Below are 55,702 nucleotides of genomic sequence, written 5' to 3'. Positions count from 1 at the left end.
CCAGACTCTCGCATATAGATAAAGCCACGGCTAAGAATATCTGGGCCTGCTAGAATCATTTGCGATTCAAAATCAACTGTTGCGACAGCAAGTACCACACCGTCTTCAGATAGGTCTTTACGGTCGCGCAGGACTGCAGCACCGATTTCACCAATGCGGTTTCCATCGACATAGATATCTTGGGCATTGAAGCTACCAGCTATGCGGGCAGAATCAGCTGTCAGAGCAAGCACATCGCCGTTGCTCATGATAAAGATATTGTCTTTTGGAACTCCAGTATCAACGGCTAGACCTGCATGGACTTTCTGCATACGGTATTCACCATGGACTGGCATGAAATATTTTGGCTTGATCAAGCGGAGCATGAGTTTCTGCTCTTGTTGACCACCGTGTCCAGAGGTGTGGATGTTGTTAATCTTACCATGAATAACCTCTACACCAGCTTCAGAGATAATATTAATCAGCTTGTTAACGCTAGTCGTATTACCAGGGATAGGGCTAGATGAGAAGATGACTGTATCTCCAGGCTGTAGCTGAACCTGACGGTGAGTACCGTTAGCAATACGTGACAAGGCTGCCATAGGCTCACCCTGACTTCCGGTACACATAATCAGGACTTCACTAGCAGGGTAGTCTTTGATAGCATTTGGCTCAATGAAGGTATCTTTAGGAACCTTGATATAGCCTAATTCAATCCCGTTAACAATCGCTTTTTCCATAGATCGACCGAAGACCGCAATCTTGCGTCCAGCCTTTACCGCAGCTTCTGCAGCTTGTTGAAGACGGAAGATGTTTGAGGCAAAGGAGGCAAAGATGATGCGTCCATGAATACCTTCGATAATCTTCATAATCGATTGTCCGACCACTTTTTCAGAATTAGTAAAAGTAGGAACTTCAGCATTGGTCGAGTCAGAGAGGAGGCAGAGGACTCCCTCTTCACCTAGTGCTGCCATGCGATGCAGGTCAGCTGGTTCACCGACTGGAGTAAAGTCAAACTTAAAGTCCCCAGTACAGACAATCTTACCTTGAGGAGTATGGATCACAATTCCTAAAGGCTCTGGAATAGAGTGGGTCGTACGGAAGAAAGTTGCTTTAAGGTTTTTAAATTTCAGTTCAGTGTTTTGGTTAATTTCGTAGAGTTTGGCATCACGTAAAAGTCCGTGCTCTTCCAATTTGCCACGAATAAGGGCTAGTGCCAGAGGTCCAGCATAAATAGGTACATTAGCCTGTTTAAGCAAGAATGGGATACCACCGATGTGGTCTTCGTGACCGTGAGTAATAAGAACACCTTTGACACGGTCGATATTCTCTACAATATAGGAGTAATCGGGGATGACATAGTCAATCCCTAGAAGATCGTCTTCTGGAAATTTGATACCTGCATCAACGATAATAATCTCGTCTTGATATTCGATTCCGTAGGTGTTTTTACCAATTTCTCCTAGACCACCAATGGCAAAAACGCCAACTTCTTTTGGTTTTAAAGTATAGGACATGGTTTAAAACTCCGTTACTTGAAAAGTGCCTGACTCTTTTTCGTATTCTAAGTGTTTGTCAGACAAGAGTTCGATAAATTCAATGTTGTAATCAGTATTTTCTTCAACCAATTTACGGGCTTTAATGCGTCCCTCGAGTTCGTTATTTGCTTCAACTTCCAAGTAAAGAGAGCGAGTGTTTTCACGACGTGGGCTACGGTCTTTTGTTTCTTGATAAAAAACTTTATAAATCATTCTATTTCCTTTCATTTCACGATTAATCTACAACAAACATGCAGCCAAGTTATCAGCTGTTTTTTTATATTTAGTTTTCTGGGTAATAGATTAATCTTGGTTCGTTACAATTATAACAATTATATCATAAAATACGGTATTAGTAAAAGTTAGAAATCCAAAAAGAAGAGGAAGCCGTTTTCATTTTTCCCTTCTACCTAAAGGGGAAAGAAGTTGGAAAATCCCTCTCTTCGTAGTATAATATAAGGCAGACAATCGAGTAAGGAAAAGATAAGAATGAAATTACTAGCTTTTGATACTTCTAATCAAGCACTGTCTCTAGCTATTTTAGAAGATGAGCATCTGTTGGCTCAGACAACGCTCAATATCAAGAAAAATCATAGCATCACCCTTATGCCGGCTATTGATTTTCTCATGAATAGTTTGGACATGAAACCGAAGGATTTGGATCGTATCGTAGTAGCTCAGGGACCGGGTAGCTACACAGGTCTGAGAATTGCGGTGGCGACAGCCAAGACTTTGGCGCATACCCTCAAAATTGAGCTGGTCGGTGTGTCTAGTTTACTGGCTCTAGTCCCAGAGCAGGTAGAAGGCTTGGTCATTCCCATCATGGATGCCCGCCGCAATAATGTCTATGCTGGCTTTTACCAGTCTGGTCAGGCTGTAAGGCCGGAAGCTCATCTATCTTTGGCAGAGGTATTGGAAATGGCTGGAGCTGCTAACCAATCAGTCACCTTTGTCGGAGAAGCGACAGCTTTTACGGAGCAGATCAAAGATGCTCTTCCTCAGGCTGCCATTCAGCCGACCTTACCAGACGCAGCAACTATTGGTCGTCTCGGTCTAGACTTGCCAGCCCAGTCCATTCATGATTTTGTCCCTAACTACCTCAAGCGAGTAGAAGCCGAGGAAAATTGGCTCAAGACCCATCAGGAATCCAGCGATTCTTACATTCAGCGCCTATGATTGAGATGAAAAAAAGGAGCGCTAGCTCGGATGTGGACGTGGCAACTCTCGCAAAAGGGCTGGAACAGCTCTTACTTGCAGTCTATGAGGTCAGCCCTTGGACGGCGAACCAAGTGGCAGAGGTTCTGCGTTCGGATGTGAACAGCTGTGCGCTAGCAGAAGATAGGAGTCAGCTTGTTGGTTTTTTAGTCTGGCAGGAGACAGACTTTGAAGCAGAAGTCCTGCAGATTGCTGTATTGCCTAGCTATCAGGGGCAGAAAATCGCGACAGCCTTGTTTGACTTTTTGCCAGCAGACAAAGAAATTTTCCTCGAAGTGAGGGAGTCCAACAAGCCAGCTCTGCTATTTTACAAAAAAGAAAAATTTGAAGAAATCGCACGGCGGAAGGCCTACTACCATGCGCCGGTGGAAGATGCGATTGTCATGAAAAGAGAGATCCATGAAAGATAGATATATTTTAGCTTTTGAGACGTCTTGTGACGAGACCAGTGTGGCAGTTCTGAAGAATGAAACTGAGCTTTTGAGCAATGTCATTGCCAGCCAGATTGAGAGCCACAAGCGTTTTGGCGGAGTGGTACCGGAAGTTGCCAGTCGCCACCATGTGGAAGTTATTACGGTTTGTATTGAGGAGGCCTTGGCAGAAGCAGGGATTAGCGAGGAGCAAGTCACAGCTGTGGCTGTTACCTACGGTCCAGGTCTGGTTGGGGCGCTTTTGGTTGGCTTAGCAGCGGCCAAGTCCTTTGCCTGGGCTCATGATATTCCCTTGATTCCAGTCAATCATATGGCTGGGCATCTGATGGCAGCCCAGAGCGTGGAACCCTTGGAATTTCCCTTGCTGGCTCTTTTGGTCAGTGGCGGCCATACTGAGCTGGTCTATGTCAGTCAGGCTGGTGACTATAAGATTGTGGGGGAAACTCGAGATGATGCGGTCGGTGAAGCCTATGACAAAGTCGGTCGCGTTATAGGCCTGACCTATCCAGCAGGTCGGGAGATTGATCAGCTGGCTCATCAAGGACAGGATATTTATGATTTTCCGCGGGCTATGATCAAGGAAGACAATCTGGAATTTTCTTTTTCCGGTCTCAAGTCAGCCTTTATCAATCTGCACCACAATGCCCAACAAAAAGGAGAGGTTTTGTCTAATCAAGACTTGTCTGCTAGCTTTCAGGCAGCGGTTATGGATATTCTCATGGCCAAGACTAAGAAAGCACTGGAAAAATATCCAGTCAAGACTCTAGTTGTGGCGGGCGGTGTTGCGGCCAATCAAGGGCTGAGAGAACGCTTGGCTTCTGAGATTCAGGATGTTAAGGTGATTATTCCGCCTCTTCGCCTTTGCGGTGACAATGCTGGTATGATTGCTTATGCTAGTGTCAGCGAGTGGAATAAGAAGAATTTTGCCAGTTTGGATCTGAATGCTAAGCCGAGTCTGGCTTTTGAAACGATGGAGTAAAGGAGAAGAATGCGCGGACAGACATTTAAACAAGGGGCACAAGCGGCAGTGCCAACGGCTCTGGGCTATATTGGAATTGGTCTAGCTTGTGGCATCATGGCGGCACCTCATATGAATCCCTTGGAGATGGGGGTAATGAGTATTCTGGTTTATGCCGGCAGTGCCCAGTTTGCCATGATTGGTTTATTTGCTCAGCAGGCGCCGGTTTTAGTCATCGCACTGACTGTTTTTCTAATTAATATTCGACATCTTTTACTCTGTCTGCATGCGTCAACTTTTTTTCGGAAGTCTAGCTTGATGCAGAATATTGTCATTGGGTCTTTTTTGACGGATGAATCTTATGGAGTTTTGATGGGGGAGCAGGTGCATACAAAAGAGATTGCTGCTAGCTGGATGATGGGGAACAATTTCATGAGTTATGCTTCTTGGATTGTGGGAACTGTTTTTGGGACGGCCCTAGGCGCCCTTCTGCCCAATCCTGAAAGCTTTGGCCTGGATTTTGCCCTAGTCTCAATGTTTATTGGTATTTTCTCTTCTCAGTTTACAATCATGTTGCGACGGGTCAAGATAAAGAAGCTCTTTTTAGTTCTGGGTGTTGTGGGCCTTGCCTACTTAGTCCTAACTATGTTACTTCAAAATTCGCTGGCGGTGCTTTTTGCAACCTTGCTAGGCTGTACGGTGGGGGTGATTTTGGATGATAAGTAAGTATATTTTGCTGGCTATTCTTTTGTCAGCCCTAGTCACTTGGATTCCGCGGGTTTTACCCTTTATCCTAGTCAAGTACAAGGGGCTTCCGCCTATGGCAGAGCGTTTCCTCAAATATCTGCCTGTTTCCATTATCTTTGCTCTTATCCTGTCCAGTGTCACCAATGCTAAAACAGGTCAGCTGCCAAGTTTTAAATGGCTGGATTTGCTAGCGATTTTTCCAACAACTTACATAGCATTTAAGTATAAAAACTTAATTTTGACAGTGGTTTGTGGCGTGATTTTAGTTGCTCTAATACGCTTAGTAGTTCAAATGATCTAATAACTTCTAAATCTTTCTATCTCAGGTAGAGAGATTTTTTATTATTAGAAATGTCAGAAAATTTCATAATAGTGGTATAATGGTGTTGGTTAGACTAAGGAGATGGATCATGGCAGAAGCAGGTCATAAATTTTTAGCAAAATTAGGAAAGAAACGCCTTCGTCCCGGCGGTAAGCTGGCAACCGACTGGCTGATTGAGCAGGGGCAGTTTTCCAGCGATAAGAAAGTTCTAGAGGTTGCCTGCAATATGGGGACCACAACAATCGAGCTGGCTAAAACATATGGCTGCAAGATTACTGCAGTTGATTTGGATAAGGCTGCGCTGGCTCAGGCTAAGCTTAATGGAGACAAGGCTGGTGTTGGTGAGCTCGTCACATTTGAGCAGGCTAATGCCATGAAGCTGCCTTATGATGACAATTCTTTTGATATTGTTATCAATGAAGCCATGCTGACCATGCAGACGGAGAAAGGAAAAGCCAAATGTATGGATGAGTACTACCGGGTGCTGAAGCCAGGCGGAGTGCTCCTCACCCACGACGTCATGCTCAAGCAAAGAGATGAGAATGTCCGGGAAGAGCTGTCTCGCGCAATTAATGTCAATGTTGGTCCGTTGACAGAAGGATCTTGGATTCAGTTGGCGCGATCTCACTCGTTTGATCGTGTAGATACCTTTGTCGGCGAAATGAGCTTGATGAGCCTTCGAGGAATGATATATGACGAAGGACTTGGTGGAACTCTGAAAATTTGCTTCAATGCTCTTAAGAAAGAGAACTACAGCCAATTTATGAAGATGTTTAAGATGTTCCAAAAGAATCAAGAAAAACTGGGCTTTATTGCCATGGTTTCTCGTAAATAGAGAATCAGTCTCCTCATTTTATTGATTTAGGGAAGATTTCAAAAAATACTTTGGTCTTGTTTTCACTTTTTATTTAAGAAGTATCAATCACTTTATCCTCCCTTTTTTTTGCATATCTTAAGGAATAGGATGATTGAACTTATTCGCAGTTGATAAAGTGTTTATAAATTTCACCTGGTTTGGCTATTTTTTACAAAAGGTTTTATCAAAGTAAAGATCTTAAGCTAATTCCAAAAATAACTTGATTTTTTTGAATAAAAAGAACTATAATAATTTCAGAACGTAGAAAAGAGGTAACCATGATGGTGAAATCATTGTCAAAACTCCTTTATGCATCTTTATTTCTAGCTTTGTCATTTATTTTAGTAGCATGCAGTTCGCCAAAAGATAGCGCAACAAAGAGTTCATCCAGTGATAAGGTCAGCAAATCGAGTAAGTCTAGTAAGTCTAGTGAGTCTAGTAAGAGCAGTTCCAAGGAGTCATCAACTTCATCCAGCCAAACTTCAGTCTCTTCTAGCGAGGAAGCTTCAAAATCTAGCCAAACTAGTTCATCCGGTTCTAGCACTAAGGAAGCTCCAACAGCGGACTCCCTTGTTCCATCAGAATTAGTTGGTGTCTGGAAAGGAAGCAGTCCTCAAGCTGAGGAGATTACAATGACTGTTGGCGCTGATGGATCTATTTGGACTCAGGCTAACTTTAGCAGTTATGGGGAAAAGAGCGATGTAAAGGCTGTTGCAAGAGCCATTAAAATCAGTCAAAACCTATATCGATGGGAGTTAGTTTCAGGAGAATATAGTGCCTTGACTCCTGGTATAACAGGTCTTGGTGGTATAGGGAAAGCTGAACCAGGCTTTACTGTAGAAAATGGTAAATTTACCCCTGTCATGTTTACCGGTCCTGCTGATCAACCTCTTGATTATTCAAATTACTATGCTTTTGAATTTTCTTTAACTAAAAACTAAGCTGTGAGGCTCCCTTGTAATCTAGGCGGGGAGTTTTTTTAACAACACTTGACCCTACCCTAAGGTTAGGGATTATACTATAGTAGCAAGGAGGTCTTTCATGTATCATGTTAAAGAAGCTGCACAGCTTTCAGGCGTTTCCGTCAAAACTCTACATCACTACGACAAAATCGGACTTTTGGTGCCTGCTAAATCAGAAAATGGCTACCGAACATACAGCCAAGCTGATTTAGAGAGGTTGCAAGTCATTCTTTACTACAAGTATCTAGGCTTTTCTTTGGAAAAAATAGCAGAGCTCTTAAGTCAGGACGATCAGGCTTTATTGCCACATCTAGTAAGGCAATTGGATTGTCTTGAGCAAGAAAGAGACCGCTTGGATACTTTGATTTCGACCTTGCAAAAAACAATTCAAGCTCAAAAAGGAGAAAGAAAGATGACGATGAAAGAAAAATTCGCAGGTTTTACCTACGAAGACAATCATAAATATCATCAAGAAGCTGTCGAAGAATACGGTCAAGAAGTTATGGCAGAAGCATTGACTCGTCAAAATGGACGGGAAGAAGAATCTACCGAAGCCTTCAATCAAGTTTTTCAAAGTCTGGCAGAGAATATGCGACAAGGCTTGCCAGTTGAAGTGGCAGAAAATCAAGAGCAGGCAGGGCGTCTTTTACAAGCCATTCGTACTTATGGCTTTGACTGCTCGCTACAAGTCTTTGGTCATATCGGTAAAGGTTATGTCTATAACCCAGAGTTTAAGGAAAACATAGACAAATTTGGAGTTGGCACAGCTCAGTATACGTCAGATGTGATTGCTGCTTATGTGCGAAGGAATGTAGAATAAAAACTGGTGAGGATTTTCCTCGACCAGTTTTTTAATGATTTTAATCCTTTAAATAGTTTGCTAATCACTCATAATGCAAGCTCCCTGCTACCCAGCCAGTGCAGAGGGCAGAGGTGATGTTGAAGCCACCCGTATGGGCGTTGATGTCTAAGACCTCTCCAGCGAAGTGGAGGCCAGGGACGAGTTTGCTTTCTAGGGTTTTAGGATTGATTTCTTTGAGGCTGACACCGCCCTTGGTTACAAAGGACTTGGCCAGGGACATTTTGCCAGCGACAGGGATGGGCAGTTCTTTGATTTGCTTGATGAGGGCTTCTTTTTCACTGAGATTGAGTTGTTTGACTTTCTCAGGAAAAGGCTGGGCAAAAAAGTCTGCCATTCGCTCGGGCAGGAGGATTTTCAGGCAGTTCTTCAGAGATTTCTCCCGATTTTCTTCTAAAAAGTCTGTCAAATCCTGCTGACTCATCTGAGGAAGAACATCGAGATAGATGGTTTCGCCACCCTTGACAAAGCTAGACAAGCGCAGGGCTGCCGGACCTGATAAGCCAAAGTGGGTAAAGAGCAGGTCATGAGTAATGACATGCTTACCATAGCTTAGGGTCACATCGTCCAGCGAAATCCCCTGAAGCGCTTTGTGAGGGAAGTCAGTCAGAAGGGGACTTTCAGCAGCCTCTAGGTCAGTTACTGTGTGCTTGAAGTGTCGGGCAATATCGTGGCCGAAGCCTGTAGAGCCTGTTGAAGGATAGGACTTGCCGCCAGTCGTCACAATCAATTTCTGGCAGGTCCAAGTCTGATCGCTGGATCTGACAGTGAAAAGGTCATCATTTTTTTTGACGGAGACGATTTCGGTATTGGTGATGACAGTGCCGTCCAGCTCTGCAATTTTCTTTTCCAAAGCTTCGATAATGGTGCGGGACTTATCTGTCGCTGGGAAAACACGGCCGTGGTCTTCAACCTTGAGTTTGACGCCATTCTCAGTGAAAAAGTTGATGATATCATGGTTGTCAAACTGGGAAAAGACACTGTAAAGAAAGCGTCCGTTGCCTGGAATACCAGCCAGGAGGTCATCCAAATCTCCATTATTGGTCACATTGCAGCGTCCGCCACCTGTACCAGCTAGTTTCTTACCCAGGCGTTTATTTTTCTCGAGGAGCAGGGCCTTCTGTCCGTAGAAAGAACTGGAAATGGCAGCCATCATGCCAGCCGGTCCTCCGCCGATGATGATTGTGTCAAAATGGTTCATTTATGTCATCCTTTCAGAGATAAGTTTGGCCAAGGTTTAATTGTGAATTTTTCTTACGGAATATTGTCCACTAATGAGCAGTTAAATAATCGTTTTAACCTTGGCGTAGTCATTCATTTTCAAAGTAATCTAATCTGTCTCATTGTATCATAAAAGGGCGAAAAATGGATAGGACTTAAGCTTAGAAAACATTGGGAAATTTGACAGGGAAGCCTTGATATGATAAGATTTAGGTATCTATATCTAGAAAAAGTATTTGAGGAAATTATGGCAATTGAAAAGACAGTCAGCGAGTTAGCTGAGATTCTCGGAGTTAGTCGCCAAGCGATTAACAATCGTGTCAAAGCTCTCCCAGAAGAAGATACAACAAAAAATGAAAAAGGGGTAACGGTTGTTACTCGCAGCGGATTAATTAAACTGGAAGAGATATACAAGAAGACCATTTTTGAGGATGAACCAGTCAGCGAAGACGTCAAACAGCGCGAACTGATGGAAATTTTGGTAGACGAGAAAAATGCAGAGATTCTCCGTCTATACGACCAACTCAAGTCAAAAGATGAGCAATTAAAACGCAAAGACGAACAACTTCGGATTAAGGACGTTCAGATTGCGGAGAAGGACAAGCAACTGGATCAGCAACAACAGCTGACAGCCAAGGCTATGAGTGAGCGCGAAACGTTACTGTTAGAGTTGGACGAAGCAAAAGAGCAAGTCCAACAGCAGGAAAACAAAGGATTCTGGGCGCGTTTATTTGGGAAGTAAGAAAAATCTCAGTTGAAAAACTGAGATTTATTGTTTTAAAAAAGAAGGAATGAAGATGAAACCGCAAAAGTTAGGCTTCAAACGGCTCTACCGAAATTTAGATAAGATCTTGCTACTCTTTTTCATGGTTTTTATGGCCATGGAATTTGCCTGGATTCCTTTTACGTCTTGGGCGGCTGAATCATTGCTCAAGCAGACAGGCTACGAATTCTTATCTTATAACAACGCTGTAAGTATTTTCACAGCAAATTGGCTTGTGACTGCCCAGTTTCTAGGCCTATTTTTGGTCAATTTATTAGTCGCTTATTTCCAAACAGGCATTATCTTCATGGGCGTACGCAACTTGTTAGATAAGGAAGAGCGATCCCATTGGGGCTTTATTAAAGCGACGTTGAGAGACAGTTGGATCATGCTACTGAGAGCTAGACCAGGAAAGGTTCTCTTTATTGTGTGTTATATGGGGATTCTCTTTCCTTTTTTCCGACAGATTTTAAAAATATACTACCTCAATAAGATTTTAATTCCGGAGTTTATACAGGAATATCTGAGCAATCAATACTATTTGGGCTGGGTGATAGGGATTCTAGCAATAATGCTATTCTTAATGGCGGTGCGCTTTATGTTTGCCATCCCTAAAATCTTTTCAGAAAGAATCTCTGTTAGAGAAGCCATCCGATTTAGCCTAGATAAGACCAGAAAACGGCTCATTTTCTATTCATGGCACTTATCTTGGATTGTTTTCAAAAGTTTGTTTATCTACGCCTTCTTTGTCATTGGTATTGTCTTTCTTCAAAAATATGCGGATACCCAGTCTAATGCAATTAGTCTTGGTGTCGGAGTCTTTAATTTTGTAGTTATGAAGCTGGCTTATTATTTCATGCTGAGCTACTTTTTGATTAAGTTTCTATCTTTCTTGACTGATAAGTCACTGGCAGACTATCCTCGAAAAAAGGGGAAACCATGGTTACGAGCTTTGGTACTTCTAGCGTCGTGCTTAATTTTTGGATCAGAAGGCTATGTTTATATGCAATTTCCTTTGGAAACCATTCCTCTGACCATCTCTCACCGGGGAGTTTCAAATGGGAATGGGGTACAAAATACAATTGAGTCCTTAGAAAAAACAGCCTTACTCAAGCCAGACTATATCGAAATGGATGTCCAGGAGACGAAAGATGGCCAGTTCGTCATGATGCATGATGCCACCTTAAAAGACCTAGCAGGGGTAGATAAACATCCTCAGGAATTGACGCTAGCAGAGTTAACAGCTCTAGATATTTCGGAAAATGGCTATCGAACTAAGATTTCAAGTTTTGATGCTTATTTGAAAAGAGCCAATCAATTGGGACAGCGCCTTTTGATTGAAATTAAAACAAGCAAACTTGACTCTTCAGATATGATGGAGCGATTCTTGAAGAAATATGCAGCTAACATCAAAATATATGGGCATCAAATGCAGTCATTAGATTATCAAGTGATTGATAAGATACTGGATTATGATAAGGATATACCAGCCTTCTTCATTTTGCCTTATAATACCATTTTCCCTCGAACCAAGGCATCGGGCTATACCATGGAATATTCGACCCTAGATGAGAACTTTGTCAATAAGTTATGGAGTTCAGACAAACTACTCTATACTTGGACCATTAATACAGAAGATGCTGTAGCCAAGTCCTTTAGACTAGGGGTGGATGGGATTATTACAGACGATGTTGAATACATTCAAAGCTCGATTAAAGAGCTGAGGGATAATCCTAAATATTCGACCTTATTAGAAAATAAAGCAGCTGACCTTTTAAACTTTCCAGGAAGCTAAGAGAAAACCCTCACTCTCTAATCAGAGTGAGGGTTTTGTGATTAAAACGGCAGTTTACCTGCAAAGGCACCCATTTTCTTTTTGGTTGCTTCGTCGATTTGCTCCAGTGCATGGTTAAGCGCTTGGACAGTCATATCAGACAAGGTTTCAAGATCTTCTGGATCAACAACAGCAGCTTGGAAGTCGATTTTTACAACTTTCTTATCGCCAGTCAAAGTTGCTGTCACCAAGTCTTGAGCAGATTTGCCTACAAACTCAGTAGCTGCCAATTCTGCTTGGCTTTGTTCCATTTGCTTTTGAAGCTTTTGCGCTTGCTTCATCATTGATTGCATGTTCATCATAAGATTTTTATAATTCCTTTCCTATTTGAGGATTAACATTTGGTAATCTACACTCTTCAAATTATATCATTTTTTAAAAAAGTGGCAAGAATCTGCTTCAAAATTTAGAGAATCGTTTCAAGGCAGTGTTGACGAAAAAGTTGAGATTATGATAGAATATTTAAAAATTTAGATATAGGAGAAATCTCTTAATGAAAAAACACAAATGGAGCCTTTTGTTGCTTAGTCTTTTGATCCCTCTCTTTATTTTAGCTGGATGTAACAGCAAACAAAACCTTAAAGGAAAGTGGAATGTTCAGGATTCTAACCATGAGTATACTACTGTAACCTTTACTGACAAGAAGGTCAGTGTGAATGGACAAGAAGCAGAGTATAAGCAGGTAGAGGTTGGATTTAAAAATAATGTTCAATATATTGTAATTGAAATGGAAGGGAAGAAATATTCAATTATTTTCCCTGATGCAGACAAAAACATTGCTGTGCTGCTACAGCCAACTTCAGAGGATAACTATCTCGAAGGAACCATGATTTTGGCAATGAATCGTAAGGAAAAACCGAACTACGATAAGTACGCAAAAAATTATATCCGAGAAAAATAAAAGCACATCTTGTGCTTTTATTTTTTTATTTGTCAAGATTTCTTGTGAGGAAGACTCAAGCTAGAATGCTCCATATCAACACTTAGTTGATAGTCTGTCTTATCGCGGACAGTGTGCTCAAAATCAGTAGTGTAGAGGACGAGACGCAGTTGGTCACCCTTTTTCAGCTTGTAGATTGTTGGTTGCAGTTCAAAGGATAGTTCCATCCATTGATTAGGGATTACTTCTTCAACAGTTAAGAGGTCAGTCCTATTTTGCAGGTTGAGAAAGCCCTTTGTGATGACACGGTGTGGAGTGTCCGTAAAAGGAAGTTCCATCAGGTTGTCCAGCATATAGTAGCGACCGTTATCCATCACTCGTGCTTCCAAGGGGCTTGGGATTGGGGTCAGGCGTTTGGCAGGGCCATAGTCCAAAAGTTGAGCGGAGATGAGCCCTTTGTTGGTGCTAGATTTAAGGCGGAGCTTGAGCTTGGCAGGCCCATTGATAAAGAGATCTTGTTCCAGGGTCCAATCAAGGGTGATCTGCTGGGTTTTGCCTTCAAATAGCTCATTTTTGAAAACTTGATAACTCTTGGCAAAGCGATTGTAGTCTTCGTCTGAATAACGATTTTGGATTTCTTGAGAGCCTTTACCAAGATGGAAATGAGAGTAGTCTTCTTGATTTCCAAAATCATCTAGGCTCATCCAGTTTTGCGCCCGGCTGTTGTCCTGCCAGATGACAGGTGGCAAGTCAAAGTCGGATGAATGCCCTAGTAACTTTTTGGATAAAAGAGCATTCATGCTTTCACGAAAGTCAATGGACTGCCAGTTATTGATATAAACATGGGCACCGTTGTGGAAGAAGAGGTGTTTTTTGATGTAAGCTGGCAGAGCATGGAACATATTATAGACGTGGAGAGGTTTGACATTCCAGTCTTGAGAACCATGAGTGAAGACAACTTCAGCCTTGACTTTATCTGCATGAATCAAGTAGTTGCGGTCGTGCCAAAATTGATTGTAGTCACCAGTTTCTCGTTCCAAATCTTTTCTTTGCTGGTCAAGGTAGGCTTGGTAAGCTTGATTGTAACGTAGGTATTCGCCAGCTAGGAGATTGCGTGAATAGGTCAGCTCAGTCAGCGATTCAAAATCTTCGCCTGGATAGCCACCAGGGCTAGTGACAAGTCCGTTTTCACGGTAGTAGTTATACCAGGAAGAAATACCAGCCTCAGCAATGATGACTTCTAACCCGTCTACCCCCGTTGTTGCTAAACCATTTGACATGGTTCCTAGGTAAGAAATTCCAGTTGTGGCAACTTTTCCATTAGACCAAGTTGCCTTGATTTCTCTTTGGCGACTGTGATCTGTGAAGGCGCGACAGCGACCGTTGAGCCAGTCGATGACATTTTTGTAGGCTTCAATCTGCTGATAATCTCCACTGGTCATCATCCCTTCTGAATCCTTGGTTCCAACACCAGATACATAGAGATTTGCAAAGCCACGAGGAAGGAGGTAATCATTGAGGGTGTAACTACCGATATGGCCCAGTTTTTCTTCAGCTGTCTCAACTAAAGTTGCCTGTCCTTGGGGCTCTACTGTTTGAATGCTAGATTCTTGAACAGTAATTGTTCTAGGGTTCTTGCAGGCTAAGTCTACATTCATGTTGTGCAGAGCCTTATCGCTAGCTTTATCGTTGGTACCTTGATGGTAGGGACTGGCAGTCATGACTGCTGGGATTTGTCCTTTATAAGAAGGGCGAATGATACTAACCTTGACTAAATCCGGCTTGCCATCTCCATCTGTGTCCACACGGGATTCAACATAAACGACCTCGCGAATGGCCTCATGGCTACTGAAGGTTGCTAGGCTTTTTCCGTTGAAGAAGTGGTAGTCATTGCTCTCTGGAATGAATCCCTCACTGACAAGCTGGTCAATTAGAATGTTCCCTAACTTGGTCCTAGTATTGAGAAGCTGATAAAGATTTTCGAGGATATTTCCATAAGAAATAGGGAAATTAATTTCTTTACAGAAGGCCGTTACATCGTCAAAGTCTACGAAGGGAACAAAACCTAAGACCTGTAGGGCTACGGTATAGAAGACCTCTTCAGTCAGTTGCTTGTCGGATTGGAAGAAGGTTAACAGATCTGTTTCTTGGTCAGCTACCCAGCTAGAGAGGACATAGTTGACGTCCTGATAGCGAAAGAGAACTTTTTGAAGAAAGTGATGAAGGTTTTCTTTAGGAGAATTAGTTGCTTGGATAGTGAATCCTAAACGAGCCAATTCATCCAGCATAACTTCTTCACTTGCTTTTGTGTAACTATACTGGTTGTAACGCATGAGACGACTCCTTTTTTGTATTTATATAAAATTGACCTTTACATTCTCCATTATAACTGATACAATAAAGTTTGTCTAAAAATTTTATAAGGAGATTGAACACATGGATGTTACATGGATGGCGAAATACGTCACAGAATTTCTGGGTACGGCCATTTTGATTATTTTAGGAAACGGTGCTGTAGCTAACGTTGAATTGAAAGGCACTAAAGGTCATCAAAGCGGTTGGTTGGTAATCGCCGTTGGTTACGGAATGGGTGTTATGATTCCTGCTTTGATGTTTGGAAATGTTTCAGGAAACCATATTAATCCTGCCTTTACTTTGGGATTGGCTGTCAGTGGCTACTTTGAATGGGGACATGTTGCTCCTTACATTGCAGCTCAGATTTTGGGAGCTATCTTCGGTCAAGCTCTTGTGGTTGCGACTCACCGTCCTTACTACTTGCAAACAACAAATCCAAATGCAATTTTGGGAAGTTTCTCAACGATTTCAAGCATCGACCATGGAACACCTGAGTCTCGCAAAGCAGCAACTATCAATGGTTTTGTAAATGAGTTTGTTGGTTCCTTCGTTCTTTTCTTTGCAGCAATTGCAATGACAAAGGATTACTTTGGAGCTGAGATTGTTAAATATGCAGCTACTCAGGGTATGGATGCTTCTTCTATCCAAGGTAAAGTACAAGTTGGTCAGTACATTTTTAGTGGTTTGGCTGTCTCACACTTGGCACTTGGTTTCCTTGTGATGGCATTGGTTACTTCACTTGGTGGACCTACTGGTCCTGGATTGAACCCAGCTCGTGACTTGGGACCTCGTATTCTTCATGAAATCTTGCCTAAGTCTGTTCTTGGAGAGCACAAGGGTGATTCAAAATGGTGGTATTCTTGGGTACCAGTCGTGGCACCAATCCTTGCAGGTATCACCGCTGTTATGTTGTATAAATTTATCTATGGATAATTAAAAGGGCGCAAGCCCTTTTTTTAGAAGACTCAGCTGAATTGAAGCTAGAGGGGAAGAAGTGATTTTGGTATATATTTTTGCCTTCTTATCTTTTCATAGTAAGGAAGAATACAGGTATAGTCTGGAGGGAAGAAAATGAAGATTGTCCCATTTAAAATGGATCGATTAAGTGGACGGCGGACCTTGCTTTTCGGTCTCTTAGCCATTCTGCTGGGAATGATTGTTATCATAAATGGAGCAGGATTTACAAAGCTGGCTCTGGACTTGCTCAGCCTCTATTTTTTTCTAGTAGGCTTGTTTAATAGTATCCTCTACTTTTTTGCTGGTAAGAAAGATATTCCGCTGACATCTGAGATTTTACGAATCATCTTTGGCTTGCTTTTAGCGGGCCTGAATGAACTTGGTAACCTTTCGGTAAATGTTGTCATTATTATTTTAGGACTTTATCAGTTGGCGACAGCTGTGGTTTATGCCATTACTTATTACCTCTACCGTTGTGATCGGGCTAAGGGAGGTTTTTGTTATTTATTTGATGCGGTTCTTCAAGGACTGCTTGCTCTAACAACCATTTTTTCGCCAGCTACAGATGGTCGTCAGCAATTTTTATTTTTAGGTATTTATTTGATTTTGCTGGGAATTTCCAATATGAGAGATGGGATTTTCTTTGACCTTGATAAAGAAAGGATTTACGCAGGCATTTTCGGGTTAATCTGCCCGTCATCATAGCGGCCTTTATTCCCTTTGAACAACTAGAACGCTTTAACCATTTTTTTCGTGGGACGAAGGACCAGGAATTATCAAGTGTTTATCGGATCCTAAAAGGAGAACAGCAAGCTGATTTAGAAGTTCTTGTTCATACTTCTAAGGAAAACCTGTTTGGAGCGATTGGTCATGTCGATATTTGCTATAAGGGCAAGGTAATTTCTTATGGCAGTTATGATCCTTTTTCTCAGAAACTATTTGGTACCATTGGTGACGGGGTACTATTTAAAGTGGATAAAGATGCTTATATCGATTTGTGTAAAAAAGAGAGTAAAAAGACCTTATTTGGCTATTCTCTGGCCTTAACTGATCAGGAAAGAGAGGCCGTTGAAAAGCGTCTGAGGGAAATCGATGACTTGCTAGAGCCATGGGAACCCAGTGATCGGGAACTCAATGGCAGCCCTACCTATGCTTATAAATTAAGGCATGAGCTAGGGGCGGAGCTTTATAAATTCAAGAGTAGCCATTTTAAAAGCTATTTTATTCTTTCGACCAATTGTTGTTTGCTGGCGGACTCGATTGTTGGTCAGGCTGGGACTGCTATTTTGAATGTGAGAGGGATCATAGCGCCTGGAACTTATCAAAATTACCTGCAGTATGAATTTGAATCTGCCAATGGTTTGGTTGTTGCCCAAAATGTTTATTGTTGATTTACAAATAGCAGGGAATGACCTGCTACTTTTTGTTTAAGCTTGTGTTTGTTTTTTTAAAATTTTTATATAATTATTTGTCAAATAGAAGAAAATCCTCTAAAATAGAAGAGACTTGGAGGAATTTATGACACGAAATCATCAAACGATTAAGGCTGTACCAGTACTAAAAACAAACAATCGTCGTTTAAACTTAGAATTTTATTGTCAGACATTAGGGATGAAAAATCTGTTGGAAGAAGGCCCAGGTGTCAGTTTGGGAGATCAGACAAAGAGCGAAAGATTAGTGATTGAAGAATCACCAGGCGCGCGTTCGCGTAAGGTTGTTGGCCCTAAAAAACTAGCTCAGATTACTATAAAGGTTGAAGAGCCAAAAGAAATTGAAGCCTTGCTAGGACAAGCTCATCCTGTTTTACAGGTCTACCAAGGTGAGAAAGGCTATGCTTTCAAGGCTGTTTCCCCAGAGGGAGATACTTTCTTAGTTCATGCTGAGGATGATTCTCAAACACTCCGTGCTCTAGAAAAGACTCCAGTATTTGAGACACAGGCTGAGTTCACTGGCTTAACACAATTTTATATTGAAAAAGTGATTCTCAATGTTCCAAATAAATCAGTAGCTCAAACTTATTATCAACCCTTTGGAGACATGCTACCAATTGAATTTAAAGAGGAAGAAGGCCAGGATTTATTAGCTGAAAATGCAGCAACTTGGGACTTGTCTATGATTAAGTTTTCTCTAGAACGTTTTGATGTAGATCAATTGGCTGAGCTTCTTGAAGGACGTGATTTGTTCGTTCCTAAGTCTAAAAAGTTTCTTTTAGCGACAGATAATAGTCAGATTGACTTGTGGTTTGAACAAGCATGACAAAGCAAAAAATTTTTGAAAAAATTCAAGAGCAGATTCGTCTGGAAATCTATCCTGGGGCTAGCCTAGCCCTATATCAAGCTGGTCAGTGGCAGGAATTCTACTTTGGGTTGGCTGATCCTCAAGAAAGAAAAGCCACTCAAGCGGGCTTGGTCTATGATCTGGCTAGCGTCAGCAAGGTGGTCGGGGTTGGGACTCTGGCAGCCTTTTTGTATAAGCAAGGCAAGCTGGAGCTGGATTTACCCTTGCAGCACTATTATCCGGACTTTCATCGAGAAGATGTGACTGTGCGCCAACTCTTGACTCACACGTCAGGGCTGGATCCCTTTATTCCCAATCGTGACCAATTGACAGCTCTCGAGTTGAAAACGGCACTCAATCATTTGGAGGTTCTTGAAGATAAGACCTTTCGCTATACGGATGTGAATTTTTTGCTCTTGGGTTTTATGTTGGAAGAAATCTATGGTCAAGCTTTGGACCAGATTTTTCAAAGTCAGATTTTCCAGCCTTGGGGTTTAACTGAGACAGGTTTTGGGCCAGTTCCAGGAGCTGTGCCGACCGTTCACGGTGTCCAGGATGGTCAGGTTCATGATCCCAAGGCGCGTGTTCTAGGTATCCATGCTGGCAGTGCTGGCTTATTTTCAACTCTCAAGGATTTGGAAATATTTCTGGAGCATTATCTGCAGGATAATTTTGCGTCCAATCTGACCCAGAATTTTTCCAAGGAACCTGGCAAAAGACGTAGCTTAGCCTGGAATCTGGAGGACGACTGGCTGGATCACACTGGCTACACGGGAACCTTTATCATGTACAATCGCAAGGAGCAAAAGGCAGTTATTTTCTTGTCCAACCGGACCTATGAAAAAGACGAGCGGGCTCAGTGGATCTTAGATCGCAACCAGCTGATGGACCTGATAAAAACGGAACTATAAGATACTCCGACTTCTATGCTCGGAGTTTTCTCATGTTCCTTGAATCCTAAAGATTTTTCCTCGTAAAAATCGCTTTTTTTTTCAAAGTATATTAAAATAATAGTTAAAGAAATAAATATAGGGAAAGATCATGACAAAAGAAATTGGTGTCGGAAAGGCACACAGTAAAATTATTTTGATGGGGGAGCATTCGGTAGTCTATGGATATCCAGCTATTTCCTTGCCACTCAACCATATCGAAGTAACCTGCCGGGTCTTTCCGTCTGAACGTCCCTGGGCTCTTTATGCTGAGGATACGCTGTCTATGGCTGTTTTTGCCTGTCTAGAACATCTCGGTCGACAAGGGGCTAAGATTCGCTGTCAGGTGGAGTCCATGGTCCCTGAAAAGAGAGGGATGGGTTCATCGGCTGCGGTTAGTATTGCAGCTATTCGGGCTGTTTTTGACTACTTTGAAGAAGAGCTGGATGACCAAACCCTAGAGATTCTAGCCAATCGGGCAGAGATGATTGCCCATATGAATCCCAGCGGCCTTGATGCTAAGACCTGCCTCAGTGATGTAGCTATCAAATTCATCCGCAATTTCGGTTTCAGTGAAATTAAGCTGGATCTAGATGCGTTTTTAGTAATTGCAGATACAGGTATTCATGGTCATACTCGCGAAGCCATCCGTACTGTAGAAAGTCAGGGGCAAAAAGCTCTGCCTTTGCTACAGGAATTGGGGAATTTAACAAAAATCCTTGAGAAAGCCATTTCTATCAAGGATCTGATGACGATGGGGCAAGCTATGACCAAGGCTCATGAGAAGCTAGCTAGGCTAGGAGTGTCTTGCCAGAAAGCTGATGAGCTAGTAGCGGTGGCTATTGAAAATGGAGCTTTGGGAGCTAAGATGAGCGGCGGTGGTCTGGGCGGCTGTGTCATTGCTCTTGTAGGAGAAAGAAGTCAGGCGGATGTCTTAGCCACCGTATTGAGAGAGAAAGGGGCCATTAACACATGGATCGAAAGCCTGTAAGTGTCAAATCCTATGCCAATATTGCAATTGTCAAATATTGGGGAAAGAAAGATGCAGAAAAGATGATTCCGTCTACCAGCAGTATCTCGCTGACACTGGAAAATATGTATACCGAGACTCAGCTGAGCCCTTTGCCGGATTCAGCGACTGGAGATGAGTTTTACATTGACGGTCAGCTGCAAAGCCCGGCAGAACATGCTAAAATCAGTAAGATTATTGACCGTTTCCGCTCTCCAGAAGATGGTTTTGTCCGCGTTGATACCAGCAATAATATGCCAACTGCAGCAGGGCTGTCTTCCAGCTCCAGCGGTCTATCTGCTCTGGTCAAGGCCTGCAATGCTTATTTTCAGACGGGCTATCAGACGCAAGAGCTGGCTCAGCTGGCCAAGTTTGCTTCAGGATCCTCTGCTCGGTCTTTCTTTGGTCCGCTAGCGGCCTGGGATAAGGACAGTGGAGTCATCTATCCAGTCAAGACGGATTTGAAGCTAGCCATGATTATGTTGGTTCTGCACGATGAGAAAAAGCCCATTTCCAGCCGAGACGGTATGGAGCTCTGTGCTAAAACTTCCACCATTTTCCCAGATTGGATTGCCCAGTCTGCCTTGGATTATCAGGCTATGCTAGGCTATTTACAGGACAATGATTTTGCTAAGGTGGGTCAGCTGACGGAAGAAAATGCTCTTCGGATGCATGCTACGACAGAGAAAGCTTATCTGCCGTTTTCTTATCTGACAGAGGAGTCTTACCAAGCTATGGATGCCGTCAGAAAGCTACGGGAGCAGGGCGAGCGTTGCTACTTTACCATGGACGCGGGGCCCAATGTCAAGGTCCTCTGCTTGGAGGAAGACCTAGACCATCTGGCTGCTATATTTGAGAAGGAGTACCGACTTATCGTCTCCAAAACAAAGGACTTGTCAAATGAAAGCTAGTGCAAGAGTCCAAACCTGCGGTAAGCTCTATCTGGCGGGTGAATATGCAGTGCTAACGGCCGGTCAGCCAGCCATTATCAAGGCCATCCCAATCTATATGACGGGAGAAATCCAGGCAGCGCCTGACTATCGCTTGACATCAGATATGTTTGAACACAGCGCTAATCTAGAGCCAGATCCTGATTATGCCTTGATTCAGGATGCGGTAGGGGTTATGAACACTTATTTGCTAGCCTTAGGTTACCAACTTCAGCCTTTTTCACTGAAGATTAGTGGCAAGATGGAAAGAGACGGCAAGAAGTTTGGGATTGGCTCCAGTGGTAGTGTGGTTATGCTGACTCTCAAGGCCATAGCAGCCCTTTATGAGCTGGACTTAGAGCCAGAGCTACTCTTTAAGCTGGCTTCTTACGTTCTCCTCAAGCGCGGAAACAATGGCTCCATGGGAGATCTAGCCTGCATTGCTTATGAAGACTTGATTTACTACCGGTCTTTTGATAGAGAACTGATCCGTAAGCGTATGGACAAAGTTGATTTGCTACAGCTGTTAGCAGAGGATTGGGGTTTTGAAATTCGTAGTATTAAGCCTTACTTAGCCATGGATTTTCTAGTTGGCTGGACCAAGCAGCCAGCGATTTCTAAGGACTTGGTCAATCAGGTCAAGTCAGCTATTTCAGAGTCCTTTTTGACAGGCAGTAGGACACAGGTTGATGCTTTGGAGAGAGCTTTATTAGCAGGAGATAAGCTCGCTATTCAGTCTAGTCTGGAAAAGGCTAGTCAGCTCTTAGAAAGGCTCAGCCCAGCTATTTATACAGACAGGCTGAAAGTCTTAAAAGAAGCAGCAGAGGGACTGAACTGTGTGGCTAAGAGCAGTGGTGCCGGCGGTGGTGACTGCGGGATTGCTCTCAGCTTTGATGCCGCATCTAGCAAGCAACTGATTCAAGCATGGAAAGAAGCTGGCATTGAGCTATTATACAGAGAAAGGATGGGCCATGATGAGCCAGAATCGTAAGGACGACCATATCAAATACGCTTTAGAGCAGCGTCCGGGTTACAACAGTTTTGATGAAATGGAACTGGTTCACCGTTCTTTGCCCAAGTATGATTTGGCAGAGATTGACCTATCTACTCACTTTGCTGGTCGTGACTGGGACTTTCCTTTTTACATCAATGCCATGACTGGTGGCAGCCAAAAAGGCGGTCAGATCAATGAAAAGTTGGCTCAAGTAGCTGAAAGTTGTGGCCTTCTTTTTGTGACTGGCTCTTACAGTGCAGCCTTGAAAAATCCTTCTGACACTTCCTATCAGGTGGCGGTTGGTCGGCCTAATTTATTGCTGGCTACCAATATCGGCTTAGACAAGCCTTATCAAGCCGCCCAGCAGGCAGTAGCAGATTTGCAGCCCCTCTTTTTGCAGATTCATGTCAATCTCATGCAGGAATTGCTGATGCCAGAGGGCGAGCGGGAGTTTCGTTCTTGGCGTCAGCACTTGGCGGATTATAGTCAGCGATTGGATCTTCCCCTAATTCTTAAAGAAGTTGGCTTTGGCATGGATTGCTCTACTGTCGAAGAAGCACGCTCCTTGGGTATTCAGACTTTTGATATTTCCGGCCGTGGTGGCACTAGCTTTGCCTATATTGAAAATCAGCGGGGTGGGAATCGTGACTACCTCAATGATTGGGGGCAATCTACTCTGCAAAGCCTGCTAGCTCTTCAACCACTGCGCGATGAGGTCGAACTCTTGGCTAGTGGAGGTGTCCGCCATCCTTTGGATATGATCAAAGCCCTTGTCTTAGGAGCTAAGGCAGTTGGCCTCTCTCGCACCATGCTGGACTTGGTGGAAAATCACTCGGTGGAAGAGGTTATTGATATTGTAGAAGGCTGGAAATCAGATCTGCGTCTCATCATGTGCGCCCTGTCCTGCCGAAACTTGCAAGAATTAAAGAGTGTACCTTATCTACTCTATGGGCGGCTGAAAGAGGCTCAGAAACAGATTCAATAAATAGCATAAAGACATACAAAAAAGGCCATCAAGGCCTTTTTACTTGTCCTGTTTTCGTAAGTCAGCTAGGATTTCCTGAGCAGTAGCGAGGTTGAAAGTTTTCATGGCTGTTAAGTGATTGGCTACAGTAGCAATTTCTTCGCCTTGAGCTCCAGCTTGCAATGCTAAAGATTTGGCTTGCAATTTCATGTGTCCGGCTTGGATGCCAGTGCTGACCAGGGCTTTGAGGGCAGCGAAGTTTTGTGCCAATCCAACCGATACGATGAGGGATGCCAATTCCTTAGCCTGAGGTTGCCCCAGCAAGTCAAAGCTGGCTGTTACTGCGGGATTGAGGCCGATGGAACCTCCCTTAGTTGCAATGGGCATGGGCAGGGTCATCTGACCATGAAGCTGGCGTTTGTCTGGGTCTGCCGTCCAAGTAGAGAGGCCACGGTAGCTTCCTTCTCGGCTGGCATAGGCATGAGCGCCAGCTTCTATAGCCCTCCAGTCATTTCCAGTAGCCAGTACCAAAGCATCAATACCATTAAAGATGCCTTTATTGTGGGTAGCTGCCCGGTAAGGATCGACCTGGGCTAGCTTGCTAGCCAGCTGCATTTTATCTGCAAGAAGCTCCGCCTCAGCCTTATCCCGACTGAGAAAGCGATAGTCGATGACACAGCGGGCTGTTACTAGGCTATCTGTTGCATAGTTTGACAGGATAGCCATCAGACTCTTACCGCCAGTCAGCTCTTCTAGAGGAAGGGTGAGAGCCTCCAGCATGGTGTTGAGCATATTGGCTCCCATGGCTTCCTGCGTATCCACAGATAGATAGAAAATGAGGAAGTCATCCTTTTGCTCCAGCCAGAAATCTCTAGCACCGCCGCCACGGGCCACAATCGATGGATAGGCTTGATTGGCCTGTTCCAGCAACTCTTTCTTTTTCCTGAGAACATCTTTAACAGCTTGGTCGACCTTTTCAACATGATAGAGGACAATCTGACCAATCATTTGGCGTTTGTGGACCTCTGTCTCAAATCCGCCTGAACGTTTGATAATCTTAGCCGCAAAGCTAGCCGCTGCTACAACAGATGGCTCTTCTGTCACAAATGGAACTTGATAGCTTTTGCCATCCACCAGAAAGTCTGGCACCAGAGAGTAGGGCAGGGCCAGAGTGGCCAGGACATTTTCGCTCATCTGATTGGCCGTTTCCAGAGGCAAAGTCTGCTGACTGTCTAGTAGCTGCCAGTATTCATCTTGTAAAAGTCCCTTTTCTTTCAGCATCTGCAGCCGTTCAGCAGGAGTTTTTTTGGAGAATCCAGTCCAGTTTACTTTCATGATGATTTCTCAACTTTGATATATTTACGCTGGTGCTCTGCAATTTCCGCCAGAGCAAAGCTTTGGTCTTCATAGCCAGAGAAGCTAGCATTACCCTCTGCATCCAATTTAGCTTCTGCAAAAAAGATATGCTCGTATTCTTCAACAGAAAGAGCTTGACGCTGGTCTAGTTCCTCCAGACGTGTCCGTGACAGCTGTTTTTCATAGCCTGGAACTAAGGAAACACTGAAAATTTCTGCTACAGCACCACTACCATAACTAAAGAGAGCAATCTTGTCACCAGCCTTAAGATTATCTGAGTTTTCTAAGAGGGACAAAAGACCTAGGAAAAGCGAACCTGTGTAAATATTTCCGACTTTTTGACTGTAGAGGATTGACTTTTCAAAGTTTTCCTTAAGCTGATCTTGCTGCTCTTGAGGAAGGCTTTTATCCATGATTTTATTGAGACCTTTAAGAGCCAGTTTTGGATAAGGAAGATGGAAACAGTAGGCTGCAAAATCTTTGAGAGAAAGCTTGTGGCGCTTTTGGTACTCGTCCCAAGTTGTTTTCAAACAATCCAAGTATTGTTGGGTAGAGTAGAGTCCATTTACATAAGGCGTTGTCGAGTAATTTGGACGCCAAAAATCCATAACGTCACGAGTTTGAGCGACATTATCTTCATTAAAAATTAAGATACGAGGATCCTTACTTATCAACATTGCAATAGCTCCCGCTCCCTGAGTTGGTTCACCAGGAGTATTAATACCATATTTGGCAATATCACTGGCAATAACGAGGACCTTGCTATCTGGATATTTTTCGATATGGAGTTTTGCGTAGTCAAGTGCTGCAGTAGCACCATAACAGGCTTCTTTAATCTCAAAACTCCGGGCAAAGGGCTGGATCGCCAAAAGGCCATGAATAAAAACGGCCGCTGCCTTGCTCTGATCAATGCTTGACTCCGTAGCAACAATGACCATGTCAATCTTCTCTTTGTCTTCACTTGTCAAAATGGGATCTGCAGCTGCAGCTCCTAAGGTGATAATATCTTCTGTCAGAGGAGCAATGCTGAGTTCTTTAAGCAGGAGTCCCTTGCTTAGTTTTTCTGGATCGGTAGCACGCGCTGCCGCTAAATCGTTTAACTTCAAGACATAATTGGAGGTTGCAAATCCAATTTTATCGATTCCTATTTTCATATTAAAACCTCATATCTTGATATGATTATCAAGAGTATTTCAACATCTATTTTACCATAATTCAAAATAAAACTGATAAAAAAGCCCCGTCGAACAAAGACAGGGAACTTAAAACATCTTAGTGAAAAACCTATTTTTACTAAGATTTAATCAGAAGCATCAAAATTGTTTAGACTTTATAGTCAACTCAATAGTGGACGTGCTTTCTTTTTTGAATATACTTAAAAAGTTTTAACGCAACTGTACCACTGGCCATCCCAATCGAAATAACGAGGGCCAAGATGACTACTAAGGTGGCATTAACCATGGCCTTACTATAATCGCCAGTTACAAAGAATGCGGTTGTTCGATAGGAGAGGTAGCCAGGGACTAAGGGGGCCAGAATTGACAGGATGAATACAACTGCAGGAGTTTTATAAATAACACTCATAATTTGGCTACAGCAAGATCCGACGATAGCAGCTACAAAGGTGGCTACGATAACATTGGTCGGGCCTTTTAAAAGTAAATAAAGAAGCCAGATAGACATCCCCAGTAGACCAGCTGGAATTAGCATTCTGCGTTGGACATTTAAGACGATAAGAAAAGTGATAATAGCCAACAAACTTGCAAGAGCTTGAAGGAAAAATGTTAGTATTGTCATAGCTTTATTTCATTAATACAAGGGCAACGGAAGTACCCGCACCAAGAGCTAGGGTAATGAGAAGAGATTCAAAAAGTTTACTCATTCCCGAATTAATGTGATTGGTCATGATGTCACGGACAGCATTAGTCAGGGCAATCCCAGGAACAAAAGGCATGACAGAGCCTGCTATAATCAAGTCTGCAGTTGAGTTAAAACCAGAGTAGCGGGCCCAGGCCTGTGCTAACAAACCAAAAACAAAGGCACCTGCAAAGGCTGTAACAAAAGGAATTCGTACATACTTCTCAGCGTACAGTGAAAAGGTAAAGCCAAAGAAGGTTGCCACAGCAGCGCCAAGTGCATCGTAAAAATTTCCTCCAAACATGATGGAAAAAAATGGGGCACTGAGCGTAGCTGCAATGGTCAATTGTTTCTTGTTGTAAGGCAGACGCTTGTTTTTGAGACGTAAGAGTTCATCGTAAGCCTCTTGCAAGGTTAATTGACCGCTGGTCAACTGACGAGAGACTTGGTTGACATCACAGACCTTCTCAATATTATAATTTGAATGCACGATACGTTTCATACGAGAGAAATTCGTATTCTCGACTGAGAAGAAAATCGCAACTGGCATAGCTAGAGCATTGCAATCAATAATCCCCTGCGAATGAGCGATCCGAATCATGGTATCTTCAACTCGGTAGATTTCGGATCCACTTTGCAATAAGAGGGTGCCGGCTAGCATGATGACATCTACAGCTAGATTAAATTCTTTTGACTCTTCCATAATCTCTTTCCAAGTGTTTCTAAACTTTCTTCTATTATAGCAAAATTCAGAAGCTTCTTCATAAAAATTCCATGTAAAATCAAAAAAGAAGACTGGAAATAAACCAATCTTCCTTTATAGTTTAATTTAATGACTTATTAGCTCAAAGCATCATCCATTGAAAGGACTTCGTGGAATACACGTTGAGTCAATTCAGTTTTTTGTTCTGGAGTGAGGTACTTAGTATTTACACAGTAACCAGAAATACGAACGATAACGTCTTCGCCAGACATAATCTTGTCGTAAACGTCCTTCAAGTCCATAACGTTCAAGTTAACGTGTTGTCCACCATTTTCAAAGTAACCATCAAGGATTGTTACCAAGTTGTCTACTTGTTCGTCATGAGTTTTACCAAGCGCACGAGGTGATACTTGAGTTGTCAATGAGATACCGTCAGCTGCGTAACTGAAGTCCAAGCTAGCAAGTGAGTTCAAGTTTTGCAACCAGCCACCTTTTGCTTTGTTAGATGGGTTAGCACCTGGTGAGAAGAACTCAAGTTTAGACAAGTTCACAGTACCGTCTTCGTTGAGGTATACTCCTTTGTGGACTGGTGAGTTACCAGTTTGTTTAGAGTAAGCAACGTTAGATGTGATTGTCAAGAGTGATACTGTAGCTTCAGCGTTCTTGTAAAGTTTGTGGCTACGCAAACGAGTTGTGTAAGCTTCAACCAACCATTCAGCCAATTCGTTTGAACGAGGATCATCTTCACCCCAACGTGGGTATTCACCGATTGTTTCGTAATCGTAGATGTAGCCATTTTCGTCACGGATTGGTTTAACGGTAGCGTACTTGATAGCTGACAATGTATCAACAGTGTTAGCAAAACCACAGATACCGAATCCCATGTTCGCACGTTGGTGAGTAGGCAAGAAGGCCATTTGAACAGCTTCGTAGTTATACTTGTCAGTCATGTAGTGGATGATGTTCAAAGCATCTACGTAAGTGTCAGTCAACCAGTCAAGTGATTTTTCAAAGTTAGCTTTAACTGATTCAAATTCAAGAACTTCGTCACGGATAGGATCGATGTCAAATACCTTGTAGTCTTTATGCACATCGTCATAACCACCGTTCAAACCAGTAAGAAGAGCTTTCAAAACGTTTACACGAGCACCGAAGTACTGGATGTTGTGGCGTTGTTCTTCATTTTCTGGGTCAAGTGGAGATACACAACATGAGATACAGCTCATTTCGCCATATCCATCTTTCGCCATTGTTGTTACACCTTCGTATTGGATAGAAGAGTGTTTGTGGCTCATATGCATACAGTAGCGACGGAAGTTGTAAGGTAATTTGTCAGTCCAAAGAACTGTCAAATTTGGTTCTGGTGAGTTACCGATGTTGTCAAGAGTGTTCAAGAAACGGTAGTCCATCTTAGTAACACGGTGACGCCCATCGTTCCCCATACCTGCCATAGAAGTTGTGATGAAGGTTGGGTCACCAGAATAAAGTTGGTCGTAAGCTTTTGTACGAGCAAATTTAACAGTACGAAGTTTCAAAACGAAGTCATCGATAAATTCTTGGATTTCGCTTTCAGTGTAAGTGCCACGAGCAAGGTCGCGTTCGGCAAAGACATCAAGAACGATTGGCACACGTCCAAGAGAAGTTGCAGCACCGTTGATGACGCGGCAGACTGCCATGAAGGCAATGTTTGTCCATTGGATAGCTTCTTTAGTATCGAAGGCAGGACGACGAACATCAACTCCTTAAAGGTCACCTAATTTAACAACTTCAGCAAGTGCTTGGTATTGCATGTTGACTTCTTCGCGAAGGCGAATAGTTTCTTCATCGATTTCTGTCAAAGCATTCCAGTCATTCACTTTCTCAGCCATCAAGTAGTCAGCACCGTACAAGGCTAAACGGGCATAAACCCCGATGATACGTCCACGAGAGTAAGCATCTGGAAGACCAGTAACTGTGTGAGCGTGGCGAGCACGACGAATGTTTGAAGTGTAAGCACGGAAGATACCATCGTTAACTGTTGTCACGTACTTAGTAAAGATTTCGTGAACAGCTGGATCTGGCTCATAACCATTTTCCTTCAAAGTTGTTTCAGCCATACGGATACCACCTTTTGGCATGAAGTTTAATTTGAAGAGTTCGTCGTTTTGGATACCATAGATTAGTTCGTTATCTTTGTCGATGTAACCAGCTGGGATACCTGCAATAGAAGCTGGGCGAGTGTCCATTGGGAAACGAGTTGCTTCATAGTGAGCCTTTGTTTCTTCAATAATCTTTTTAATATGAAGAGAGCGTTCAGTTGGACCTGCTAAGAAGCTTTCATCTCCATCGTAAGGAGTGTAGTTAGCTTGAACAAAGCGTGAAATACTTGCTTTTTCTTTCCAATCTTCACCTTTGAAGCCTTCCCAAGCCTTGTCAAAAATATCTTGTGCTTCGACAACAGTTTTAACAACCATGTTAAATTCCTCTTTATCTTTCTAGTAACAAGTATCTGTTACATTTGTATAGTTAAAGTATAACACAGAGTAATCGTTTACACAAAGTGTTTTCGGGATATGTAAGCCTTTTCTTTTATAATACAGTTGTCTGAAATCCCCAAAAGTGTACTATATAGATGGATGAGAGAAATTTCTCAGCAAATAGTTGGGCAAATATGAGAAAAAGGTTATACTAGAATTGGAAAACAAGAATAAGAGGCGACTGGAATGTTGATTTTTCCCTTAATTAATGACACATCAAGAAAAATCATTCATATTGATATGGATGCCTTTTTTGCTGCGGTCGAAGTCAGGGATAATCCTAAGCTAAAGGGGCATCCAGTCATCATCGGCAGTGATCCACGCTTGACAGGTGGTCGTGGCGTCGTCTCTACTTGTAACTATGAAGCACGAAAGTTTGGTGTCCATTCTGCTATGAGCTCCAAGGAAGCATACGAACGATGTCCACAAGGGATTTTTATTTCGGGAAATTACGAAAAATATCAGACGGTCGGTTTGCAGATCCGAGAGATTTTTAGACGCTATACAGACTTGATTGAGCCAATGAGCATCGACGAGGCTTATCTGGATGTAACGGAAAACAAGCTTGGGATTAAATCTGCAGTCAAAATAGCCAAGCTGATTCAGCACGATATATGGAAGGAGCTGCAACTAACAGCCTCAGCGGGCGTATCTTATAATAAATTTCTTGCCAAGATCGCTAGCGACTATGAGAAGCCTCATGGTCTGACTGTTATTTTACCTGAGGAAGCAGAGGCCTTTCTGGCGCCTATGGATATTGCCAAGTTTCACGGAGTCGGCAAAAAGACCGTCCAGCGCCTGCATGACATGGGTATTTATACCGGTGCAGATCTGCTCAAGATACCAGAAATGACCCTGATTGATAAGTTTGGTCGCTTTGGTTTTGATCTCTATCGTAAAGCGCGTGGCATCAGTAATAGTCCAGTCAAATCCAACCGCATCCGTAAGTCGATTGGGAAGGAGCGGACCTATGCCAAACTGCTCTATAGTGAGGAGGATATCAAGAAAGAGCTGACCTTGCTGGCTCAGAAGGTAGAAAATAGCTTGACTAAGCATGATAAGAAAGGACGAACTATCGTTCTGAAAATCCGTTATGCCGATTTCTCAACCTTGACTAAAAGAAAAAGTTTGAATCTAGCCACTCAAAACAAGGAGCAAATCGAGCGAACGGCTCATGAGATTTACGATAGCTTGGAAGAACAACCACGAGGTATTCGTCTGCTAGGACTGACAGTGACGGGGTTTGAATAAAGATAAAGGCTTGGTTCATTACCAGGCTTTTTTATATATTGTTTTTAGTATGAGAGAGTTGCTTGTGACAAGTTTCTAAGTTGACTGATAATTTTCATTGACTAAAAATAATCTTTTTTGAAAAAATACTGGACAAAGTTTTCTGTGTCTGTTATACTGAGTTTATAAAATAAAAAACCGTCTGGTCGGTTTTTAAAAGAAAGGAGCAGAAATGAAGAAATCTGTAGTAGAAAAAACAAGCGAGCACATTCTCAAGTTGAATCAGGAGATGGATCGGCAGCTGGAAGGTCAGAAAGAGTTTTTGCAGCAGCATGCAGAAAAGCTGAAAAAGATGTCACAGGGTGAGAATGGCATACGCTATTCTAAGTGGGGAGTCAAAGCTGGATATGCTGTCCTTGCTGGTGGCTTGCTGACTTCTGTCTTTAGCCCATGGCGAGGACTGGGTATTATGGCAGTAGGCGGTCTGAGCCTTGCCTCCAATCTCTGGCATATCCGGCGATTGCAAAATAAAGAAAGGAGCAAGTAGCAGAGAGATGACCTGTTTTAAGCATCAGAGTCAGGACAACTTAGAAACTAAAAGCAGCAGGCAGTAGCTAAACGGTGCTGACATAACTTTTAGCATTATTTAGTCTATCTTTGCTTTTTATTTTAGGCAAGGACTAAAAGACTACGTTTTCTATTTGGCGCAGGTCTTTATTTTTTATAACAAAACAAACCGAATGGTCGGATTTTAAAAATCTGCGTTTCAAAACAGGCAATCATCTGAAAGACTGAGAGTAAAGGATGCCTTTGTCCAGTTTTCGGATGACTTTTCACTATTCTACATTTGATAAGGAGTTATCGTATGAACAAACAAACACATGTAGAGCCAGAGACAAGGCATATCCTGCCCTTTCTGGCCTGGACTTTTGGCATTACCTGGGGAGCCTGGCTGCTTCAGTATATTTTAACCGCCCTGAAGCTGACCAGCGGGGCTGAGCCTTTGGGCCTTGCTCTCAATTTCATCGGGGGCTTCGGACCGTCCTTGGGAACTTTTATCAGCCTCAAAATTTCTCATCCTAAGAAGATGCTGGACTTTATCTTTTCTCATGCTAAGGGTTGGTGGATTTATATGCTGGCCTTCTGTCTGGTTCGGGTTTTGCCCCTTTTTATCGCCAATCCAGCCCTGCCACCTCTGAATGCCGTTCTGATGTTTCCTCTGGGCTGGACCTTTGTCACCTTTGCTGGGGGAGGGAATGAAGAACTGGGCTGGCGGGGAGTGCTGCAGCCGGCTCTGGAGAAAAAATTCTCCTTCCCTCTGGCAACTGTCATCACAGCTCTGGTCTGGGTGACCTGGCATCTGCCCCTCTGGCTGATTCCGGGAACGAGTCAAAGTCAGGTTTCTTTGCCCTTCTATCTCTCCTTTGGTATCTTGCTCAGTTTCTGTCTGGCGGTTCTCTACAAGCAGACGGCCTCTGTCTTTGCCTGCATGGTCTTTCACGGCTGCATTAACTTTGCTCAGGCGACGATTGTCGGCAGTGCTACAAATGGCGGAAGGTATCTCAGCTTCCAGGCTGCTAATCTGGTCATGACCGCCCTGCTGGTCGGTTGGTGGTATTGGAAGGGCAATCGGAAAGGAATTCAGAAAGATGCAGGCTAAAAATCTTGGCGATCGCTCTTCTGCCAAAGAAAAAGGAGTAATCATATGAAAACACAAACACATGTAGAGCCAGAGACAAGGCATATCCTGCCCTTTCTGGCCTGGACCTTTGGTATCAGCTGGTCTGCCTGGCTGGCTTCGGCTTTCCTGAGGATTCCTATTATTTCCCAGCTCCTAACCATCGCTGGTGTTTTTGGCCCGGCCATTGGAGCCAAACTGGTCTTAGGAAAATCGTTCAAGGAGCTCTTGGCTTCTATCGGATTGGCCCGAAAAAGGACTTGGGTCCATCTCTTGATTTTGACAATTCTTTATACCCTTTCCATAGTCTTTTGGAGCCCGCTCCTGCCTGGTTTTAGCCCCCTCAGGATTGCTCTGCTTTTTCTCATGACGACTTTTCTGACAGGCGGCAATGAAGAGATTGGCTGGCAGGGCTTCCTGCAGCCAAGTCTGGAGAAGATCCTGCCCTTCCCTTTGGCAACTGTAACAACTGGGTTAATCTGGGCTGTCTGGCATCTGCCCCTCTTCTTTATGCCCGGCAGCAGTCAGGCAGGGACTTCTTTTCTAGTCTTTACTGCCGCCTGCCTGCTCGCCCGTTTCTGGCTAGCGGCTCTTTACAAGGTCAGTCAGTCCATCCTTTACTGTGTTCTTTTCCACGGGGCCATCAATACCATTGGTGAAGGCATTTTCCTGGGGAAGGGGACGGAAAATCCGCTCTTTTTCCTAGGCTATATCTTGATGACGGCTTACAGTATCTATCTTTGGTATCAAAGGGATCAGCAAGACAAGGCTTAAAGATATTTTTAAGATTTTGTATTTCTCCGGCTTTTTTGGTAGAATAAAGCTATACTAGAAACAAAGGGGAACAGAATGGCGCAGCGAAAAGACAAATCCCAGGCCATGAGAGAAAAAATTTTAAATACAGCGACCCAGCTCTTTATCCAAAAGGGGTCCGAAAAGACTAGTATGCAGGATATCGCCCAGCGGCGGGCATCTCCAAGGGGGCTATCTATCATCATTTTAAGTCAAAAGATGAGATTGTCCTGGCGGTGATTAGGAGCCGGCAGGAGCTGATGGAAGAAGAGATGAAGCAGTGGCTCAAGGCTACGGAAAATCTGACTGGCAGGGAGCAGCTGCAGACCATCCTCAAGTCTAATCTGGAAAGTCAGACAGCCCGGGCTACGGACGGCATTGTGGGTGAGTATGAGAAGGACGCAGGCTTTATTTTGACCATGATGCGGGACAATCTGCGGATAGGCGCCCCTCTGGTCAGTGACATTATCAAAAAAGGGATGGCAGATGGCTCCCTTCAAACCCAGTATCCGGACCAGGCTGCGGAAGTTTTTCTGCTACTGGTGAATTTTTGGATGCATGGGACCGTTTTTGAAAGCGATCCTGAAAAACTGCCAGAACGCTTCCATTTTCTGCAGTTTATGATGACCTCGGTCGGCATGGGTATCTTTAATGATGAGCTCCTGCAGCTCTTTAGCCAGAAAAATAAGGCATAAAAAAAGGCGATAGGACAGAACTAAAAAATTTAATTCTGTCCCAGCCTTTTTATTTATGTGCTGAATATACTGTGGATATCTTCCTCGGTCAGGCCGATTAGGGGGTCGATTTTCAGGAAATTTTCTTCTGTCAAGACATAGTTTTCCACAGCTTTTTCCAACCTATCCACAGGAGTGTAGCTAAGTTCCTGTGGGGCTTCTAGGTCAGCAAAACGCTCGACCAGATAGGTTTTGCGGGCGGTGCCAGTGTTTTTTGCAGCATAGTCAAAGGCTACTTTTTCCCCAAGTAAGATCAACTTGCTCTTGGCGCGGGTGATAGCAGTATAGATGAGGTTGCGCTGCAGCATCCGGTGACTGCTCTTGGTGATGGGCAAGATAACTACCGGAAATTCACTTCCCTGAGACTTGTGGATGCTCATGGCGTAGGCTAGGCGGATCTTGTACCACTCGCTACGTTGGTAGACGATTTCATTTCCATCGAAGCTGATGGTAAGTTCATCTTGCTTAGAGTCGGTGTATTTGCCAGGCAAGAGGTCGGTGATATAGCCCAGATCGCCGTTAAAGACATTGCTTTCAGCATCGTTGACCAGATGAATGACCTTGTCCCCTTGCCGGTATTGGCAGTCTGGCGCTTCAAAGACCAGTTGGTCTTTTTCTGATGGATTTATTAAATCTTGCATGAGTTGGTTGATCTGGTCGATTCCCGCGGGTCCTCGGTACATAGGGGCCAAGACTTGGACGTCCTGGGCAGGGATGCCACTACGAATGGCAGCGGCTACGATTTTCTTAATCATATCAGGGATATACTCGCCAGACGCCTCGAAATAGGAACGATCCGCCTTTTTTTCAGTAAAATCAGCTGGCAGAATCCCTTGCTGGATTTGACTGGCCAGGGTAACAATTGTTGAATCTTCTCCTTGCCGGTAGGTTTTTGTTAGTTTAGTTTGGGGTAAGAGAGGTATTTTTAAAAGGTCGGCCAGAACCTGACCTGGACTGACAGACGGAAGCTGGTCAGCATCCCCCACAATGAGGATCTTACTGTTGGAAGAAATATTGCTGAGCAGTTGATTGGCCAGCCAAGTATCGACCATAGAGAACTCATCCACAATGATGAAGTCAGCATCCAAATAGTCATCTAAATGACTGGTATCGTCATCTCCAGTCATCCCCAAATGCCGGTGAATAGTAGCGCTGGGCAGTCCAGTTAATTCATTCATTCGTCGGGCAGCTCGTCCAGTCGGAGCAGCAAGCAGAATAGGTAATTCCTGTTTCTTAGCTAAATCTAGTTTGTGAAGAGCAGCATAAGTAGCGATGATGCCATTGATAACGGTCGTTTTACCAGTTCCCGGCCCACCCGTCAGAATAAACACCTTATGATTAATGGCATCGCAGATGGCCTTCTTTTGAATATAGTCATAGCAGATTCCTAAATCTTGCTCGACTTGTTCGATAATACTTTCGAGTTTTGGGGCATCAAAGGTTTCTTGTTTGCCTTTTTCTAGAATCCGAATCAGATTACTACGAATACCTTCCTCGGCGAAATAAAGACTGTTTTCAAAGATTTTTGTTTCAACGTTTTGAATCTTATCTTCTTCAATGAGGTGGGCCAATTCATCCGCTACCAAGGCAGGGTCAAGTTCAACCTGACGGGCATTCTCCAGCAAATCAATGGTGTGGGATAGTAAGTCACGTGCTTCTATATAAGTATCACCTGTCTCCATAGACTGGCTGAAAAGGGTATGAACAAGTCCAGCCCGGAAACGCTCTGGAGCGTCGCTTTCAATACCAAGTTGCTGGGCCAACTGGTCAGCTATTTTGAAACCAATACCTTGAATGTCCTCAACTAGTTGATACGGATATTTTTGGACAATTTCCAGCGTTTCTTCTTTGTAGGTATCTTGAATCTGCAAGGCTAATTTATTAGGAATGCCATATTCAGCGAGTTTAGAGAGCAACATCTCTGTGCCGTAATTTTGTCTAAGTTTGCTGACGAAGGCTTCCCGATTGACTGCAGAAAGGCCATTAATACTTACGAGCCGGCTAGGATCAGCCAAGATCTGGTCAATCGTATTATCACCATAGAGGTCTACTATCTTTTGGGCGGTCTTAACACCGATCCCTTTAAAATGATCGCTAGCAAAATACTTGACCAGGCCCTTACTAGTTGGCTTTGCTCTTTCGTAGCGAGTTACTTTTAGCTGTTCCCCGTATTTGGGATGCTGGACAAGAGTTCCCCAAAAGGTATAGTCTTGTCCTTCCATGATATCGGCCATGGTTCCGGTCACGATAATCTCAAAATCATCAAATTCTGCATCTGTGTCCTCGATATCCAGTAACAAAATTCGAAAGAAATTGTTGGGATTTTCAAATATAATGCGTTCGACGGTTCCTGAAAAATAGAATTCCATACCTCTCATCCTAGAAAAAAAGGCAGACAAGCCAATGAAACCTGCTGTCCTGCCTTTTTTATTTCTTGATTCTTATTTGCTTAACAAATGGTACTTAGAAGATACCGATCTTATTGAGTGGCCAGAAGCGTAATTTCGCTTCTCCTTCAATTTGACTGGCCTTGAAGTTTCCAACTTCTCGGCTATCTCTTGAAACGAGTCGGTCGTCTCCTAGAAGGAAATAGTGTCCCTTAGGAACTTCGACAGTGAATGTTGAGTTACCTAGAGAGTCCTGAGTGAAAGAGTTGGCTTGTTCAGCGATTTGCTGGAACATCTTCCGGTAAGAATAAGTCGACTGCAATTTGTCCTTTTTAAATTTAGAAATATATTCTTTTAAGTATGGCTCATCAGTTTTCTTACCATTGATATAGAGTTGGTCGTTTTCATATTTGATGGTATCACCAGGCATACCAATCACTCGTTTGACAATCCGTTTCTCGTTCCCATTTTCATCTGTTTCTTTAGCAACAACGATATCAAAACGATCGATGGGTAGATAGCGGACTTCGAGTAGATACTCTCCATCGGCAAGGGTCGGGTCCATTGAGTGGCCACTTACCAAAAATGGGGACCAGAGGAAGAGGCGGGTGAGGAGCAAAGTAGCCATGAAGAGGATGAAAAATCCCCATTCTTTCATAAATTTTTTAAAACTAGACATAACTTACCTTTCTAGTAATTGTTTTGCTTTTTGAGTATTTTTAAAATGTAGCTTGGCGCTTGTTTCAAGACCGGCCATACCATAAGCCTTCAAAATCTGACTGGCCACTTGATCACTTTTAGCTCCTGCTCCGCTTGGTAATTGGTAGCCTAATTCCTGGCTCAGAATCTCTAGATTCTCTAAGAAAAGATCGCGGGCTATGATGGAGCTGACAGCCACAGCTAAGTATTTTCCTTCGGCTTTTTCTTCTAAATGAATCGCCTGACTAACTTGATTTCGCTCTTGCTTGACATAACGCTGGTAATTGGTACTGCTAGTGAAGGCATCAATTACGATTTGATCAGGTTTTATTCCTTTTTCTAGCAAGAGATAGATGGCTTGGTTGTGAAGGGCAACCTTGACCGAAACAGCATTGTAACCCGAAGCAATGACTTGATTGTACTTCTTAGGTGATAAGAGCAGGGCTTGATGGGTGATTTTTTCTTTTAGGATAGGAGCTAATTGGCGAATTTTTTGATCCGTCAGGGTTTTAGAATCTCCGACACCTAATTTTCTGAGAAAATCCTCCTGTTCTTTAGTGACAAATGAAGCCACAACAGCTAAACCACCAAAATAGGAACCATTACCAACCTCATCCGTTCCTATCATAGCTTGGTAGGTGATTTTCTGTGGAGGCTGGGTGATATCTGCTGTCTCTTTGAAAAAAGGAGTATATTTATCTGCCGCCTCTCCCTGAAGGATTAATTTACCAGAAGTATAGACGCTGGCTGTTGCTTGCTCCAAACGGAAAAAATAACGGATATAAGGATTTTTACTAGAGCTGAGATGTTTTTTATATTGCTTAAGAAATGCTTGAATCTCCTGCTCACTCGGTGTTAAGGTGAATTGTCCCATGCCTTCTATTTTAACATAAAAAAGAGTAAAGTTGAAAAAAAGATTGACGGACTTTTTATCTTCAAGTATATTTTAGAAAAGCAGGATAGAGGGGTGGCCCTGACCTGACAAAAGGCTTGATATTTGGTATAATATAACGAGGTGATTTTATGGCAAATTTGAATCGATATAAGTTTACATTTGGAAAGAAGACCATGACTTTAACAACAGGTTTTGATAATCTGTTTATGGAGGAAGTCGAAAAGGTCGCGACAGAAAAATACCAAGCAATCAAGGAAAGAATGCCCCAAGCGGATGATGAAACCTTGGCTATTTTGCTTGCTATTAATAGTCTGTCAACTCAGTTAAATCGTGAAATTGAATTTGATGACAAGGAAAGAGAATTAGAAAGCTTGCGTCGAAAAGCCCTAACTGAAATAAAAGAAAAATCTTTACAAACAGAGGGGCCTTTATGATTATTTCACTACTAATTTTACTAATTCTAGCGTGGAGCTTCTATATTGGCTACTCTAGAGGGATTGTTCTTCAGGCTTATTATTTACTATCAGCTATTGTAGCCTTTTTTATCGCTAGTCAATCTTACCAAGGTTTAGCCCGCTTTTTAAGTTTGTGGGTCCCTTATTCAAGTGCGATAGAAGGAGCTACAACGTATTATTTTCCTAACAATCAGCTCTTTCATTTAGATAAAGTCTTCTACGCTGGCCTAGCTTTTTTCATCATTTACACTTTTGTTTATGCGATTGGTCGCTTCATTGGGATTTTTATCCATTTAGTACCTAAAGGGAATACGGATTCTCGTTGGTATAATGTTGCAAGCGGTGCAATTGCTGTTCTCATTTCCTTATTTGCCATTGAAATGTTCCTAACGATTTTCGCTACTGTACCACTAGCTTTAATTCAAGATCGCTTAAATCACAGTGGTCTAGCTAGCTTCATTATTAACCATACCCCAATTACCTCTAGTCTCCTGAAGTATTTTTGGGTTACCAAGGTGATTGGATAAAAGGACTCAGTTGGCCTACTAGCTGGGTTCTTTTTCACTAGAAAAAGATATTATCATGAATACAAAAATTTTAGAAACCTTAGAATTTAATAAAATAAAAGACTTATTCCAAGGCTCTTTACAAACGGAGCAGGGGAAATTAGAATTACAAGTTTTACAGCCGACCACAAAAAAAGAGGCGATTGAGAGAGCCTTTTTGGAAGTTGCAGACATGGAGCAGATTTTAGTAGAAGATCCGCATTTTCATTTGGCGGCAACCAAGGATATCACTGCTATTACTAAGCGTTTGGAGCTTGATGGTGATCTAAATATTGAGGAACTGCTTGTTTTAAAAAAGGTTTTGCGCGTTTCGCATGACCTGGTTACTTTTTATAATGACTTAGAAAATGTTCGACTTCAAGAATTGAACCGTGTTTTTGAAAATCTAGTCGATTTCCCTGCTATTCAAGGGAGTCTGTTAGCTGTCAACGACGGGGGCTTTATTGAAAGTTTTGCTAGTGAAGAACTGGGGAGAATTCGTCGCAAGATCCAAGAGAATGAAAGCAAGGTACGAGATCTTTTGCAAGAAATTCTCAAGAACAAGGGAGATATGCTAGCAGACCAGGTGGTAGCCAGCCGGAATGGCCGCAATGTGCTGCCGGTTAAAAACACCTATCGGAATCGGATTCCAGGAGTGGTGCATGACATTTCTGCCAGTGGAACGACCATTTATATCGAGCCAAGAGCAGTGGTTAACCTCAACGAGGAAATTTCTAACTTCAAGGCGGACGAGCGGTACGAACTCTTGCGAATTTTGCAAGAACTATCTGCTATGATTCGCCCTCATGCAGCTGAAATTGCCAACAATGCTTGGATCATCGGTCATCTTGACTTAGTGATGGCCAAGTTAGCCTTTATGCGAGAACGAGGAGCGGTAGTACCAGTCATATCCGATACACAAGCCATTCAGTTGCTACAGGTTCGTCATCCCCTGATTCAAAATGCAGTAGCTAATGATTTGCATTTCGGCCCTGATTTGACAGAGATTGTCATTACCGGACCAAATACCGGTGGTAAGACCATCATGTTGAAGACCTTGGGTCTGGCTCAGATCATGGCCCAATCAGGTCTGCCGATTCTGGCGGACAAGGGAAGTCGCGTCGGGATTTTCAGTCAGATTTTTGCAGATATTGGGGATGAGCAGTCCATTGAGCAGAGCCTGTCGACTTTCTCCAGCCACATGACCAATATCGTCTCTATTTTAGAGCAGGTTGATAGCGAGAGTCTGGTTCTGCTGGATGAGCTGGGAGCTGGGACTGATCCTCAGGAGGGAGCGGCTCTGGCTATTGCTATCTTGGAAGATTTGTGGCTAAGACAGATTAAAACCATGGCGACGACCCACTATCCTGAGCTCAAAGCCTATGGGATTGAGACGGACTGGGTGGAAAATGCCAGCATGGAATTTGATACTGATAGTTTGCGACCGACCTATCGCTTTATGCAGGGAGTGCCTGGTCGTTCTAATGCCTTTGAAATCGCTCGCCGCTTAGGCTTGTCTGAACTTATCGTTAGCCATGCCCAAGAGCAGACCAACACAGACAGCGATGTCAATCGGATTATTGAGCGCCTGGAAGAGCAGACGCTGGAAAGTCGCAAGCGCTTGGATAATATCCGCGAGGTGGAGCAGGAAAATCTCAAATTTAACCGAGCCCTCAAAAAACTTTACAATGAGTTTAACCGAGAAAAAGAAACCGAACTCAATAAGGCACGCTTGGAAGCTCAGGAAATCGTTGATTTGGCTCTATCAGAGAGTGAGAGCATTCTCCAAAATCTCCATGCTAAGTCCAGTCTCAAACCTCATGAGATTATCGAAGCCAAGTCTCAACTCAAAAAGTTGGCACCAGAAACGGTTGATTTATCAAAGAATAAGGTGCTCAAGCAGGCTAAGAAACATCGGGCGCCCAAGGTGGGAGACGATATCCTAGTCACTAGCTATGGTCAGCGGGGAACCTTGGTCAAGCAGCTCAAGGACGGCCGCTGGGAAGCTCAGGTAGGTCTCATTAAGATGACTCTAGAGGAGCAGGAATTTAATCTTCTCAAGGCTGAAAAAGAGCAACAACCTAAGCGCAAGCAGGTCAATGTGGTCAAGCGAGCTAATACTGCTGGACCAAGAGCTAGACTGGATTTGCGAGGCAAACGCTACGAAGAAGCTATGAAAGAGCTAGATGAATTTATCGATCAGGCCCTTCTTAATAATATGGCTCAAGTGGATATTATCCATGGTATCGGGACTGGTGTCATCCGTGAAGGGGTGACAAAATACCTCCGCCGCAACAAGCACATTAAGTCTTTCGGCTATGCTCCGCAAAATGCCGGTGGTAGCGGTGCAACGATTGTGATATTTAAGTAAGAGGCTAGAAATGAAAATACAAATCTATGACTCGATTTATGAGAAAAGTTGGGTTTATACAAAAGCTTTGAGTTATCTCTTTTCGCCTTTCTTTGATGATATGAGCCGCAGCAAGGATGAGTTTACTGAAGAGCCTTACCAAGATTCGGTTGAGCTCATAGCAGTGGAAGATGATCAGGTTGTAGGGCTTCTAGATATTGGTATTTACACCGAAGAAGCAAGTCATTCTTATCCATATTATCCAGGAAAAAAGATAGCTTACTTCGCTAATCTGGCTGTCCATCCTGATTTTCAGAATCAAGGGATAGCCAGTCAACTCTTTCAAACTGCTTGGGAGCGGCTGCATGAAAAGAAAGTTGAGGCCTTGATCATCTTTACCAGAGACGGAGAACAAGCAAATCACCTCTATCAGAAGTGGGGCGGCAAGCTGATTTGTCAAGATTATTTAGTGGTCGGGCGCCCCAAAGATCAAATAGCATTTTCTTTCAGCGTAGATACTAAGCAGCAGACAATCTGTCTGACAGATAAGTCGGGAAATTCTTTAGGCTATTATCAAAGAGAAGGGCATTATATTGTCTCAAGGAAAGAAGATTTAGAGCATTTTGAGATTGATGAGCTTTACAAAGAGCATACCTATGTCTTGAAAATCGAATAGGGCATTGGAAGTTTCAGCGTAGAGATAACAGCAGGTTCTTTTATGAGGGCCTGCTTTTTGCTATAATGTAAGTAGCATAAAGAGTACCGGAGGGAAAATAATGAGAATAAAGCATGCATCAGATTCCTGCACGACTATTTTGGTAGGCAAGAAGGCCAGTTACGACGGTTCAACCATTGTGGCTCGTACAGAGGATTCACAAAATGGGGTCTTTACAGCTAAGAAATTTGTCGTAGTGGAGCCACAAGACCAGCCCCGCCATTATCAGTCAGTTTTGACATCCTTTGAGATGGATTTGCCGGACAATCCAGTCCGCTATACGGCAGTGCCAGATGCAGTTCCCAAAGATGGGATTTGGGGAGCAGCTGGAATTAACAGCTACAATGTTGCTGTCAGCGCGACGGAAACAATTACGACCAACAGCCGCGTGCTGGGGGCTGATCCTTTGGTAGAGTCAGGTATCAGCGAGGAAGATATCCTTACGCTGGTTCTTCCTTATATCAAAACGGCTCGTGAAGGGGTTCTACGCTTAGGGAAAATCTTAGAGGAATACGGCACTTATGAGTCCAATGGAATTGCAATCTCAGATGTCAACGAAATCTGGTGGCTGGAAACCATTGGCGGTCACCATTGGATGGCGCGGCGCGTGCCAGATGATGCCTATGTGACCAATCCAAATCAGCTGGGCAGTGATTATTTTGAATTTGACAATCCAGAGCACTTCCTCTGTCATCCAAATCTTAAAAACTTTATCGAGGAAAACCATCTCAATCTGAATTACTCAGATGAGGGTTTCAATCCCCGCTATGCTTTTGGCAGCCAGAAGGATAAGGACCGCCATTACAATACACCGCGAGCTTGGGATATCCAGCGTTTTCTCAATCCAGAGGTGGAGCAAGAACCAAGGAGTTTCTTCATTCCATGGTGCCACAAGCCATACCGCAAGATCACGATCGAAGATGTCAAGTATGTCCTGAGCAGTCACTATCAGGATTCGCCTTATGATCCTTATGGAGCAGAAGGGGACCACCACAGCAGACGGGCCTTTCGGACTATCGGGATCAATCGGACCAGTCAGACAGCTATCTTACAACTTCGTCCTAATCAACCGCAGGAAACGACTGGGATCCAGTGGCTATCCTACGGTTCCATGCCTTACAATACAGCTGTTCCTTTCTTTACTCAGATCTCAACTACACCAGACTACTTTGCCAATACAACAGACAAGGTTTCGACGGATTCCTTCTACTGGGCTAATCGCTTGATTGCAGGGCTGGCTGATGCTCATTTTAGCAGTCATGTCGGAGATTTGGATGATTATCAGGAAAAGACCATGGCTTGGGGCCATGAAATGATCGGTCGAGTAGATCGTGCTCTAGCCAAGGGCGAGGATGTTGACTTTGAAGCTGAAAATCAAGCTATGAGCGACAAGGTGCAAGAAGCGACAGACCAGCTCTTGGAGAAGGTTCTCTTGGATGCCAGCAATCTCATGACCAACCATTTCTCACTGAGTGATTGAGCTCTTAGCCGTAGCAAATATTTTTCTTTCTCTTGCTTTTGGTGTAAAATGTTAACAAAAGTAAGCTATTTAAAGGAGAAGATTTATGGTAGCAGCAGTTACAGATGCAACATTCGCAGAAGAAACAAAAGACGGACTGGTTCTGATTGACTTTTGGGCAACTTGGTGTGGTCCATGTCGCATGCAGGCGCCTATCTTGGAGCAGTTGGCAGGAGAAGTTCATGAGGACGAACTGAAAATCCTCAAAATGGATGTGGATGAAAATCCAAATACTGCCCGTGAATTCGGCATTATGTCCATTCCGACCCTTCTGTTCAAGAAAGACGGTCAAGTCGTTAAGCAAGTCGCAGGTGTTCACACCAAAGACCAGCTCAAGGCTATTATCGCGGAATTGAGTTAATAAAAACTTGTCAAAACCGTTGCTTACTGCAGCGGTTTTTTGCTTAGAGAACATGTCCTTTCGATTTGGCAGGAAAATAGCTTCCTTTATACAGAAATTCAAAAGTTTGAAACAGAAACGAAATATGAAAGCGCTTTATTTTATTTTTTAAAGTGTTATAATAACAGTGAAATATATTAACAAGTTATCCAACTGCTGCCTCTAATTTGAGAGACAAAAAGAGCTTTTAACGATTGGAAGGAGGAAATCGTATGGAAGAAAAAGATTCTAAGCAGTTAAGTTGGCTCATGATAGCCTTGATAGCCTTTAATATTGTTTGGGGCTTAGGCAATGTCGTGAATAATTTTGCTCAGCAGGGAATTGTCGTGATCACTTCATGGATTCTGTTGCTGATTATCTATTTTATTCCTTACACATTAATGGTTGGGCAACTAGGTTCAACTTTTAAGGATAGTGAAGGTGGGGTTAGTGACTGGATTAAGTTTACTTCTACCAAACAGCTAGCTTTTTTTGCGGCTTGGACCTACTGGGTTGTGCAGATACCATATTTGGCCCAAAAACCTCAAACAATCTTAATTGCTTTAGGATGGGCCTTTCAAGGAAATGGAAGGATTTTGGATAGTCTGTCCATGCCCATGATTGTCTGCCTTTCTTTACTAACTTTCCTACTCCTTTTGTATATTTCGACCAAGGGTTTGAAAGCCTTGAAATTTTTGGGAACATTAGCCGGTGGAGCTATGCTGGTCATGTCGGTTCTCTTTATTCTAATGGCTGTTGGTGTGCCATTGATTAAGCCAGATCTACAATTGGCCACTCGACATATGGACCAGTTATCGACTTATATTCCAAAATTTGACTTCTCCTATTTTACAACGATTGCACTCTTAGTCTTCTCCGTAGGAGGAGCGGAAGCCATCTCTCCTTATGTTAATAAAGTGAAAAATCCTGCAAAGGGCTTTCCAAAAGGCATGATAGCCATGGTTGTCATGATAGGGGCCTGTGCTATTTTAGGCTCTCTTGCCATGGCCATGATTTTTGATAGCAACCATATCCCAGACGATTTGATGAGGAATGGCGCCTACCAAGCTTTTGCAGTTTTAGGAAAGCATTGGGGAATAGGCAATTTCTTAGTTACTATCTATGCTCTTACCCAAGCAATAGGACAAGCGTCTACACTAGCCATTTGTATCGATGCGCCTCTACAAATCTTTTTGGGTAGCGCAGATAAAGATTTTATTCCAAGCTGGTTGCGTAAGCGTACCAAGTCAGGAATGCTGATTAATGGCTATCTTTTAACAGGGGTACTAGTAGCAATTATCATTGTACTGCCACTTTTTGGTTTGAAGGAAATCGATGGTCTAGTCGTATGGATGACCAATCTCAATGCTATCGTTTCTCCTATGTGTTTCCTTTGGGTATTTGTAGCCTATATGTTCTTGTATCGTAAATGGGATAAATTTAAAAATGTTGAATACAAATTTATGAAAAATCGTAGACTAGGTTTTCTAATGGGAGCTTGGGGATTTGCTTTCACTGCCTTTGCTTGTATTCTAGGTATGGCTCCACAAGTCAAGATGGCAACTCATCCAACTGAGTGGTGGTTCACCCTCATCACGAATATTATCACTCCAATAGCCCTCTTAGGTCTAGGCTTGCTTCTGCCTATGGCTGCACGTCGAGAGAAGAAATAAAGAAAGTTGGGACAAGTCAAAAGACTGTCCCAGCTTTTTGTTGAGTTTTCTTAGGGTCCCAGCCTTTTTCAAGTATGGGCTTTGTGTTATAATAGATTATATTCCTTCTGGTACTGGAATAAATGGGATTGTATGAGGTAAGCAATGTTTTTTTCAAGCAATATTTTTTCTCGTTATTTTAAGCAGTTTGATTGGACGGCTATTTTAGATGATGCTGTTTCCAAGTTGATTTCTCTGCTCTTTTTATTTATCTTATTTTATATTGCCAAGAAGCTTCTTCATGTCTTTGTTAGAAGAATTATCTCCCCATCCTTAAAGTTTTCTAGTACTGACATCGCCAGACAGAAAACCATTAGTCGCTTGATAGAGAATGTTCTCAATTATGCTCTTTATTTTCTTTTAATCTATTGGATTTTATCCATTTTAGGTTTGCCAGTTTCTAGTCTGTTAGCTGGTGCAGGGATTGCCGGAGTAGCTATCGGAATGGGGGCGCAAGGCTTTCTATCGGATCTGGTCAATGGCTTCTTTATTCTTTTGGAGCGTCAGCTAGATGTAGGAGACAGTGTTCGCTTGACCAATGGTCCTATCAATATAGCGGGAACAGTCGTTAGTGTCGGGATTCGAACAACTCAAATTCGGGATGCAGATGGCTCGCTTCACTATATTCCTAATCGCAATATTATGGTCGTCAGCAATCTTTCGCGCGGAGATATGCGGGTTTTGATTGATATTCCGATTAATGCACAAACAGATTTAGATAATATTGCTCGTGTGATTGAGAAAGTCAACCAAGCATCCCTTAAAGATTATCCTGAAGTTTTACAAGAGCCAGATATTTTGGGACCTCAGTTAGAAGAAAATAGCCAGTTTGTTTTTCGTGTTAGCATGATGGTTCAAAGTGGGACTCAAACTAAAATTTACCATTCCTTTTACAGACTTTATCATGAAGCTTTACTAAAGGAAGGCATTGATTTGCCAAATTAATATTCTAAAGCTAGTCCTTTAGATAGAGGAGAAAATATGAAACATGATCCCCCACACGAAATGATTGATGCCGATGGGAATCTCTATCAAATTAAGAAGCCTTTACATAAACAGCCATTATTTTGGACCAGTGTCATCAGTACTGGCTTGGTCATTATTCTATCTTTGGTAACAGTTGCTTTACTGCTCATTAATTTCAGCCTTTCAGAGGATAGTTTGAAGATAAATGGCAGGATAGATAGTTCATATCGAGCTTACGATTATAAAAATGAGCATCCTAATCATTATTTTGGCGATGCTGTCTTTTTTCAAAATGGAACTAAAATCACTGTTCAGTCAGCAAAGATGGATACTAGTAAAAAGATGAGTGACGATGCTACTGGAGTTGCTGTTGTTGTGTCTGTAAGGGTTAAGAATACTTCCAATCGAAGGATATTATTAAATCCCTATAATTTCGACTTATATGATGAAAAAGGAAATCTTTATATTTTAGATGGTTCTACCTTTGACCATGCTCAGGTAGGGATGGATTTAGTTCCTGGGAAGACGATTAGCTTCGACTTAGTGTTTGATGGTGAGAAGGGGGATGAGCATTCCTATACCGTAACTTATGGTGAAGATAAGTGGATGAAGCCCAAATCAAAAAAATAGCGATCGTTTCAATGAATGAAAGGAATATAAATAAAACCCCAAACTTTCCTATTGATAGGATGAGCTTGGGGTTTTTTATTAGAGTTTTTCTTTTGGCCAGCTGCTCATTTCTGCAACAGCAGTAAAAAGGACGTCTGTAGAGGAGTTCAAGGCTGTTTCGCAAGAATCTTGAATGACTCCAATCACGAAGCCAACACTAACGACTTGCATAGCTAAATCATTAGAAATGCCAAAGAGGCTACAAGCTACAGGAATCAGCAGAAGAGAGCCACCTGCAACTCCGGACGCACCGCAAGCAGAGATAGCTGCAACGATGCTCAAGACAAAAGCAGTCGCAAAGTCTACTTGGATTCCCAAAGTATGAACAGCAGCAAGGGTCAAAGTATTAATAGTGATCGCAGCACCAGCCATATTGATAGTGGCCCCTAGAGGAATCGAGACAGAATAAGTTTCAGGGTTTAGATTTAAGTCTCGACAAAGTTTCATGTTAACTGGAATATTGGCTGCAGAACTACGTGTAAAGAATGCTGTAACACCGCTAACTCTGAGGCAACGCCAAACAAGAGGATAGGGGTTTTTTCGAAGCATGATAAAGACGATCAGGGGATTGATAATCAGGGCGACAATCAGCATGGTGGCAATTAGGACTAAGAGCAATAAGCCATAACTTTGCAGTGCTTGAAATCCCTTGCCAGAAATGGTGGTGTAAACCAGCCCTAAAATCCCGAAGGGGGCGAGGTTAATGATCCATTCGACGATTTTAGAAGTAACTTCGGCTGAGGTTCGAAGCAGGTCCTTGCTGTGATGACTCGCTTCACGCATGGCAATCCCAAAAACTACAGCCCAAGAGAGAACGCCAATATAATTGGCTGAAATAAGAGCATTGAGAGGATTGTCAACTAGCTTTAGCAAAAGGTTGCTTAGAACTTGTCCGATGCCGTCAGGAGGTGAGAGGGATTGTTTAGCGTCTGCCAAATCAATTTCAAGCGGAAAGACAAAGCCAATAAGAACTGCAACAAGGGCAGCCGCAAATGTTCCCAACAGATAGAGTATAATTACTGTTTTCATATTGCTCTTTTCTCCCTTCTTCTGCTGAGAAAGAGCATTGGCTACAAGAGCAAAAACCAAGAGAGGGGCAATTGCTTTTAGACCGCCAACGAAAATTTCACCCAACAGACCAATTGCTGAAGCTTGGGGAAAGAGGACAGCTAATAAAGCCCCGCATAGGATACCCAGTGAAATTCGTTTAATAAGATTTGTTTTTTTCCAAGTAAGAATTATTCGATGAAGCATGGCTATTCCTTTCGTTACGATAGAAAGTCTGCTCCAACAGTTAAAGAAATTGCTGAAGCTGGGCTGTAAGAAAGCAGAGCTCTCTCATTGATAGATAAATTAGTTCAATGGCTTTTTAATTGCTCAGAAAGCAGTAAAAATCATACTCATTAGATTCGTATTATCTGAATGTGCCACAGAGTATTTCTCCATTATACAATAGAAAGCTAGTGAAAGCAATGCTGGTCCTAGCTGGTCATTCCCTATCTTCCCCAAAATCTACAATTGGAAGTAGCTGATTTCATAAACGATAAGAAGATTTTAGATAAGTTTTAAATCTTTTTCTTGACCCTGACCTTAGAGGAGGGTGTATAGTAATACAAGATAAGAAAGGAGATTATTATGCAAATCAATATGATTCGTTCAGATAAAGTTTATCAAGAGATGCTCGAGCTTCCTTTAGAAAAGAGAGAAGGTCTCTTTCGAGCTAAGATTTTAGCACCTTTTGCAACCAAATACCAAACTCAACACATCCCTTTAAAAGCAAAGTACCCTGGAGGATTTGATGCTCTATTCCTACTTGGCTTTATGAATCTGTTGCCCAGAACTCTATCAGAAAAGGATAGACCGGCTATCGACGCTCTGAGCTCTGATCAACTCTGGCAAGACTGCCAGGATACCATCAAAAGGAGTATCGGTCTTTTCGAGCAAGCTGGCTATGACTTAGAGGTTGAGGATTACCATTTTACTATTTTATTAGGCAATCCAGAAAAGCCCATGCTCCAGCTCAATAAGGGTTACAGTGGAGATGGAGGTATTCCAGGCTACCTCATGCTTAGTCTGCTGCCGAATGACTATACTTTGCCACGTGTGCAGGCAGCTCTGGCCCACGAGTGCAATCATAATGTCCGTTTCCAATTTATCAAATGGAACCAGCAGACGACACTAGCAGACTGGGTAGTCAGTGAAGGATTAGCAGAGTCTTTCGCTGCTGAGCTCTATGGCAAGGAGCTCATCGGACCTTGGGTCACTTCAACCAGTCCAGAGCAATTAGAGGAGATTAAGCCTATCATCTCAAGCCAGCTTCAGCTAACGGGGATGGCGGAAATGGCTCCTTATCTCTACGGTGATGAAATCGCTGAGATTCAAGGTCAAATACCAGTCGGTATGCCTTATGCTGCGGGTTATGCTTATGGCTATCATCTGATACAAGCCTATCTAAAAAATACTGGCAAGAGCATTATTGAAGCCACAGTAACACCGACAGCAGAGATTTTAGAGGCGACGAAAGACTTTTGGAAATAACACTTTTGCTTGATAATCTGCCAGGACCTGATATAATGAAAGTAATTTCTGGAGGTGACTATATGTACTATAAAAGAGTTGAATTGAAAGTCACAAATCAAGGTATTCATGAGCGCAAGATTTTTCATGGTGTTAAGATTTTCAGCCGTAGCAAGTTGTCCAACGATCAGAAAAGCATTCTAACACAGAAGCTTTACCTGACACCCAAGCAAAACATTGTTTACTATCAACGGACAGATATCAACTATGACCAGAACTGGCATCATAATAAGGACTACTACGAACTAACTTATGGCCAGTTGGACAGAGAGACGGTTTTTAAGGTTTGCCAAGATTTTGACGACCTGAGTCCTTTCCTGGAGAATGATCTGCTGGAGAAGCTAAAAGAAAAGCAGTCTGCAGGCAAATTTTTTGAAAAATTAGATATATAAAGATCCGGCTGCTTTGATAAGCAGTCGGATTTCTTTGAGTTATAGTTTAATAATCTTTCATGAGGAAATATAGAGCTATTGAACCAGCAGTATTTTTTTTACTTATCAAGATACTGAAATTGGCTCCATTTTTATCATGAACAGCTAACTTAGTTAGAAGTTGTGGGAACACTATAGTTGACATCTTTGAAGAATAAGCGTACAATCAAGAAAATGATTGAGTGCTCACTCAATTTATGGATAAGTAAAGGAGTTCATAAAATGGTTGTTCAAGCAATACAGTATAGTCGTTTCGGTGATGAAGAAGTGCTAGATTTGGTGAACATTAAATCTGATGTTTTGGAAGTGAATCAAGTTAGGGTAGAAGTTCATGCTGTTGGTTTAAATCCTATTGATTATAAGATTTTTGAGGGGGCAAAGCCACTTAGATTTTTATCTTTTATGACGAAACTAAGGCATCCAAGTCGTTGGTTTGAGTCAAAATCATCTCTTTTTCCAAGAGGTGTTGGTCGGGATTTTGCTGGAGTTATCACAGAAATCGGTGAAGGAGTAAGTCGGTTTGCAGTAGGGGACAAGGTTTTTGGAACAATGATCAGTGACCCTGGATTGGGAACTAAGAGGGGAGCTTTGGCAACAGAAATTTGTGTCAATGAATCAGAAATTGTGTTGAAACCAGAGATGATTGATATGAACCACGCAGCTACTATGGGTGTGGCATCTCTAACAGTGGGAGGTGCTTTTAGAAAAATTGAGTTGAGTTCTAAAGATCTTATAGTTATTTCAGCAGCGGCAGGTGGTATTGGAAGTATTGCAGTACAGTACGCAGTTGCTAAGGGTGCAACAGTTATCGGAATTGCAAGTAAGAAAAATTCAGAATATCTGAAGTCCTTAGGTGCTATACCAGTAGCTTACGAAGAGAACATCCAGAATGCTCTTCTATCAGAAAGTCCAAGGCCGGTTACTAAATTCTTAGATTGCTATGGAAGTGATTACGTTAAGTTGGCTTTTAGTCTAGGTTTGAAGGGGAGTGAGATCGGAACTCTAGTACCTTCACCATATGTTATGATAAAAGGAGCTCAGTTCACGGGTCCGAGACATTCCACATATGATGATTTGAACACTCTGGCGGAAATGGTCTCAGATGGGAAGGTTCGGCTGAATATTGATCAGGTTTATGATTTTTCTCTAAAGTCTGTTAGAGAGGCATATCGTAGTCTGAAGTCGGGACACACTCGAGGTAAGAAAGTTGTAAAAGTAAGAGAGTAGCAGAGAGGTGCCAGCAATGGAAAGTTTAGAACAAAAGTATGCTCAGACGTTAGAAAATAGCAACTTGAGTTTAAAACAACGTCAAGTATTATTATCAAGTCTAAAGCTATTTTCAGAAATTGGTTTTGAGAATACAACAGCAAGCCTTATTGCCAAGGAGGCTGGGGTTTCAGAGGGGACAGTTTTTAGTTACTTTAAAACCAAGGAAGGCATCTTAGAAGCTATTCTGTCGACTTTTCTCGAACAAGTTATTCCAGATGTGATTGCTGATTTTTCTGAGAAGAAATTTACAGCAAACCAAGAGAGTTTTCCAGTGTTTTTGAGAAGCATTGTTCGAGATAGACTGGTTTTCATTCAGGAGAATCACATGCAAGTTAAAATTCTCTTGAGTCGTTCTTTTATTGATAAAACTATTTCTAGCCAGTTAGGGAATGTTATTGTTCACTCTATCATTAAGCCAATTAGTCCAGTTCTGAATCAGTTTAAAGAAAATGGTGTTATCCGAGATTGGTCAAATGAAAGAATAGTTTGTTATATTTTAGCTTTGAGTCTTTCTTATGCTCTTCCAATGATGCTAAATGATAAGGAAGATGTGAACATAGATGAAGCAGTAAACGAAATTGTTGACTGCCTGTCTTCTGCCTTAGTAGAAGTAAAGTAAATCTAGATTTTTAAGCTTACTATTTTAAATAGTAAGCTTTTTTGAAGCCAACATAAAAATCCCCAATCGTTGTGATTGAGGATTGAGCAAAGAATCTTAAACAATACCTTGGGTAATCATAGCGTTGGCTACATTTTCTTCGAAGGCAGCGATATTTTCTCCTGCAAGGTAGTCTTTGCTAAGTCTGTAAGTTTTAGCTGCGTTGAGGATCTTGGTCATGATGTCCTTGAGACGGCCAGAGTATACTGACATTTATTCATCTGATAAGAGGGATTTTATCATCCAGATATTCATAGCTGGGTGGCCGACGGCGTTAGAAAGTGGTTGTTGTAGTGCTGTAAAACCATAGTGTTGATAGATGGCCACAGCCGTAGCCAGCTCAGTAGAGGTTTCTAGATAAAGCTGTTCATAACCTGCTAGGCAAGCTTCCTGGAATATCCGCTTTATCAGTCGACTGGAATAACCTTTGCCACGACTATTTTTAGTGACATACAGTTTTTGTAATTCAGCAATCTTATCGGACACAGGTGCAAAGCCACCACAGCCAACCAGCTGCCCTTCATTTTCTAGAACAAAGTAAGCTGCCCTCTCTTGATGTTGATAATAGTCGGCCAAATGATCTAGATGAGAATCAAAGTAGACAGTTCCAGGTTTGTCAAGCCCAAATTCCTCTAAGCTAGCTCGAATGAGCTGCGCTACAGCTGGATTGTCTCTCATTTCCATTGGCCGTAAGTTCATGATTTGACCTCCGATAGGATGTATCGACTAATTAAACAATACCTTGCGCAATCATAGCATTGGCTACGTTTTCGAAGGCAGCGATATTTGCTCCCGCAAGGTAGTCAGTACCAAGACCGTATGTTTCAGCAGTTGTTTTAGCTGTGTTGAAGATGTTTGTCATTATGTCTTTGAGACGTCCATCAACTTCTTCACGGGTCCATGAGAGACGAAGACTGTTTTGGCTCATTTCAAGCGCAGATACAGCTACACCACCAGCGTTGGCAGCTTTGGCAGGTCCGTAAAGGATTCCGTTTTCTTTGTAGACTTTAATCGCGTCAAGGTCACTAGGCATGTTAGCGCCTTCTGATACACAGATAACTCCTTGAGCAACCAAACGTTTAGCTGCTTCACCGTTGATTTCGTTTTGAGTCGCACATGGAAGAGCGATGTCGTAGTTGCCAGCGTAAGTCCATACAGAACCTTCATGGTATGTAGCAGTTGCTTTCTCAGCTGCATACTCAGTCAAACGAGCACGGCGTTTTTCTTTAACATCTGTAAGAAGGTCGAAGTCGATACCATTTTCATCGATGACATAGCCGTTTGAGTCAGATACAGAGATAACAGTAGCACCAAGTTCAGTAGCTTTTTGAAGAGCGTATTGAGCTACGTTACCAGAACCTGAAATAACCACTTTCTTACCAGCAAAGCTGTTACCGTTAGCTTTGAGCATTTCTTCAGTATAGTAAACCAAACCATAACCAGTTGCTTCTGGACGGATTAAGCTACCTCCAAATCCAAGAGGTTTACCAGTTAAAACACCAGCGTCGAATTGGTTAAGGCGTTTGTATTGGCCATAGAGGTAGCCGATTTCACGTCCGCCGACACCGATATCACCAGCTGGAACGTCAAGAGATGGACCGATGTGTTTTTGTAATTCTGTCATAAAGCTTTGGCAGAAGCGCATCACTTCAGCATCAGTCTTACCTTTTGGATCAAAGTCAGATCCGCCTTTACCACCGCCGATTGGCAGGCCAGTCAAGACGTTTTTAAAGATTTGTTCAAATCCGAGGAATTTCAAAATCCCTTGGTTTACAGTTGGGTGGAAACGAAGTCCGCCTTTATATGGTCCAACAGCTGAGTTAAATTGAACACGGTAACCACGGTTAACTTGTACTTTGCCTTCACGGTCAACCCAAGGAACACGGAAAGAAATGACGCGCTCAGGCTCAGTGATACGTGCCAAGATGTTTTCTTCGATATACTCAGGATGTTTTTCAAATACAGGCTCTAAAGTGCTGAAGAATTCTTCAACAGCCTGGAGAAATTCAGCCTCATGCCCGTTACGAGCTTTCACAGTTGCAAACACGCTTTGGATATATTCTTTAGCAGATGTCATATCGTTCTCCTTTTTGTTGTTATATTTTATTACATGAGCCATTATAGCAGAATTTTTTTGGGGTGTAAAGAAAAAAGTTGAATTTTCTGAAAATTTGCAAAACTATCTTTCGGATAGATTCCCGAACGTTTATTGGAAAATTCCAGTTTAAAAAGCGAAAAAGGGAAGTTTGGTGATATAATGAGGAAAAAGAGATAGAGGCATTAGGCTTCATAGGGAAAAGGAGTATTTTACTATGGTTTCGACATCGACACAGATTGCTGGTTTTGCATTTGATAATTGCCTGATGAATGCAGCTGGGGTTGCCTGTATGACAAAAGAGGAACTGGCAGAAGTCAAAGATTCTGCTGCAGGAACCTTTGTGACCAAGACGGCAACGTTAGAATTTCGTCAGGGAAACCCAGAACCGCGCTATCAGGATGTTCCGCTGGGGTCTATCAACTCCATGGGCCTGCCAAATAATGGTTTAGACTACTATCTTGACTACCTGCTGGAACTTCAGGAAAGTGAAGCAAATCGCACTTTCTTCCTCTCTTTGGTCGGTATGTCGCCAGAAGAAACCCATACCATTCTTAAGAAAGTTCAGGCAAGTGATTTTAAAGGGATTACTGAGCTCAATCTCTCCTGCCCCAATGTCCCTGGCAAGCCACAGATTGCTTATGACTTTGAAACGACGGAAAAGATTTTGTCAGAAGTTTTTGCTTATTTCAAAAAGCCACTGGGCATTAAGCTGCCTCCTTATTTTGATATTGTGCATTTTGACCAGGCCGCTGCGATTTTTAACAAGTATCCGCTCAAGTTTGTTAATTGTGTAAACTCGATTGGAAACGGTCTTTATATAGAAGATGAGTCAGTAGTCATTCGTCCGAAAAATGGTTTTGGAGGTATCGGAGGTCAGTACATCAAGCCGACCGCTCTAGCTAATGTCCATGCCTTTTACCAACGCCTTAAACCAGAAATCCAAATCATTGGTACTGGTGGTGTCCTGACGGGGCGCGATGCCTTTGAGCATATCCTCTGTGGAGCCAGTATGGTGCAGGTCGGAACAACCCTTCATAAAGAAGGAGTGGCAGCCTTCGAGCGCATCACCGCAGAACTCAAGACTATTATGGAAGAAAAAGGCTATGAAAGCCTGGAAGATTTCCGAGGAAAATTGAAATATATTGAGGAATAATCTTCTATACAAGCGTTGTTGTGATTTGAAATGAAGAATATGGCTGGGTTGAGAAGTATTGAAACCTAGCTTTTTCATATTATTTTGAAGAAAGTTCTAATCAAATTGCTATAATTTCGACTCCTTTTATGAGAAAATAGACGCAAAGAAATGAGGTGTTTTTATGGCTGAAATTTATCTAGCAGGCGGGTGCTTCTGGGGCTTGGAAGAGTATTTCTCCCGCATTGAAGGTGTTAAGAAAACGACAGTGGGATACGCCAATGGACAGGTGGAATCAACCAACTACCAGCTGATTCATCAAACGGACCATGCAGAGACGGTTCATCTAATCTATGATGAAAAGCGGGTCAGCCTGCGGGAAATCCTGCTTTATTATTTCC

At 42.7% G+C, this 55,702-nt stretch carries 53 protein-coding genes and 3 pseudogenes (2 of these 56 running past the window's edge); 39 read left to right on the top strand and 17 right to left on the bottom strand.

The annotated features are described in order from the left end of the window. Together rnjA and HMPREF3108_RS09140 are read right to left on the bottom strand one after the other, a co-directional pair. Window positions 1-1,496, bottom strand: the 5' portion of a protein-coding gene (gene rnjA, locus HMPREF3108_RS09145; RefSeq protein WP_061584690.1) for a ribonuclease J1. Its footprint begins 187 nt before the window's first position; only the first 1,496 of its 1,683 coding nucleotides appear in the window; the start codon lies at window positions 1,494-1,496; its stop codon lies off the left edge, out of view. A 3-nt stretch (window positions 1,497-1,499) separates the two neighbouring features. Then, on the bottom strand, window positions 1,500-1,730 hold the full coding sequence (locus HMPREF3108_RS09140) for a DNA-dependent RNA polymerase subunit epsilon (protein WP_045634421.1): 231 nt from the start codon (window positions 1,728-1,730) through the stop codon (window positions 1,500-1,502). 276 nt (window positions 1,731-2,006) lie between these two features. Here HMPREF3108_RS09140 and tsaB point away from each other — a divergent pair, with 276 nt between their 5' ends. From tsaB to HMPREF3108_RS09100, 8 genes are all read left to right on the top strand, one after another. Continuing rightward, complete coding sequence (gene tsaB, locus HMPREF3108_RS09135) at window positions 2,007-2,693, top strand: tRNA (adenosine(37)-N6)-threonylcarbamoyltransferase complex dimerization subunit type 1 TsaB (RefSeq protein ID WP_045772717.1); 687 nt, start codon at window positions 2,007-2,009, stop codon at window positions 2,691-2,693. After that, window positions 2,690-3,142 carry a ribosomal protein S18-alanine N-acetyltransferase gene (gene rimI / locus HMPREF3108_RS09130; RefSeq protein WP_070494336.1) on the top strand — a complete coding sequence of 151 codons (453 nt, stop codon included), beginning with the start codon at window positions 2,690-2,692 and terminating at the stop codon, window positions 3,140-3,142. The genes tsaB and rimI overlap by 4 nt, the downstream gene beginning before the upstream one ends. Then, window positions 3,132-4,142, top strand: a complete 1,011-nt coding sequence (gene tsaD / locus HMPREF3108_RS09125; RefSeq protein WP_070494334.1) for a tRNA (adenosine(37)-N6)-threonylcarbamoyltransferase complex transferase subunit TsaD — start codon at window positions 3,132-3,134, stop codon at window positions 4,140-4,142. Before rimI ends, tsaD begins: the two co-directional genes overlap by 11 nt. Window positions 4,143-4,151: 9 nt before the next feature. Continuing rightward, on the top strand, window positions 4,152-4,847 hold the full coding sequence (locus HMPREF3108_RS09120; protein ID WP_070494332.1) for an AzlC family ABC transporter permease: 696 nt from the start codon (window positions 4,152-4,154) through the stop codon (window positions 4,845-4,847). Beyond that, a complete protein-coding gene (locus HMPREF3108_RS09115; RefSeq protein WP_060553168.1) occupies window positions 4,837-5,169 on the top strand; it encodes an AzlD domain-containing protein in 333 nt (110 codons plus the stop codon). The genes HMPREF3108_RS09120 and HMPREF3108_RS09115 overlap by 11 nt, the downstream gene beginning before the upstream one ends. Window positions 5,170-5,278: 109 nt before the next feature. Further along, a complete protein-coding gene (locus HMPREF3108_RS09110; protein WP_070494330.1) occupies window positions 5,279-6,025 on the top strand; it encodes a class I SAM-dependent methyltransferase in 747 nt (248 codons plus the stop codon). 299 nt (window positions 6,026-6,324) lie between these two features. Continuing rightward, window positions 6,325-6,987, top strand: a complete 663-nt coding sequence (locus tag HMPREF3108_RS09105; RefSeq protein WP_070494328.1) for a hypothetical protein — start codon at window positions 6,325-6,327, stop codon at window positions 6,985-6,987. 100 nt (window positions 6,988-7,087) lie between these two features. Continuing rightward, the gene (locus tag HMPREF3108_RS09100) at window positions 7,088-7,828 is read left to right on the top strand and encodes a MerR family transcriptional regulator (protein ID WP_070494325.1); all 741 of its coding nucleotides are present in this window, start codon (window positions 7,088-7,090) and stop codon (window positions 7,826-7,828) included. Between the two features lie 64 nt (window positions 7,829-7,892). Here the strand turns inward: HMPREF3108_RS09100 and HMPREF3108_RS09095 are convergent, their stop codons facing one another. Continuing rightward, the gene (locus HMPREF3108_RS09095; RefSeq protein WP_070494323.1) at window positions 7,893-9,068 is read right to left on the bottom strand and encodes an aminoacetone oxidase; all 1,176 of its coding nucleotides are present in this window, start codon (window positions 9,066-9,068) and stop codon (window positions 7,893-7,895) included. 267 nt (window positions 9,069-9,335) lie between these two features. Here HMPREF3108_RS09095 and HMPREF3108_RS09090 point away from each other — a divergent pair, with 267 nt between their 5' ends. Both HMPREF3108_RS09090 and HMPREF3108_RS09085 read left to right on the top strand, forming a co-directional pair. Then, the gene (locus HMPREF3108_RS09090; RefSeq protein WP_008808248.1) at window positions 9,336-9,830 is read left to right on the top strand and encodes a DUF536 domain-containing protein; all 495 of its coding nucleotides are present in this window, start codon (window positions 9,336-9,338) and stop codon (window positions 9,828-9,830) included. 55 nt (window positions 9,831-9,885) lie between these two features. Further along, complete coding sequence (locus HMPREF3108_RS09085) at window positions 9,886-11,646, top strand: glycerophosphoryl diester phosphodiesterase membrane domain-containing protein (RefSeq protein ID WP_061598594.1); 1,761 nt, start codon at window positions 9,886-9,888, stop codon at window positions 11,644-11,646. Window positions 11,647-11,687: 41 nt separating this feature from the next. On the opposite strand, the gene HMPREF3108_RS09080 is transcribed toward HMPREF3108_RS09085, so the two are convergent. Then, window positions 11,688-11,987 (bottom strand): YbaB/EbfC family nucleoid-associated protein, encoded by a 300-nt coding sequence (locus HMPREF3108_RS09080; protein WP_008808250.1) that lies wholly within the window; start codon window positions 11,985-11,987, stop codon window positions 11,688-11,690. 191 nt (window positions 11,988-12,178) lie between these two features. Between HMPREF3108_RS09080 and HMPREF3108_RS09075 the strand changes: the two genes are divergently transcribed. Continuing rightward, window positions 12,179-12,586, top strand: a complete 408-nt coding sequence (locus HMPREF3108_RS09075; RefSeq protein ID WP_008808251.1) for a glycosyl transferase — start codon at window positions 12,179-12,181, stop codon at window positions 12,584-12,586. A 32-nt stretch (window positions 12,587-12,618) separates the two neighbouring features. Here HMPREF3108_RS09075 and HMPREF3108_RS09070 read toward each other — a convergent pair whose 3' ends face one another. Beyond that, window positions 12,619-14,898, bottom strand: a complete 2,280-nt coding sequence (locus tag HMPREF3108_RS09070) for a Xaa-Pro dipeptidyl-peptidase (protein ID WP_060971085.1) — start codon at window positions 14,896-14,898, stop codon at window positions 12,619-12,621. A 103-nt stretch (window positions 14,899-15,001) separates the two neighbouring features. On the opposite strand from HMPREF3108_RS09070, the gene gla reads away from it, so the two are divergent. From gla to fni, 8 genes and pseudogenes are all read left to right on the top strand, one after another. After that, the gene (gene gla / locus HMPREF3108_RS09065; RefSeq protein ID WP_060971086.1) at window positions 15,002-15,853 is read left to right on the top strand and encodes an aquaglyceroporin Gla; all 852 of its coding nucleotides are present in this window, start codon (window positions 15,002-15,004) and stop codon (window positions 15,851-15,853) included. 138 nt (window positions 15,854-15,991) lie between these two features. Beyond that, a pseudogene (locus HMPREF3108_RS09060) lies at window positions 15,992-17,268 on the top strand (DUF308 domain-containing protein). A gap of 127 nt (window positions 17,269-17,395) precedes the next feature. Next, on the top strand, window positions 17,396-18,133 hold the full coding sequence (locus HMPREF3108_RS09055; protein ID WP_061596203.1) for a CppA N-terminal domain-containing protein: 738 nt from the start codon (window positions 17,396-17,398) through the stop codon (window positions 18,131-18,133). Beyond that, complete coding sequence (locus HMPREF3108_RS09050) at window positions 18,130-19,065, top strand: serine hydrolase domain-containing protein (RefSeq protein ID WP_070494321.1); 936 nt, start codon at window positions 18,130-18,132, stop codon at window positions 19,063-19,065. Before HMPREF3108_RS09055 ends, HMPREF3108_RS09050 begins: the two co-directional genes overlap by 4 nt. Before the next feature lie 130 nt (window positions 19,066-19,195). After that, window positions 19,196-20,074, top strand: coding sequence for a mevalonate kinase (gene mvk / locus HMPREF3108_RS09045; protein WP_070494319.1), 879 nt, complete (start codon window positions 19,196-19,198; stop codon window positions 20,072-20,074). Further along, the gene (mvaD, locus tag HMPREF3108_RS09040; protein ID WP_061596197.1) at window positions 20,056-21,003 is read left to right on the top strand and encodes a diphosphomevalonate decarboxylase; all 948 of its coding nucleotides are present in this window, start codon (window positions 20,056-20,058) and stop codon (window positions 21,001-21,003) included. Before mvk ends, mvaD begins: the two co-directional genes overlap by 19 nt. Further along, on the top strand, window positions 20,993-22,012 hold the full coding sequence (locus HMPREF3108_RS09035) for a phosphomevalonate kinase (RefSeq protein ID WP_070494317.1): 1,020 nt from the start codon (window positions 20,993-20,995) through the stop codon (window positions 22,010-22,012). Before mvaD ends, HMPREF3108_RS09035 begins: the two co-directional genes overlap by 11 nt. Further along, window positions 21,993-23,000, top strand: coding sequence for a type 2 isopentenyl-diphosphate Delta-isomerase (gene fni / locus HMPREF3108_RS09030; RefSeq protein ID WP_105026165.1), 1,008 nt, complete (start codon window positions 21,993-21,995; stop codon window positions 22,998-23,000). Before HMPREF3108_RS09035 ends, fni begins: the two co-directional genes overlap by 20 nt. 39 nt (window positions 23,001-23,039) lie before the next feature. Here fni and HMPREF3108_RS09025 read toward each other — a convergent pair whose 3' ends face one another. The 5 genes and pseudogenes from HMPREF3108_RS09025 to pflB form a co-directional block, all read right to left on the bottom strand. Beyond that, window positions 23,040-24,314 (bottom strand): hydroxymethylglutaryl-CoA reductase, degradative, encoded by a 1,275-nt coding sequence (locus tag HMPREF3108_RS09025; RefSeq protein WP_061596193.1) that lies wholly within the window; start codon window positions 24,312-24,314, stop codon window positions 23,040-23,042. Continuing rightward, window positions 24,311-25,489 (bottom strand): hydroxymethylglutaryl-CoA synthase, encoded by a 1,179-nt coding sequence (locus tag HMPREF3108_RS09020; protein ID WP_061596191.1) that lies wholly within the window; start codon window positions 25,487-25,489, stop codon window positions 24,311-24,313. The genes HMPREF3108_RS09025 and HMPREF3108_RS09020 overlap by 4 nt, the downstream gene beginning before the upstream one ends. A 187-nt stretch (window positions 25,490-25,676) precedes the next feature. Beyond that, a complete protein-coding gene (locus HMPREF3108_RS09015; RefSeq protein ID WP_045505394.1) occupies window positions 25,677-26,132 on the bottom strand; it encodes a threonine/serine exporter family protein in 456 nt (151 codons plus the stop codon). 4 nt (window positions 26,133-26,136) lie between these two features. Then, entirely contained in the window at window positions 26,137-26,895 is a 759-nt protein-coding gene (locus HMPREF3108_RS09010; RefSeq protein ID WP_045505396.1) for a threonine/serine exporter family protein, read from the bottom strand. Window positions 26,896-27,032: 137 nt separating this feature from the next. After that, window positions 27,033-29,348 (bottom strand): annotated as a pseudogene (gene pflB, locus HMPREF3108_RS09005) (formate C-acetyltransferase). Between the two features lie 249 nt (window positions 29,349-29,597). On the opposite strand from pflB, the gene dinB reads away from it, so the two are divergent. From dinB to HMPREF3108_RS08980, 5 genes and pseudogenes are all read left to right on the top strand, one after another. Then, entirely contained in the window at window positions 29,598-30,662 is a 1,065-nt protein-coding gene (gene dinB / locus HMPREF3108_RS09000) for a DNA polymerase IV (RefSeq protein ID WP_070494315.1), read from the top strand. A 211-nt stretch (window positions 30,663-30,873) separates the two neighbouring features. After that, window positions 30,874-31,188, top strand: a complete 315-nt coding sequence (locus HMPREF3108_RS08995) for a hypothetical protein (protein WP_061594398.1) — start codon at window positions 30,874-30,876, stop codon at window positions 31,186-31,188. A 318-nt stretch (window positions 31,189-31,506) separates the two neighbouring features. Next, complete coding sequence (locus HMPREF3108_RS08990; protein WP_070494313.1) at window positions 31,507-32,301, top strand: CPBP family intramembrane glutamic endopeptidase; 795 nt, start codon at window positions 31,507-31,509, stop codon at window positions 32,299-32,301. 45 nt (window positions 32,302-32,346) lie between these two features. Next, window positions 32,347-33,093, top strand: coding sequence for a CPBP family intramembrane glutamic endopeptidase (locus HMPREF3108_RS08985; RefSeq protein WP_070494311.1), 747 nt, complete (start codon window positions 32,347-32,349; stop codon window positions 33,091-33,093). 75 nt (window positions 33,094-33,168) lie between these two features. Continuing rightward, window positions 33,169-33,806, top strand: a pseudogene (locus HMPREF3108_RS08980) (TetR/AcrR family transcriptional regulator). 53 nt (window positions 33,807-33,859) lie between these two features. Here HMPREF3108_RS08980 and HMPREF3108_RS08975 read toward each other — a convergent pair. The 3 genes from HMPREF3108_RS08975 to rnhC form a co-directional block, all read right to left on the bottom strand. Then, window positions 33,860-36,214 carry an SF1B family DNA helicase RecD2 gene (locus HMPREF3108_RS08975; RefSeq protein ID WP_070494310.1) on the bottom strand — a complete coding sequence of 785 codons (2,355 nt, stop codon included), beginning with the start codon at window positions 36,212-36,214 and terminating at the stop codon, window positions 33,860-33,862. A 94-nt stretch (window positions 36,215-36,308) separates the two neighbouring features. Further along, window positions 36,309-36,911 carry a signal peptidase I gene (gene lepB / locus HMPREF3108_RS08970; RefSeq protein ID WP_061599787.1) on the bottom strand — a complete coding sequence of 201 codons (603 nt, stop codon included), beginning with the start codon at window positions 36,909-36,911 and terminating at the stop codon, window positions 36,309-36,311. Between the two features lie 3 nt (window positions 36,912-36,914). Next, the gene (gene rnhC, locus HMPREF3108_RS08965; RefSeq protein ID WP_070494309.1) at window positions 36,915-37,805 is read right to left on the bottom strand and encodes a ribonuclease HIII; all 891 of its coding nucleotides are present in this window, start codon (window positions 37,803-37,805) and stop codon (window positions 36,915-36,917) included. A 149-nt stretch (window positions 37,806-37,954) separates the two neighbouring features. On the opposite strand from rnhC, the gene HMPREF3108_RS08960 reads away from it, so the two are divergent. From HMPREF3108_RS08960 to HMPREF3108_RS08920, 9 genes are all read left to right on the top strand, one after another. Beyond that, window positions 37,955-38,260 (top strand): hypothetical protein, encoded by a 306-nt coding sequence (locus HMPREF3108_RS08960; protein WP_008808274.1) that lies wholly within the window; start codon window positions 37,955-37,957, stop codon window positions 38,258-38,260. Continuing rightward, the gene (locus tag HMPREF3108_RS08955) at window positions 38,260-38,808 is read left to right on the top strand and encodes a CvpA family protein (protein ID WP_070494461.1); all 549 of its coding nucleotides are present in this window, start codon (window positions 38,260-38,262) and stop codon (window positions 38,806-38,808) included. The genes HMPREF3108_RS08960 and HMPREF3108_RS08955 overlap by 1 nt, the downstream gene beginning before the upstream one ends. A 55-nt stretch (window positions 38,809-38,863) precedes the next feature. Beyond that, a complete protein-coding gene (locus tag HMPREF3108_RS08950; RefSeq protein ID WP_070494308.1) occupies window positions 38,864-41,197 on the top strand; it encodes an endonuclease MutS2 in 2,334 nt (777 codons plus the stop codon). A 10-nt stretch (window positions 41,198-41,207) separates the two neighbouring features. Beyond that, the gene (locus tag HMPREF3108_RS08945; protein WP_061584664.1) at window positions 41,208-41,852 is read left to right on the top strand and encodes a GNAT family N-acetyltransferase; all 645 of its coding nucleotides are present in this window, start codon (window positions 41,208-41,210) and stop codon (window positions 41,850-41,852) included. 100 nt (window positions 41,853-41,952) lie between these two features. Further along, window positions 41,953-43,371: a C69 family dipeptidase gene (locus tag HMPREF3108_RS08940; RefSeq protein WP_070494306.1), complete on the top strand. Its 1,419-nt coding sequence runs from the start codon at window positions 41,953-41,955 to the stop codon at window positions 43,369-43,371. An 85-nt stretch (window positions 43,372-43,456) separates the two neighbouring features. Beyond that, window positions 43,457-43,771, top strand: coding sequence for a thioredoxin (gene trxA, locus HMPREF3108_RS08935; RefSeq protein ID WP_002898369.1), 315 nt, complete (start codon window positions 43,457-43,459; stop codon window positions 43,769-43,771). A gap of 251 nt (window positions 43,772-44,022) precedes the next feature. Next, window positions 44,023-45,462, top strand: coding sequence for an APC family permease (locus HMPREF3108_RS08930; RefSeq protein ID WP_070494304.1), 1,440 nt, complete (start codon window positions 44,023-44,025; stop codon window positions 45,460-45,462). Window positions 45,463-45,606: 144 nt separating this feature from the next. After that, entirely contained in the window at window positions 45,607-46,446 is an 840-nt protein-coding gene (locus tag HMPREF3108_RS08925) for a mechanosensitive ion channel family protein (protein WP_070494302.1), read from the top strand. 36 nt (window positions 46,447-46,482) lie between these two features. Beyond that, a complete protein-coding gene (locus HMPREF3108_RS08920; protein WP_070494300.1) occupies window positions 46,483-47,097 on the top strand; it encodes a DUF4352 domain-containing protein in 615 nt (204 codons plus the stop codon). Window positions 47,098-47,175: 78 nt separating this feature from the next. On the opposite strand, the gene sstT is transcribed toward HMPREF3108_RS08920, so the two are convergent. Beyond that, the gene (gene sstT, locus HMPREF3108_RS08915) at window positions 47,176-48,390 is read right to left on the bottom strand and encodes a serine/threonine transporter SstT (protein WP_070494298.1); all 1,215 of its coding nucleotides are present in this window, start codon (window positions 48,388-48,390) and stop codon (window positions 47,176-47,178) included. Window positions 48,391-48,771: 381 nt separating this feature from the next. Between sstT and HMPREF3108_RS08910 the strand changes: the two genes are divergently transcribed. The 4 genes from HMPREF3108_RS08910 to HMPREF3108_RS08895 all read left to right on the top strand — a co-directional run bounded on the left by HMPREF3108_RS08910 (window position 48,772) and on the right by HMPREF3108_RS08895 (window position 52,032). Further along, window positions 48,772-49,674: a DUF2268 domain-containing putative Zn-dependent protease gene (locus tag HMPREF3108_RS08910; protein ID WP_070494296.1), complete on the top strand. Its 903-nt coding sequence runs from the start codon at window positions 48,772-48,774 to the stop codon at window positions 49,672-49,674. 62 nt (window positions 49,675-49,736) lie between these two features. Next, window positions 49,737-50,105: an EXLDI protein gene (locus HMPREF3108_RS08905; protein WP_070494294.1), complete on the top strand. Its 369-nt coding sequence runs from the start codon at window positions 49,737-49,739 to the stop codon at window positions 50,103-50,105. 261 nt (window positions 50,106-50,366) lie between these two features. Beyond that, window positions 50,367-51,371: an NADP-dependent oxidoreductase gene (locus HMPREF3108_RS08900; protein ID WP_070494292.1), complete on the top strand. Its 1,005-nt coding sequence runs from the start codon at window positions 50,367-50,369 to the stop codon at window positions 51,369-51,371. A gap of 16 nt (window positions 51,372-51,387) precedes the next feature. Then, window positions 51,388-52,032, top strand: coding sequence for a TetR/AcrR family transcriptional regulator (locus tag HMPREF3108_RS08895; RefSeq protein WP_070494290.1), 645 nt, complete (start codon window positions 51,388-51,390; stop codon window positions 52,030-52,032). Between the two features lie 96 nt (window positions 52,033-52,128). On the opposite strand, the gene HMPREF3108_RS08890 is transcribed toward HMPREF3108_RS08895, so the two are convergent. From HMPREF3108_RS08890 to gdhA, 3 genes are read right to left on the bottom strand one after another with little or no spacing between them, the layout of a single operon-like run. Beyond that, complete coding sequence (locus HMPREF3108_RS08890) at window positions 52,129-52,284, bottom strand: NADP oxidoreductase (protein WP_053794202.1); 156 nt, start codon at window positions 52,282-52,284, stop codon at window positions 52,129-52,131. After that, complete coding sequence (locus HMPREF3108_RS08885) at window positions 52,285-52,770, bottom strand: GNAT family N-acetyltransferase (protein ID WP_048777399.1); 486 nt, start codon at window positions 52,768-52,770, stop codon at window positions 52,285-52,287. It lies immediately after the preceding gene. A gap of 31 nt (window positions 52,771-52,801) precedes the next feature. Further along, on the bottom strand, window positions 52,802-54,148 hold the full coding sequence (gene gdhA, locus HMPREF3108_RS08880; RefSeq protein WP_048777398.1) for an NADP-specific glutamate dehydrogenase: 1,347 nt from the start codon (window positions 54,146-54,148) through the stop codon (window positions 52,802-52,804). A gap of 235 nt (window positions 54,149-54,383) precedes the next feature. On the opposite strand from gdhA, the gene HMPREF3108_RS08875 reads away from it, so the two are divergent. Together HMPREF3108_RS08875 and msrB are read left to right on the top strand one after the other, a co-directional pair. Continuing rightward, on the top strand, window positions 54,384-55,322 hold the full coding sequence (locus HMPREF3108_RS08875) for a dihydroorotate oxidase (RefSeq protein ID WP_070494288.1): 939 nt from the start codon (window positions 54,384-54,386) through the stop codon (window positions 55,320-55,322). A gap of 163 nt (window positions 55,323-55,485) precedes the next feature. Continuing rightward, on the top strand, window positions 55,486-55,702 hold the beginning of the coding sequence (msrB, locus tag HMPREF3108_RS08870; protein ID WP_070494286.1) for a peptide-methionine (R)-S-oxide reductase MsrB. 719 nt of this gene lie beyond the right edge of the window; the window shows 217 of its 936 coding nt (coding positions 1-217); it begins with the start codon at window positions 55,486-55,488; its stop codon lies off the right edge, out of view.

The sequence above is a fragment of the Streptococcus sp. HMSC10A01 genome, assembly GCF_001807785.1.
Taxonomy (GTDB): Bacteria; Bacillota; Bacilli; order Lactobacillales; family Streptococcaceae; genus Streptococcus; species Streptococcus gordonii.
The sequence above is the reverse complement of the archived record's forward strand: the minus strand, read 5'-3'. Positions and strand labels throughout refer to the sequence as shown.

What these genes read in the sequence shown, in the direction of transcription:
- HMPREF3108_RS09115 (WP_060553168.1), top strand. Translation starts at nt 4,837, where the DNA reads ATGATAAGTAAGTATATTTTGCTGGCTATTCTTTTGTCAGCCCTAGTC.
- HMPREF3108_RS08960 (WP_008808274.1), top strand. Translation starts at nt 37,955, where the DNA reads ATGGCAAATTTGAATCGATATAAGTTTACATTTGGAAAGAAGACCATG.
- HMPREF3108_RS08895 (WP_070494290.1), top strand. Translation starts at nt 51,388, where the DNA reads ATGGAAAGTTTAGAACAAAAGTATGCTCAGACGTTAGAAAATAGCAAC.
- HMPREF3108_RS09035 (WP_070494317.1), top strand. Translation starts at nt 20,993, where the DNA reads ATGAAAGCTAGTGCAAGAGTCCAAACCTGCGGTAAGCTCTATCTGGCG.
- HMPREF3108_RS09010 (WP_045505396.1), bottom strand. Translation starts at nt 26,895, where the DNA reads ATGGAAGAGTCAAAAGAATTTAATCTAGCTGTAGATGTCATCATGCTA.
- HMPREF3108_RS09095 (WP_070494323.1), bottom strand. Translation starts at nt 9,068, where the DNA reads ATGAACCATTTTGACACAATCATCATCGGCGGAGGACCGGCTGGCATG.
- HMPREF3108_RS08945 (WP_061584664.1), top strand. Translation starts at nt 41,208, where the DNA reads ATGAAAATACAAATCTATGACTCGATTTATGAGAAAAGTTGGGTTTAT.
- fni (WP_105026165.1), top strand. Translation starts at nt 21,993, where the DNA reads ATGATGAGCCAGAATCGTAAGGACGACCATATCAAATACGCTTTAGAG.
- HMPREF3108_RS08910 (WP_070494296.1), top strand. Translation starts at nt 48,772, where the DNA reads ATGCAAATCAATATGATTCGTTCAGATAAAGTTTATCAAGAGATGCTC.
- lepB (WP_061599787.1), bottom strand. Translation starts at nt 36,911, where the DNA reads ATGTCTAGTTTTAAAAAATTTATGAAAGAATGGGGATTTTTCATCCTC.
- HMPREF3108_RS09100 (WP_070494325.1), top strand. Translation starts at nt 7,088, where the DNA reads ATGTATCATGTTAAAGAAGCTGCACAGCTTTCAGGCGTTTCCGTCAAA.
- HMPREF3108_RS08990 (WP_070494313.1), top strand. Translation starts at nt 31,507, where the DNA reads ATGAACAAACAAACACATGTAGAGCCAGAGACAAGGCATATCCTGCCC.
- HMPREF3108_RS09025 (WP_061596193.1), bottom strand. Translation starts at nt 24,314, where the DNA reads ATGAAAGTAAACTGGACTGGATTCTCCAAAAAAACTCCTGCTGAACGG.
- HMPREF3108_RS09090 (WP_008808248.1), top strand. Translation starts at nt 9,336, where the DNA reads ATGGCAATTGAAAAGACAGTCAGCGAGTTAGCTGAGATTCTCGGAGTT.
- HMPREF3108_RS08940 (WP_070494306.1), top strand. Translation starts at nt 41,953, where the DNA reads ATGAGAATAAAGCATGCATCAGATTCCTGCACGACTATTTTGGTAGGC.
- mvk (WP_070494319.1), top strand. Translation starts at nt 19,196, where the DNA reads ATGACAAAAGAAATTGGTGTCGGAAAGGCACACAGTAAAATTATTTTG.
- tsaD (WP_070494334.1), top strand. Translation starts at nt 3,132, where the DNA reads ATGAAAGATAGATATATTTTAGCTTTTGAGACGTCTTGTGACGAGACC.
- HMPREF3108_RS09015 (WP_045505394.1), bottom strand. Translation starts at nt 26,132, where the DNA reads ATGACAATACTAACATTTTTCCTTCAAGCTCTTGCAAGTTTGTTGGCT.
- HMPREF3108_RS09020 (WP_061596191.1), bottom strand. Translation starts at nt 25,489, where the DNA reads ATGAAAATAGGAATCGATAAAATTGGATTTGCAACCTCCAATTATGTC.
- tsaB (WP_045772717.1), top strand. Translation starts at nt 2,007, where the DNA reads ATGAAATTACTAGCTTTTGATACTTCTAATCAAGCACTGTCTCTAGCT.
- HMPREF3108_RS08900 (WP_070494292.1), top strand. Translation starts at nt 50,367, where the DNA reads ATGGTTGTTCAAGCAATACAGTATAGTCGTTTCGGTGATGAAGAAGTG.
- HMPREF3108_RS08985 (WP_070494311.1), top strand. Translation starts at nt 32,347, where the DNA reads ATGAAAACACAAACACATGTAGAGCCAGAGACAAGGCATATCCTGCCC.
- HMPREF3108_RS09055 (WP_061596203.1), top strand. Translation starts at nt 17,396, where the DNA reads ATGACACGAAATCATCAAACGATTAAGGCTGTACCAGTACTAAAAACA.
- HMPREF3108_RS09075 (WP_008808251.1), top strand. Translation starts at nt 12,179, where the DNA reads ATGAAAAAACACAAATGGAGCCTTTTGTTGCTTAGTCTTTTGATCCCT.
- HMPREF3108_RS09120 (WP_070494332.1), top strand. Translation starts at nt 4,152, where the DNA reads ATGCGCGGACAGACATTTAAACAAGGGGCACAAGCGGCAGTGCCAACG.
- HMPREF3108_RS08920 (WP_070494300.1), top strand. Translation starts at nt 46,483, where the DNA reads ATGAAACATGATCCCCCACACGAAATGATTGATGCCGATGGGAATCTC.
- rimI (WP_070494336.1), top strand. Translation starts at nt 2,690, where the DNA reads ATGATTGAGATGAAAAAAAGGAGCGCTAGCTCGGATGTGGACGTGGCA.
- HMPREF3108_RS09050 (WP_070494321.1), top strand. Translation starts at nt 18,130, where the DNA reads ATGACAAAGCAAAAAATTTTTGAAAAAATTCAAGAGCAGATTCGTCTG.
- dinB (WP_070494315.1), top strand. Translation starts at nt 29,598, where the DNA reads ATGTTGATTTTTCCCTTAATTAATGACACATCAAGAAAAATCATTCAT.
- HMPREF3108_RS08950 (WP_070494308.1), top strand. Translation starts at nt 38,864, where the DNA reads ATGAATACAAAAATTTTAGAAACCTTAGAATTTAATAAAATAAAAGAC.
- HMPREF3108_RS08975 (WP_070494310.1), bottom strand. Translation starts at nt 36,214, where the DNA reads ATGGAATTCTATTTTTCAGGAACCGTCGAACGCATTATATTTGAAAAT.
- HMPREF3108_RS08995 (WP_061594398.1), top strand. Translation starts at nt 30,874, where the DNA reads ATGAAGAAATCTGTAGTAGAAAAAACAAGCGAGCACATTCTCAAGTTG.
- gdhA (WP_048777398.1), bottom strand. Translation starts at nt 54,148, where the DNA reads ATGACATCTGCTAAAGAATATATCCAAAGCGTGTTTGCAACTGTGAAA.
- HMPREF3108_RS08930 (WP_070494304.1), top strand. Translation starts at nt 44,023, where the DNA reads ATGGAAGAAAAAGATTCTAAGCAGTTAAGTTGGCTCATGATAGCCTTG.
- HMPREF3108_RS09140 (WP_045634421.1), bottom strand. Translation starts at nt 1,730, where the DNA reads ATGATTTATAAAGTTTTTTATCAAGAAACAAAAGACCGTAGCCCACGT.
- HMPREF3108_RS08875 (WP_070494288.1), top strand. Translation starts at nt 54,384, where the DNA reads ATGGTTTCGACATCGACACAGATTGCTGGTTTTGCATTTGATAATTGC.
- sstT (WP_070494298.1), bottom strand. Translation starts at nt 48,390, where the DNA reads ATGCTTCATCGAATAATTCTTACTTGGAAAAAAACAAATCTTATTAAA.
- trxA (WP_002898369.1), top strand. Translation starts at nt 43,457, where the DNA reads ATGGTAGCAGCAGTTACAGATGCAACATTCGCAGAAGAAACAAAAGAC.
- mvaD (WP_061596197.1), top strand. Translation starts at nt 20,056, where the DNA reads ATGGATCGAAAGCCTGTAAGTGTCAAATCCTATGCCAATATTGCAATT.
- HMPREF3108_RS09080 (WP_008808250.1), bottom strand. Translation starts at nt 11,987, where the DNA reads ATGATGAACATGCAATCAATGATGAAGCAAGCGCAAAAGCTTCAAAAG.
- HMPREF3108_RS08890 (WP_053794202.1), bottom strand. Translation starts at nt 52,284, where the DNA reads ATGTCAGTATACTCTGGCCGTCTCAAGGACATCATGACCAAGATCCTC.
- HMPREF3108_RS09110 (WP_070494330.1), top strand. Translation starts at nt 5,279, where the DNA reads ATGGCAGAAGCAGGTCATAAATTTTTAGCAAAATTAGGAAAGAAACGC.
- rnhC (WP_070494309.1), bottom strand. Translation starts at nt 37,805, where the DNA reads ATGGGACAATTCACCTTAACACCGAGTGAGCAGGAGATTCAAGCATTT.
- HMPREF3108_RS09085 (WP_061598594.1), top strand. Translation starts at nt 9,886, where the DNA reads ATGAAACCGCAAAAGTTAGGCTTCAAACGGCTCTACCGAAATTTAGAT.
- HMPREF3108_RS08925 (WP_070494302.1), top strand. Translation starts at nt 45,607, where the DNA reads ATGTTTTTTTCAAGCAATATTTTTTCTCGTTATTTTAAGCAGTTTGAT.
- HMPREF3108_RS09105 (WP_070494328.1), top strand. Translation starts at nt 6,325, where the DNA reads ATGATGGTGAAATCATTGTCAAAACTCCTTTATGCATCTTTATTTCTA.
- HMPREF3108_RS08905 (WP_070494294.1), top strand. Translation starts at nt 49,737, where the DNA reads ATGTACTATAAAAGAGTTGAATTGAAAGTCACAAATCAAGGTATTCAT.
- gla (WP_060971086.1), top strand. Translation starts at nt 15,002, where the DNA reads ATGGATGTTACATGGATGGCGAAATACGTCACAGAATTTCTGGGTACG.
- HMPREF3108_RS08885 (WP_048777399.1), bottom strand. Translation starts at nt 52,770, where the DNA reads ATGAACTTACGGCCAATGGAAATGAGAGACAATCCAGCTGTAGCGCAG.
- HMPREF3108_RS09070 (WP_060971085.1), bottom strand. Translation starts at nt 14,898, where the DNA reads ATGCGTTACAACCAGTATAGTTACACAAAAGCAAGTGAAGAAGTTATG.